Genomic DNA, 50840 nt, shown 5'->3' on the forward strand with positions numbered 1-50840 from the left:
CGCAACCGCCCACCTCCACACCCATCCAGCACGATTCAGAGCCGGCATGCGGCGGATTGTCGGTGCCCGTTGGTAGCTATGGCCCGTCACGTTGACCGACCGACGACGATGGAGCCCCCCATGGCCACGGCCACCTTCAGAGACGAGAGCGCCACCGCCAGGTGCTCAGTTGAGACCGCCCTTCCCGCTCGGCCCGACGCCGGCCCGGCGCGCAAACTCGTCCGCCTCGTGTCGCGGGCCGGAGACTGACATGGGCGTCCTCGACGACTTTCCCAAGTCCCAGAGCTACATACTCAACTACCGCATGACGGGGCTGCCGCGCGAGCTGTTCGCCCTGTACGACGCGGGCAGGCGGCCTGGCGCCGACGAGGCCGGGCGCAGGGCGTTCGGCATATGGGCGCAACTGCGGCTCAGCCTGGGCGACGAGGGCGGCCATGAGTACCCCGAAGAGGTGCTCCGGTTGGCACGTGAGGTGGCCGATGGCGACATCCCCTGGACGTTCGAGGACACGCGTGTCCTGTGGGAGATCGCCGACGCGCTGTCGAGTTGCGGTCACACCGGGCACGCCGAGCTGTACCGGATTCCGCTGGCCGCCATCGCGGTGCTCGGATACTCCGAGCGCCGTCAGATCCTTGGTGACGCGCCGCCGTGGCACCCGGCCCACCGCAGCCCGGGCCGGGCCGCGTTACGCAAGGACTTGGAGCGCGTCCTGACCGAGCCCCCGGAGCACGGGGCGGCCGGGGTCGTGCGCAGCCTGGTCTGGGACGGCGACCCCATCGCTCGTGCCATGGCAGGGCGATACGCCGCCCGGCTGACTCACCCCGCCGTTCTGCCCCTGCTGAAACACTGGTGCAAGACCAAGGCCAACAGCCCCAGCGAAGCCTGGCTCGCCAAGGTCCGCACGCTGCTCACCGACGACGGCGTGACGGTGCTTCGCGAGCTCCTCTCCCGTGTGGCCACCCACCGCGAGAACCGCGAGCCCGGCGGCAGGATCTTCCTCGCCCGCCGCACCGCCCTCCCGCTGCGCGGCATGGTGTGGACCTGCGAGGTGATCGACGCGCCCTGGGTGTCCACGCTGCTCGGTGACGTCGCCATCAACTGCGGCATCGGGCGCAACGGCACCGGCGGCGCCGCCGTCTGCCGCGACGAGAGACTGGCCAACGCCGCACTGAATGTGCTGGCCAAGCGGGGTGGCCTCGACACGGTGGGCGTGCTCGCGCGCGTGCGAGCCAGGCTGCGCAGACCGGCCCTGCTGGCGAAGGCGTCCGATGCCCTCGACGCGGTGGCCGTACAAGAGGGGCTGAGCCACGAACAGCTCGTCGACCGGACGGTCCCGGCCTTCGGACTCGGCCCCGACGGGGCCCGGGAGGAGCGAGTCGGCGACTGCGTCGTCCGGCTCGACGTCGACGGGCCGGTGCTGCGGTTCGTCAACGCGGCCGGGCGCGTCGTCAGGTCCGCACCCCAGTCCATCCGCAAGGATCCGGTGCTCGCCGATCTCAAGGCCACGCTGAAAGACCTCAAACGCACGCAGGCCGCCGAGCGGCTGCGCCTGGAGCAGATGCTCATCGTCGAACGCGAGCTGTCCTGGCAGGAGGCCGGACAGTACTTCTTCGACCATCCGGTCACCGGCCCATGCACCCGCGCCCTCATCTGGCGGCTCCCCGACGGGTTCGCCGGGCTGCCGGTCAGGGACGGCGGCGGATGGGCACTGGCCGACGCGGGCGGCAGATCCGTGCGTCCAGGTGCCGACACGCCTGTCCGGTTGTGGCACCCGATCCTGGAGAGCGCCGAGGGGGTGCGCGGCTGGCGCGACCACCTGCTGGAGCGGGGGATCAGACAGCCGTTCAAGCAGGCGTTCCGCGAGGTCTACCTGCTCACCCCGGCCGAGGAGCGCACCCGCACCCACTCCGACCGTTTCAAGGGCCACTTCGTACGCTACGGGCAGGCCAAGGCGCTGCTGGAGCAGCGCGGCTGGAGCGGGCTGTCGATCGGCCACTGGGACTACGAGGGCGGCGGCGACGTGGGCGCGGCCGCCAAGACGCTCGCCGGCTGGCAGGCGAGCTGGGGCATGCAGGTCGCCTCCGATCTCCACGAGGACGACTACGGTACGGCTTCCCGCGCCGTCACCGACGCGATCCGGTTCCGCCACGCGGATGTCCCCGGCGACGCGCCGCTCACCGAAGTGCCGCCGCTGGTGTTCTCGGAACTGCTGCGCGACGCCGACCTCGCCGTCGGGGTCGGGTCCCTGGGGCTCGACCAGCAGGCGGCGGCCGGGCATGACGGTTACTGGCGGTCGTACGGGTTCGGCGAGCTGAGCGAGACCGCTCGCACGCGGCGTGACGTGCTGGCCCGGCTGCTGCCCCGACTGAAGATCGCCGACCGGGTGGAGCTGACCGACCGGTTCCTGCGCGTGCGCGGGCGACTGCGCGCCTACCGGATCCATCTGGGGTCGGGCAACATCCTGATGGAGCCGAACGACGCCTACCTGTGCATCGTCCCCGCCCGCGACCACTCCGCCTCATCGGTGTTCCTGCCGTTCGAGGAGGACGGCGGAATGCTGTCGGTCATCTTGTCGAAGGCGTTCCTGCTGGCGGACGACACCAGGATCAGCGATCCCAGCATCACCCGCCAGCTTGCCGCCATCTAGGGTCTGTACGGAGTCAACGTCAGAGGGAACTGCCTGCGCTTCGCTCTGCGAGCCTGGTAGGCCCGCGCCATGGCACGTGGTGACCTCACTGACGAGGAATGGCCGTTGATCGGGCCGCGCTTGCCGTTGGGTGAGCGTGGCCCGATTCCGGATCTGCGGCCCCGCCGCCGGAACGGTTGTGGACGGCGAGCCGGCCGCCGCGTTGGAGAAAGCCGTCGGACAGGAAAAGGGCTGCGCATGTGCCGGGATGACGGGGGACCGAGCGCAAGCCGTACCCCAGCGAACTGCTGGACGAGATATCCGCCCACTGGTGCACGGCGCGAGTGGCGGCCCGGACTCCCGCCGCCGTCATGGCCAGTACGGCAGGGCCTGCTCCGCCGCGTGGACGATGGCGCTTCCGTCGAGTGCGGTGGCGGTGGTGTCGATGCCCAGGCTCTGCCACTCGACGACGAACTCGAAGGGGCCGGGCGGCGGGAGGGGCCAGAGCCACAGCCGCCGATCGCCCTCGTAGAAGCGGTCGTCATAGGAGGATCCACCGCTGGCTTCGACGAGCATCGGCGGCTGCGGCCGGTCGGTGGGATGCCCCCAGCCGTGAAAGGCGTTGTCGACCGTCGTGGCCGTGGAGCCGTCAGGAAAGCGGACGCCGAACTTCAGGCCGGTGTCGGTCGCGGTGAGGTCGGGACCTGCACCGTAGCCTCCGTAGCTTTCGCACACGCCTCGCCAGGCCGCCGTATCCAGGGAACCCCGCCGCACGGCCAGATGCAGGAAGAGGCTGCAGCCCTCGGGGAAGGCGATGACGTGCTGCAGCGCCAGGACCGCGTGATCACTCCTGGCGACGAACTGCTGGATCGGCGCTGAATGGCCCAGGATGTCGCTGGGCGGTCCCTGCCAGGCAGCGGCGTTCATGCACCCCACGATAGCCAAGGGAGAACGGATGTGCGGGCGGGCAGGCCAAGCGGTCACAGGAGACCATCCGCTCTCTCCCGGCTCGTCCGGCGGATGGCCCACAGCCTGATCACGAAGCTCTCGCCGCGCTGTCTCGCGGCTCTATACCTGCTCAGGCCCGGGAGCCGGATGAAGTCTCATGTGCCTTCAAGTAGCGGCGAAGCGCCTCCTGACCGTCCGGAACGAATCGGCGCCGCTGCATGGCTTCGTCCAGCTCCGCTCTCGTCATCCAGCCCACCCAGCTCATCGCCCGGGGGTCGGGTACGACATCACCGGTGATGACCGCTTCGTGGACTCCCAGCCAGTACGAGCCGATCTGGCCATGGCACAGGAACTTGACCATCTCGTGCACCGGGACGGAGACACCCAGCTCCTCTTCGAGTTCTCGCCTGGCCGCCGCCTGGTAGGACTCCCCGACGGTCACCGCCCCGCCGAAGCTCACTTCGTGGTAGCCGGGAAACCTGGAGAGCCCTGCAGCGCGCCGGGACACCAGGAACCTTCCCCGCTCATCACGGCAGACGGTGGCCGCGACACGGTGCAGCCAGCCATGACGGATCGCGTCGTCCCGGCTGACGACGCCCAGCACCCGGTCCTGATCATCAACGCGTTCCACGAGTTCGATCACGGGTGACACGATCCCAGCCTCCGGAGCCGAACTCGAACTCTGGGTGCCTTCTCCACAGCGCGACCGCGGCGAGGCCCGGCACGCCAAGAGGGCGGCGATCACGGTGAGGCCCGTTCCGGCGTGCATCATCGCCGGCGGCAGCCTTCGCTCCGTCGCCGTCATGGCATGGGTCCTTCCGTCTGTTCAGTCGGTGATGAGGGTTTCGCGCAGGAACTCGAGGACCTCCGCACGCGCGGCCTTCGCCTGCGGCACCACGCCCGGCGTGCTGAGGAACGCGTGCGTCGCCCCCGGGTACTCGGTCAGCCGCGCGGACGTCCCGGCCGCCCGCAGCCGTTCGGCGTAGCAGCGGCCGTGATCGGCCACCGGGTCGAGAGTCGGCACCACCACGAGCGCCGGGGCCAGCCCGTCCAGGTCGTCGGCGTACAGCGGCGACATGACGCGCGCGTCCGCTCCCGGCGGGACGGCGAGCCGCCGGAACAGGCGCATCTGCGCCATGGTGAGGGTCGGGCTGTCGGCGTACCGGCGCATCGAAGGGTGCTCGAACCCCGCCGCGGTCAGGTCGACGGCCGGATTGACCAGCACCTGCGCCCGCAGGGGCGGGCCGGAGCGCCTGGCCCGGATCGCGGCCAGGGCGGCTACCACGGAACCGGTGCTTTCTCCGAAGACGGCGATCCGTTCCGGGTCCACGCCCCACTGCGCGGCATGCCGTTCCACGTGCAGGAGCACGTCCCAGCCGTCGGCGACGGCGGCGGAGAGCGGGGTGTCCGGGTCGAGGAGGCGATGCTCGACCGAGACGACGACCGCGGGCAGCCGCGCGGCGACATGGCTGTTCACCCAGTCGCTCTGCACCGCCGTACCCACGAACCCGCCGCCGTGTACGTGGATCACCAGCGGCAGCCCGGCGCTCCCGTTGCGCGGCCGGTACACGCGGACCTTCAGCCTTCGACCGGGCAGCGCCACCTCCCGCCACTCGATGACGGCGCCCCGATCCGGGAACCCGGTGATCAGTCGTGCCATCGGGGACGACCGCTTGCGGTTCACCGCCTCGCGAAGGGTGACCAGTTCCCCGGCCGTCATCGCCTCCCAGTCCGGCTCCTTCTGTACGGCACGCATCAAGCGGATGCCCAGCGGCGGCCGCTGCACGCGGGCGACGTCACTCATGTCCCTCTCCTCGGTCATAGGTAGTCAGCGGGCGGCCCGGCCTGCAGTCCGCCAGGTCAGCAGGTCAGCAGGTCAGGGCACGGCGCAGCACGTGGGCGAGTTCGGCCACCTGCCGCTGCGACACCTCGGCGGACTGGATCGCGTGCGACCCGTGAAAGGTCCCGGCCCACTGACGCAGTTCCACCGACACCCCCGCCCGCAGCAGGCGCAGGGCGTACTCGACGTCCTCGTCACGGTTGGGGTCGAACTCCGCGGTGGCGACGTAGGCCGCCGGCAGGCCGGACAGGTCCTCCGCCCGTGCCGGCGCGGCATACGGCGTGGCGGGCGCGGAGCCCAGGTAGTACCGCCAGGCCGTGGCGACGCGGTCCCGGGTCGACCAGGGCGTACCGGTGAAGTTCCGCTGCGACCAGGTCCGCTGCCGGTCGTCGAGCGCGGCCTCGCTCAGCAGCTGGAAGCGGATCGGCGGCCCCTGCTCGTCCCGCGCCCGCAACGCGACCGCGGCTGCGAGGTTCCCGCCGCTGCTGTGCCCGCCGACGGCGATCCGCCCGGGATCGATGCCGAGTTCGGCCGCGTGCCCGGCCGTCCAGGCAAGCACGGCGTAGACGTCGTCCAGGGCGGCCGGGTACCGGTGCTCGGGCGCACGGCGGTAGTCCACCGAGATCACCAGCACGCCGGAGCCGGCTGCCAGCCGGGCGGCCCACACGTGCTCGGTGTCCAGGTCCCCGAAGATCCATCCCCCGCCGTGCATCCAGACGACCGCTCCCCGGGCCTGCCGCGGGCGGTAGATCCGCACCGGAACGTCCGGGTCGGCCGGCACCACGCGGTCCTCGATCTCCAGGCCCGTGGTGTCCGGCGCCGGTCTCGCCTTCGCCCGCTCGGTGAAATCCGCACGTGACGCCGCCGGGTCGCTCAGGTCGATCTGCGGGAGAAAGGGGACGAACGCTTCCAACTCGGGATCCATGCCGGCCATCCTCCCCGTCGTACTCCTCCAAGCTCGACCGCCATCCGTCGCGTACCCGCGGCGGATCACGCACCGACCGGTGCGGCCTCCGTCCCGGCCTTAACCTGGGGCCATGGAAGCCTTGGCCGACCGGCTGTCAGAGCTGGACTCGCACGTACAGGGCATCGCCCGCGTCGTCGCGTTCTACGACACGCTGATGCGCCGCCGGGTGGACCTGCCGGCACTCGCCCGTGCCTCGGCCGGTCTGGCCGAGTGCGTGGCCGGGATCCGGCTCCACGACACGGGACGGGCCATCCGCATGGCCCCCGACGGCAGGCAGGCCGCCGCCTCGCCGTCACCGGCGTCCAGTACGGCCTCCATCGTCCTCGACGAGGAGGAGATCGGCACAGTCTGGCTGGAACGCCCCGGCCCGCCCGGGCCTTTCGACGAGGTGCTGCTGGACCGCCTCGCCATCGCCGCCGCGGCGGTCTCCGAACGGTACGGCCCGGCCCGCACCACCATGGCCGACCCCGCCCTCGTCGAACTCGCGATCAGCACCGACACCGACCAGGCAGCCCGCGCCCGTGCCCTGCGGCTCCTGGGCTTCCCCGCGGGCCGACCCGTCACCGTGGTCGCCGTCCACGCGAACCCCTCACCCGACAGCCCTTCACCCGCCACTCCCTCACCCGACCGGGTCACCGGCCGCCCGGAGCTCCCACCCGGCCCTGCGAGGCTGCCGCTCGACAGGATCGCCCATCTGATCTGCCCGGACCGCCCGGTGAAGGCCGCCTCGCTCGCCGGCGCGGGCGTGATCCTGGCCACCGCCACGGACGGGACCCGCTTCCCGGCAGGCGTACGCGCGGGCATCGCCACAGCCGACAGCCCGGACCACTCCTGGCACCAGGCCCGCACCGCGCTCCGCTTCACCACCCCGCGCCGGCCGGTGATCCACTACGGCGACCTGGGCGCCCTGGCCCTCCTGGCCGACGTCCCCCAGGAGGTCGCCCGCGGCAACCGCGACGTGGCCGCCGTCGCCCGGCTGGCCGACGCCCCGGAAGACCTGGACACCCTGGACGCCTACTGCTCCACCGGTTCGCTCCGCCAGGCCGCCGACCTCCTCCACCTGCACCACAGCAGCATCTCCCGCCGCGTCACCCAGATCGGCAGAACGCTGGGCATCGACCTCACCGACCCCGTCGGCCTGACCCGGGCCCGGCTCGCCCTCGCCACCTGGCGCCTGCTCAAGCAGACCTGAGGTCACCCTCTCTGATCAGGACTTACGAGCGACGCGAACAAACCCGGGCAGCCCCTTCCTAGGCTTTGCGGGTGAGCAGGTGGACCTCCTTGAACTGCCGCCGGTCGGTGGGCTGGGGCTCGCGGACCACCCGGGCCACCTCGGGCAACCCGGACCGGCGCAGCATCGCGGCGAGGTGGTCGGGCCACCACCGATAGGCCGGCGCGACCGCGTGATCGAAGATCTGCGTCGGGTGGGACGGGTCCTCACTCGCCGAGAAGCCGATCAGAAGGTGGCCGCCGGGTGCCAGCACACGATGGAACTCCGCCAGGATGACGGGGAGCTCCTGCGGCGGAGTGTGGATGATGGACCAACGTGAGAGTACGCCGCCCAGCACGCCGTCGGCGATGTCCAACGCGGTCATCGAGCCCACCTCGAACCGCAGGCCCGGATAGGCCTGCCGAGCCAGCTCGATCATCACAGGAGAGGCGTCGACCCCGAACGCCGCCAGCCCCAGCTCGTCCAGATAGGCGGTGACATGGCCGGGCCCACATCCCAGGTCCGCTACCTGACCGTTCCCACTCGCGCTCACGGCCTCGGCGAAGACGCCCATGATCGCGCGATCCAGGGGACTGTCACGCAGTACGTCGCGGAAGAGCTGCGTGTAGGCGTGGGCGGCGGCATCGTAAGCCTCGATGGTGGCACTGAGGACATCCTGTTCGACCATGCTCGCGACAGTAGTACCGGGCCCCGGGGCGAACCCAGAGAATCGCGATCTTCCTTCCCGTCCGTTCACCCGTGCCGGCGCCGGTGCGGAGAACTCACCGGGATGCACTCAGACGGCCTCACCCAGCTGTTCGGCCAGCCGCTCCAGGCCACCCTTGATGAGCCGCCCGTACTCGTCGTCGCCGAGTGCGCCGATCCGGGCCCGCGCCTGCCGGAAGTGCTCACGGGCGCGGTCGAGATCACCCAGCTTGCGATAGCACTCGCTCACGTTGAGGTGCAACGACGGATACAGGCCGGCCACCGAAAGCGGCACCCCGGCCTGCGCCACCCGCTCGTCGGTGACCAGATCGGCGGCGGCGAGCGCCCGCAGGTCCCACATCAGTTCCTGGTGCACGTCGTCCTGCACATCGGCCATCGAATGGGCGAGGACGCAGACGTGCAACGGGTCGCCTTGCTCGCCTCCGATGTCGTCCCAGATCTGCGCGAACAAGTCGCGGGCCGCTCCGCGCTGACCTTGCTGGTGGTGCAACTCCACCCCCTGGCCGATCCGGGTCATCGTCGGGTCGGTGATCATTGGTGATGTACTCCGATCGTGGTGAAGCCGGTTGGACGTTCGGACAGAGCGTTTCGTATTCGGCGGGGCCGGGCGATTTCAACAGGGTCGGGGATTTCAACGAGGTCAGGCGATGAGCAGGCGAAGGCCGAGCTCGGCTGCTTCCAGAGCGATGAGGTCGCGGTTGCGTTCGGTCCACCGGCCTGATTCGAGGTCATCACGCAGGCTGCGCACTGCCCGCTGCTCGGCCTGCGGCCCGACTCTGGCCCACACCGACAATCCGCGACGTACCCGATCATCCAGATACGCCTCGGGCCGGCGCCAGTAGGCCTCGAAGAAGCCGTCGGCGCAGTCCCACGGAATGAGGACCGGCTCCGCTCGGGCTCCGATCGCGCCGGCCAGCTCACCCAGCGAGGGCCGGCCGACCAGGAGACCGGCGACCTCGGGCAGGTAGTCGCGGGTGAGCCAGAACCGATGACGCCAGCCGGTGTCGCTGCCGTCGAAGGTGAACACCACCACACGGCGGGCCACCCGCCGCATCTCGCGCAGTCCGGCGATCGGGTCCTGCCAGTGATGAACGGTGCTGACAGCCATCGCGGCGTCGAAGGACCGGTCCTCGAACGGGAGGCTCTCCGCGGTGGCGGCCACGCACGGCGCCGCGTCCGCGGGACGCTGCGCCCGCATGAGCGCCGACGGCTCCACCGCGGTGACGTCGCGGTCGGGGGGCTCGTAGGAGCCGGTGCCGGCGCCGACGTTCAACACTGTCCGCGCGTCGCCGAGCGCGGCCCAGATCCGGGCGGCGATCCGCGGCTCGGTGCGCCGCGTCACGGTGTACGTGGCTCCGATGGTGTCGTACAGCTGCGCGCCGGACATGTCGCCGCCTTTCTGACCGGGCCGTTGCCGTACCACGCACGCCGTTGCCGTACCACGCACCTGGGCCGGGTCGCTGCGCTTGATCCTCGGTGCTCCCGCCTCGACGCTGTGATGATCGTCGCTGCCCGCCCCGGGGTCAAGATCGTTGCCCCTCGGCTCCGCCTGCGGCGCGGACATAATCGATGAGGGAAACTCCGGCACGGCATCGAACCGATGGCCGTCCGGCGGCGTCCAACGAGATCACGGCGTCGAAGGGATTCTTGTGATCATCCGGTTGAACGGCATCTTCGCGGCAGGTGACCGTGTCACCCCAGACGGGCCCTTCGCCGGGCGACCGGGACCGCGCATGACGCAGGCTGTCCCGGCAGCCGTGAGCGTGCCCGTGGCGTGGTGATCCGCAGACGCGCCTCACGCTCCGCGCAGCGGATCGACGTGGCCCGCCTTCCCGAAGACGTCGTGGCGCTCATCGACGCCCTCGGGCCCGGGGAGAACCTGGTCATCACGCGTGACGGCGCGTCGATCGCGACGGTCTCCAGCACCGTCGACGTGGTCCGGGGTGCCGTCGTCGACCGCGACGCGTCAGACGAGACGAACGATCAAAAGCCGGCCGACTACGACGGTGTGACGGTCGTGGCCACCGCGATGAAGCTGTCGACCGCGGCCCGGGTGGCGCTGTCGAACCAGCTCGGGACGGACTACGTGGTGCTCGATATGCACGCGGCTCCCACGACGGCCGATGTGCTGCTGGTGCCTCCATGCAGCCCGCAGCTGATTGCAGCGCTCCGGTCGACGTTTCCGAAGGCTCGCGTCGTCGTCACCGAAATCGAGGACCACGAGCTGGGAGTCCAGTACTCCGGCCCGGTCCGCCGGCTGCTCGACGCCGGAGCCGAGGCGTACCTGCCTCCGGCGAGCCTCCCGCTCCTGGCCAGGCAGCTTGACTACACGCTGACCCACGGGCGCGAGATCACCGGCGGGGCCGCTGCACGATTGCCGATCGCACCGGCCGTGGAGCCGCCAGATCCAGACGGCGAATGACCCCGCGTCTCTTCACTCGACAAGCGCTCGGCAGGCGCTCGACAAGCGCTCGGCAGGCGCTCAGCGACTCCGGATGCACCGCATGTGCCGTGAGCGGGCGCGTCCACCGCTAACCGGCCTCGGAAGACAGTTCACCCACCGGCGCGACCGTGTGCGTCCCGCCACCGGTACAGCGCCACACGGCGATCTCGTCTTCCAGCCCGGCGCTCAGGCCTCGGTTGTGCACCGGACAGACGGGCCACGCCTTCCAGATCACTTCCATGACCACTTCCTGGGCGGCGTCGGCCACGGACCAGAGCACCTCCTGGACGTCGCCCCCGGGCCCGAGGCCGTTGCCCTGGCAGATGCCCTCGAACTCCACCCGCGCCAGGCCCATGGTGTCCCAGTCGGGCAGGACCATCCGGAGCGTCCCGGTGATCCCGGTGGCGCGGACGTCGCGCTCCACGATCTTCAGTGCCTCCTCCAGCGGCGCCAGCAGACCCGGTTCCAGAGCGAAGCCCGGTTTGAAGCCGATCTCACCGAGAAGGGCCTCGCCCAGCCGGGCCAGGTCGGCGGCCGTCAGCTCGGCGGCGGGGCGTTCGAGGAGTTCCCGCGTGACAGCGGTGGACACATTCCGCTCCTCCATCAGGCAGGCCAGCTCGACGAGGGGTCCGGCGTCGAGGCCACCGTCGCGCAACGCCTTGTAGATGCGGACGCTCAACTCCTCGACGGCCCGGTTGAGCTCATCGACCTGCCTGTAGGGACGCATGCCGCAGTGTCCCCCGCCTCCCGGATCCCGGCAAACTCGCCGCTCCTGCACCACACCGCCCGAGGCCCGGAGCGTCCGCTTCGGAGGTGCGGGAACAAATGCCTCGCGGCGGGAGCCGTCCGGGTGTCACGATGCGGATCATGAGTACCCGGCTGCGCGCGATCGCACAGGACACGGTCGCCATCGTCGAACGCGGTGGTTACACCTCGCCGGACGGCGGGTGGGTGGGTTTCGCGGACGACGTGGCGCATGCCGTGGCGAACACCCGGCTCCACCTTCCCGGGGAGGATCTCGGCACGGCCCGGGACGATGCGGAGGCCGGGCCTGCGATGCCGGGCCTCATCGAGGTCACGAATGAGTCCACCCTGCAGGCGGCCCGGGCCATGGCCGGTGACGGTACCGATCTGGCCTGTCTGGTCTTCGCCTCGGCGAAGAATCCCGGCGGCGGGTTCCTCAACGGCGCCCAGGCACAGGAGGAGAGCCTGGCCAGGGCATCGGCGTTGTACGCCTGTCTCACCGCTGTCCCGCAGTTCTACGACTACCACCGCGCGCAGGGCGACCTGCGGTACAGCGATCGGGTCGTCTACTCGCCCGGGGTGCCGGTCTTCCGCGACGACAGGGGCCGCATGCTGGACGAGCCGTACCGCGTGGCCTTCCTGACCGCGGCCGCGCCCAACGCGGGGGCCATCGCGCGCAACCAGCCGCAGCTGGCGGGCGCCGTACCGGCCGCGCTGTGGGAGAGGACCGTCCGCGTGCTCGACGTCGCCGAGGCCCACGGCCATCGCCGGCTGGTGCTCGGGGCGTGGGGGTGCGGGGTGTTCGGCAACGATCCCGGCCTGGTCGCCGAGACGTTCGCCCGGGCGCTGGCCACACGGACCCGTTTCGACCACGTCCGCTTCGCCGTACTGGACCGGCAGCCCGATACGCCGACCTACAGCGCGTTCGCCCGCGTCTTCTCCGGCTGAGCGAACGGCAGAGGGGAACCGCTATGCCCTGCCGGGGAGAGCGTCCTTCCTCACGGGTCTCCGTACGGCGATCAGCCCGATGACCATGACCAGCCCATACGCCAGGAAGGGCCAGCCGTACAGCCTGCGGGGCGCCCACCCGTCAGAGATCGTCGCCACTCCCACCAGGAGAACGGCCGCGGTCGACCCCCAGCCCACGACCCGACCCGGCGGACGAGTCCGCCTGTGCGCCAGCAGAAGCGTCAGGATCACAGCCGTGACGATCCCAGGCCAGCTCATCAGGATGTACGCCCAGCCGTAGGCGAGCTCGCCGTGACTCTGTCCGATGATCGCGTCCTTCGCAGCTCAGGAGCCTGCTTTCAGCGGTATCCCGGATGGACGGGGGGCGATCGCCGGTCAGGGACGCACCACAGTGCAGCAGCCCGTTGGTTCCGGGCTTTGAGTTGCCGTACGCGGCCGACCCTCTATTTCGAAAAGGCGGCGGCTGTCACCCGTATTCGTCCACGTCCGACTCGGCGCCGACGGAGAGCAGCCACCAGCCGGACGATCATCTCATCCACCGTCAGTCCCCGCTCACGGCACGCGATCCTCCAAGCGTGCGCAACGGGACGTGGCGGATCCGCCATCCGGCTGCCTCGCACCGTGACCTCATCCGGCTCCAGCCCGCCCGCGGACGCGGAAGCCTCGGTCAGAGACTTCGGCCACACCGGGACGGGGATCACTTCACCCCGGCGGGGACCCGTTCGGCGCCCAGGGACTCCTCGGAGTCCTTGTTCCGGGTCAGATAGACATAGGCCAACGCGCCCAGGAACAGGACGATCGACGTCCACTGGTTCAGCCGCATCCCGAGGATCTCGTTGGCCGGGTCGACGCGCAGGCCCTCGATCCAGAAGCGGCCCGCCGTATAGCCCGCCACGTACAGGGCGAAGAGCCGGCCGTGCCGCAGCGTGAAACGCCGACCGGCCCAGATCAGCAACAGCCCCAGAGCCAGGCTCCACAGCGACTCGTACAGGAACGTGGGGTGGTAGGTGGAAACGCCCGGTACGGTGCCCGGACGGCCGGCCTCGATCTCCAGTCCCCACGGCAGGTCGGTCGGGCCGCCGAACAGCTCCTGGTTGAAGTAGTTGCACCACCGGCCGATGGCCTGACCGATGGCGATGGCCGGAGCCACGGCGTCGGCGACCGCGCTCACGGCGATGCCCCGGCGGCGGCAGGCGATCCACACGCCCACCCCGCCCAGGGCGACTGCGCCCCAGACGCCCAGACCGCGCCAGCCGGGTCCGGAGTCGCTCCAGATCAGGATCGTGTCGATCGGCCGGTAGGGGGCGTCAGGCCCGAAGTACAGCTGCCAGTCGGTGATGACGTGGTACAGCCGCGCGCCCACGATGCCGAACGGGATTCCCCACACCGCCAGGTCCATCATGGTTCCCGGCGCCCCGCCGCGGGCCCGCCAGCGGCGCTCGGCGATGATGACGGCCGCCACGATACCGAGCATGATGCAGACCGTGTAACCGCGGATGGGCAGCGGTCCCAGATACCAGACCCCCTCGGAGGGGCTGGGAATGCTGGCAAGCGACATGGCAGGCAATCTAGTGCCGCCTTCCGGGCGTGCACATCCCACCAAAGTCCATATTTTTCAGGCTTTCACCGCCCTGACGGCAGCGAACCCCGGCGGCGGACGGCGGCACGTGCTCCTCCTTCGGCCAGTTCGGTGAACGGCAGTGGGCAGCAGGGGCTGGTCGCGCAGGCCGCCAGATCGTCGCATCCGGCCGCCACCGCCTGGAGCAACGTCTCCCGGATCGTCCGGAGATCGGTGATCTTCTGCTCCACCTCGGCCAGCTTGGCGGCGGCGCGTGCCTGCAGTCCGCCGTCGGACCGGCCGCGACGGTGCCCGCCCGCCTCGACCAGGTCGGCCACCTCGTCGAGGGTGAAGCCCAGGCGTTGCGCCGCCTTGATCATGCGCAGGGCGGCCACGGTCTCCGGCGGGTACAGCCGGTGCCCGCCGTTGCTGCGCTGCGGTTCCCGCAACAGGCCGCGCCGGTGGTAGTAACGCAGCGTCTGCGCGTTGACGCCCGCGGCCTCGGCGACCTCTCCGGTCCGCAGCCACCCGCCGGTCATGACGCCGCTCCGGGCGCCGTCCCGGACACCGCCCCGGGCGCCGCCGCGCCCGCCCGGGCGGCCAGCCCGTCGAGCACCCTCACGTGAACCTCCGGCACCTCGACGTCCACGGCCAGGCTCTCACCGCCGGGAGTGAGGGTGAAGGTGAAGAACGAGCAACAACCGCTCTCCCGGGCCGTCAGATCCCGAGTGGTCTCCTCCACCCGGCTGCCGCCGTCGAGGATCAGCCGCAGGTGCGTCGGGGCCACCCGTTCCAGCCTGCGCAGCGACGAGGCGAACAGCGTGTCGAACTCCGCCAGCCGCAACGGCCGGTCCTCGGTCGGCAGGGTGCATTCCGCCGGTGCCCACTCCATGGGCCCTCCCTGGTGCCACGGCCACCCGTCCCTGATGCGAGCGGCCCCACTCCTCGACGGTAAGCCTGTACCCGGGTACAGAATGCAAGCCCCGAGCCGGCTCCGCGCTATCCGATTCTTGAATCGGGCGTATCACCGAAAAGGGCTCGAAGTGTGTGAACTCGGGGGCAGAGGGGAGAGTGGCCGGACGGGAAGAACCTCGGGGGTCTGACGATGATTCATCCAGCCGCTTCGCCGGTACGCGCGTTTCTCGACGACCACAGCGACCGTTTTCTCGACGAGCTCGCGGCCTGGGTTCGCATCCCGTCGGTCTCGGCCGTGGCCGAGCATGAGGCCGACCTGGTCCGTTCGGCCCGCTGGCTTGCGGCGTGCCTGAGCGAGAGCGGTTTCCCCCGGGTGGAGGAGCTGGACGCCGGAGGGCCGCCGGCGGTCTTCGCCCACTGGCCGTGTGAGGATCCCGGGGCGCCGACCGTGCTGGTCTACTCCCATCACGATGTGCGCGCCGTCAAGGACGAGGAGTGGGAGGAGACCTCCCCCTTCGAGCCCGTCCGGCGCCTGGGGCACGTCTACGGACGGGGCACCTCCGACGCCAAGGGGCAGTTGTTGTGCCATGTCTGGGCGCTGCGCGCCCATCTGGCGGTCACCGGCCGCCGCTGCCCGGCGGTCGACCTCAAGCTGCTCGTCGAAGGTGAGGAGGAGATCGGCTCGCCCCACCTGGCCGACCTGCTCAAGCAGCACGCCGAACTGCTGGCCGCCGACGTGGTCATCCTCACCGACACGATGACGTGGTCGGTGCAGGAGGCGGCGGTCTGTACGGCGGTGCGGGGCATGGTCAGCGCCCACCTGGAGGTCCGCGGGCCGCTCCGCGACGTGCACAGCGGGTTGGTCTCCGGCGCCGCGCCCAACCCGTTGACCGAACTGTGCCGCCTGATCGGCCGGCTGCACGACGAACACGGCCGGATCACTCTTCCCGGCTTCTACGACACGGTGACCCGGCCCACCGACGAGCAGCGGGCGCGACTCGCCGAGATCCCCTTCGACCCCGACGACTGGATCCGGCGCACCCAGACCCGCGCGATCTGCGGCGAGGAAGGGTACAGCGTGCTGGAACGCGTCTGGATGCGTCCCAGTGTCGAGGTGGACGCGCTGATCGGCGGTGACCCCGAGGGCACCTCACGGGGCGTCATCCCCGCGGTGGCCTCGGCCGACCTGATCTTCCACACCGTCCCCGGCCAGCGCGTCGAGCAGGTCGAGCAGCAGCTGCGGCAGTGGGTCACCGACCACATCGGCGACCATGTCGACTACGAGCTCACCTTCTCTCCCACCAACAGCGAGCCGTACGCGACCCCGCCGGACCATCCCGCGCTGGCCGTACTGGAACAGGCCCTGGCCCGTACGGTGAACCGGCCCGCCCACCGGATGCGCAACGGCGGCAACGCCCCGGCCGAACTGCTGTCGCAGACCCTGGACGCGCCGGTGCTGTTCTTCGGCACCGGCCTGCCCGAGGACCACTGGCACGACTCCGATGAGAAGGCCGACGTGCAAGCGCTGCTCAACGGGGCGGAGACCCTCGCCCACCTGCTGGCCGACCTGCCGCGGGCGATGGAAGACGACGGCGGGGATCCGCCCGGGTGAGGTTCCCGGGCGGATCCCCGCCTGGAAGCGGCCGGTCGGGCCACGTCCGGGAGCAATCGGTCAGGCCGCGCCGCCGCCCTTGATCTTCTTGATCTTCTTGAGGTTCTTCTTCTGCTTGACCGTCAGCTTCACCTTCGCCTTGGGCTTCACGGTCGGCTCGGGCTTCGGCTTCACGGCGGGCTTGACGGCCGGCTTCGGCGCGGCCGGGGTGGTCGGCGCAGAAGCGGCGGTGCAGGTGTTCAGCAGCACCGAGATCGTGTCGGTCTCGTAGCTCGTCGTCACGATGTCGATCTTGCCGTCGCGGTTGAAGTCGCCGGTCATGGGCGCGGACGGGGCGCTGCCCACGGTGTGCTCGACGCCCGCGGCGAAGGTGCCGTCACCCTTGCCGGCCATCACGATGACGCTGCCGCCCCAGTCGGCGACCAGCAGGTCGAGCTTGCCGTCACCGGTGACATCCCTCAGGCTGCTGGCGCCGACGGGCGCGGCCTGCTGGAGGGCCGGCCGGAAACCGCCGCCGGGGGCGCCGAGCAGGACCCCGATGTCCGAGCCGGAGAAGAGTCCCGCGACCAGGTCGCTGCGGTTGTCGGCGTTGAGGTCGCCCGAGGTGACCAGGAAGGGACTGGTTCCCGCATCGAGCGGACCGGCCGGGGTGAGGGCGCCGGTGCCGTTGCCGGTCAGCAGCTGAAGGCTGGAGACGCCGCTGATGTCGTAGTTGGCGTAGGCCACGTCCACATGACCGTCCCCGGTGAAGTCTCCGGTCGTGATGTGCAGATTGGTCGCGGAGGGCCTGACGGAGGGGAGGCGGGTGAAGGCGCCGTCACCGTGGCCCCGCAGTACCCCGACGAGACCTGTGGTGACCTCGTTGCCGGAGTAGATCAGATCGAGGTGACCGTCGGCGTCGATGTCGTCGGCGACCACTTCGCCGGCGCCGTAACCCACCAGGTAGCTCACGGGGGCCTGGAAGGTGCCGTCACCGTTGCCGTGCAGCACCGCGATCGTGCCGGGGAGATTGTTGGCCACGGCCAGATCCGTGTCGCCGTCGTGGTCGAAGTCGGCCGAGACGACCTTGGAAGGAGACGATCCCCCGGAGAGAAGTGTGCTGTCCGGGGTGAAGGTGCCGTCACCGTTGCCGAGCAGCACCGTCAGCGTATTGGCCTGGGAGTTGCCCGCGACCACGTCGAGGTTGCCGTCGCCGTCGAAGTCGGCCACGGTGACCGTCTGAGGCTGATCGCCGACGGGATAGCCGGTGTAGGGGGCGAAGCTCGCCGTGGCGCAGGCGGCGACGGGGGCGGCCTGGGCCGGAGCGGCCACGGTGGCCAGGCCGCCGCAGGCGAGAGCGGCCGCGGCGAGCAGGGAGACGGTACGACGACGGGTGGCCGAACCGGTCCGAACACGATGGGAGTTCAAAACAGCTCCTCCATGAGCGCAACCACCTGCCGCGGGGCCCTTCCTGGGCGCGATGAGCACGGCAGGCGCAGATGCTCCCTCATCGGAGGAGAAAAATGATTTATGAGTGTTTGGTGTGAAAGGTGGGACTTAGGTCCCATCAAGCCGGTCACCGGACCCAGGCCCGAGTCGTACCGCCGACACCGGAGGCCCGGGCCGTACCGGCCGACGCCGAGCGCCCGAGCAGGCCCGGACACCGTGGACACGGCCTCGCCGGGTGGGGGGTGTGCCCGGCGGGGCCGTGTCGGGGGTTCCTCAGCCGGCGTCCTCGACGATCGTGCACGGTTGCACGGGGGTGTCCGCCTGGGCCAGCCAGCCGCCCAGGCGCCAGGGGATCTGCGCGTTCCCGTTGTCGCGGAACTCCAGGACGAGCGTCTCGCCCGGCTTGATGTACTCAGGGGAGATCCGGATCGTCCGTACGGAGGTCACCTGGGCGGCCTTGGAGGAACGCGACCCGTTCACGAGTTCGCGCAGCCCCTCCGATCCTGCGACGGGCGATCCGCCGTAGGTCGCGTCCACGCCGGCGAACCGCGGGGCCGCGCACCCCTGGCCCGCGGTCAGGAACGTCACGTCGGACTTGACGCCGGACGCGCTCAGCTTGGCCTCCAGCCCGTCGGGGTCACGCAGTTCGTTGACGGTCACCGTGAGCGTTCCGTCCGAGCCCTTGGCCACCGCGTAGGCAGGGGTGTCGTTCCCGATGACCAGCGGTGCGACGGCGACCGCCGCCGCGGCGCCGGCCGCGGCCAGCAGCCGGGGGACGGTGACCAAGCGCCGCCGGGGACGCGTCCCGTCGAGCAGCCGCCGCCGTGCCCCGGCGAGCTCCTGCGGGGTGGCCGGGGGCACGGCCGCCCACATGGTCTTCAGAGAATCCATCCCCTTCAGGGAGTCCATCGTCATTCTCCTCGTTCTTCCTGGCTCAGGGCTTGGCGGATCTGGAGGCGGGCCCGGTTGAGTCGCGAGGCGACGGTGCCCGGTGGGATGGCGAGCGCGTCGGCGACCTCCTGGTAGCTCAGCTCGGCCCAGGCGACGAGCAGCAGCACGTCGCGATCGGCCCGGGCGAGTCCCAGCAGGGCTCGTGCCAGCGGCCGGTTGACGGCCAGGGTGTTGACTCCGTCCTCCAGCTGGCGACCCGGTATCTCCGCCGGGTGCACACCGCTGCGGATGTAGGCGCGGTAGAGGTTCGTCTCGGTACGCCGCCGTTTGCCGATCAGGTTGGAGGCGATGCCGTACAGCCACGGGCGGGCGTCGGAACGGCCCCTGTCGTAATCGCCCCGACGCTGGAAGGCGGCCAGAAATGTGTCGGCCACAACGTCCTCCGCCTCGCTCGGCCCCAGGCGCCTGGTGACGTAGCGGTGCAGAAGCGGCGCATGCCGGTCGAACAGAACGGCGAAGATCTCGGGCTCGTTCAGCGACCTCTCGATGAGAGTCGCGTCATCGACCTCGATGACTTCGCGGGAAATCGTCATGCATGTCGGCCTTTCTTGGCGTCTGCGGTCACCTGTACTTACCGCGACGGGCCGAAATCCTTCACCGGACGATCAACACACCAGTAGCATCGTGACGCTCTTTCCGCCGACGGTGAGTGTGGTCCGAATCGCCGGCGTCAGGATCGAACACGGAGGGGTGCATGACCGTGTTCGCGTGCGCGGGATGCGGCACCGCGCTGACCGTGCCGGTGGCACAGGTCGCGCTCCCCGACCACGCTCATCAGAAGTACGGTCACGACCTGCTTCCCGCCCTCATGGAGCCCGGGACCTACGCGGTGGACCCGGAGCCGTCCGGGCCTCCGTGGCGGACATGGGACGAGGTCGGCGCGGAGGCGGCCCGGGCCCGCGGCATCCGCAGACCGGCCGGGTCCGGCCTTCCGACGACCGGGCGGCGGTGCCGCCGGCCGCCGAGGTCTGGACGCACCTCGCCTTCCACCGCGGCCGCAGGCCCGTCCCCGGCGGCGCGGCGCCTCCGCAGGCCCGCCGCGACGATCCGCCGCCGCCGCTCCCGCGTCAGCCCTTCCGGCCTGACCTGGAGGTGTTCCTCCACACGCTGGCCCGGCTGCCGCAGGTCCGGCAGCCGTGGCTGCGCGCGGTCTACGACCGCGTGAGGGCCGATCGCCACGCTCCCCCGTTCTGACCCCTCGGCCCACCGTGCACGGAGCTGAGCGGCCTAAAGCCCCGCCTCGACCTGGAGTCCCGTGGCGCCGGCCGTCTGCGCCGCCACCAGTTTCGCGTACCGTCCGCCCCGGGCGAGCAGGCCCTCGTGGGTGCCGCGCTCCACGATCTCTCCGTCGTCCACCACCAGGATGAGGTCGGCGTCCTTGACGGTGCTCAGCCGGTGGGCGATCACGATGCGGGTCTGGGTGAGCCAGCCGAGGTTGGACTCGATCTGCGCCTCGGTGGTGCTGTCGAGGTGGCTGGTGGCCTCGTCGAGCAGCAGGATCTTGGGGCGGGCCAGGAGCGCGCGGGCCAGTGCGAGCCGCTGCCGCTGGCCGCCGGACAGGCCGCCGCCCTCCACGAGCATGGTCTCGTACCCCATCGGCATCGCGCAGATCTCCTCGTGCAGGCAGGCCAGCTCGGCCGCCTCGACGATCCGCTCCATCGGGGCGCCGGGGTCGTTGAGCGCGATATTCTCCCGGATCGAGCCGGTGAACAGCGACGGGTCCTGGTTGACCACGCCGAACTGGTTGCGCAGGGACCGGAGGTTGAGCTGCGGCAGCGGTACGCCGTCGTAGCTGACCTGTCCCTCGGTGGGGGTGTACAGCGCCAGCAGGAGCCGGGCCAGCGTGCTCTTGCCCGCCCCGGAGGGGCCGACCAGAGCGACCTTCTGCCCGGCGCGGATCTTCACCGAGATGCCGCGCAGCGTCCACGGTCCGCGGGGGTCGTGCCGGAAACCGACGCCGTGCAACTCGATCGAGCCGCGCAGCCTGACCACCTCGATCCCGGCGGCCGGCTCGGGCTCGGAGGCGAGGATGTCGGAGAGCCGGTCGAAGTGCGCCCCGGCCTGCTGCAGGCCCTGCAGGCTGCTCATCAGCGCGGCGATCGGCGTCAACGCGGCCACGGCGAGGGCGTTCAGGGCCAGAAGCGCGCCCAGGGTCAGCTCCCCGTCCAGCACCCGCCACGCGCCGACCCACAGCAGCGCGAGCGGGGCGAGCAGGCGCAGGGCGCCGAGCGCCGCGTCCAGCAGGCCCTGGGTCAGGCCGCCGCGGACATCGGCGTTCAGCTGGTCGGTGAAGTGCGCGGACCACTGCTCGACCGCGCGGTGCTCCGCCCCCGAGGCCTTCAGCGTCTCGATGCCGCCGATGGCCTGGACGAGCTGGCTCTGGGTGGCGGAGAAGGCGCTGAGCTCCTCCTGGGTGAGCCGGTTGACCCGGCGGGCGGTGAGCAGGAGCAGCAGCACCTGCAGCGCCGCGAACCCGAGCAGGCAGGCGCCGACCACGGGGTCCCAGACGAACACCAGGACCAGATAGCCCAGCGCGAGCGGGCCGTCGAGCAGCGCCGACAGCACCTGCCCGGTGAGCATCTCCCGCAGGACCGCCACGCTCCCGGCCCGCGCCACCAGGTCGCCCTTGCCGCGCTGGGTGAAGTAGCGGTACGGCAGGGCGACCAGATGGGAGACCACTCCCTCGGTCAGCTCGGCGTCGGCGCCCGCTCGGACGGAGACCAGCAGGACCGAGCGGAGACAGCCGACGGCGAACTGGGTCACCGCCGCCAGGGCCAGTCCCAGGCCGATCATGGTCAGCAGGCCGCCGTCACCGGCGGGCAGCACCCGGTCCACCAGCGCCTCGGAGAACAGCGGCAGCGCCAGGCCGAGCAGTTGCAGCAGCAGCGAGGCCAGCACCACCTGGGCGAGCAGGCCCTTCCTGCGCACCAGCAGCGTGCGCAGGAACTGCCGCCGCCAGGCCGTGCCGGCGCTGGAGCGTCCCGGCTGGAAACCGGGTCCGGGCTCGAAGGCGAGCAGCACGCCGGTGAAGCCCTCGTCGAACTCCTCGGCGGTGAGCCGGCGCCGGCCCCGGGCGGGGTCGACGACGTCGACGCGGTCCGGCGACCAGCGCTCGACGACCACGAAGTGGTTGAACTCCCAGTGGACCACCGCGGGCATCGGCACGCGGGCGAGGTCGGCGGGGCTCAGGGAGAAGGCGCGGGCCTTCAGCCCGCACTCCCGGGCGCCCTCCAGCAGCGCCTTCGCGCTGAGGCCGTCCCGGCCGATCCGCAACCGGTCGGTGATCTCCTGCAGGGAGGCCCGGTGGCCGTGGTGGGACAGGACCATCGCCAGGCACGCCGCCCCGCACTCGGTGGCGGTGTTCTGGAGTACGACGGGGACGCGCTTCACCCCACGCCCCCGATCCGCGCGTGCAGCGCCGCGACGAACACTGCGCCCGCCGCCACCAGCAGCACGACCGCCGTCCACAGCGCCACCAGGGTGCCGGTGCCGATCGTCAGGCGGGTACGGCCCCGCCGCGCCGAGTTCTGGTGACGGCGCAGCGGCTCCTCCCGGAAGATGCCCTCGCTCATGACCAGTGCCATTCGACCGTGGCCTCGCGGCGGCGCCCGGCCAGCCACTCGGTGAACGCCGCTCGCCCGGCGGCGGCCAGCGTGCGCTCGTCCTGCCGCGCGGCCGTACGGTCCAGGACCACTCCGGCCAGGAAGCCCCCGCCGTGGGGCACCGGTCCGGCGACGGCCCCGGGTGCGGCGTCGGCCAGTACGGCGGGCAGGTCGACGGCGAAGCGCTCGGCGATCACCGTCTCGATCTCGCCGTCCAGCTCCGCGAGAGCGGCGGTCCCCTTGTCGCCGAGCACCGCCAGCTCGGCGACGGCGCCGGTGACGGCCCGTTCCGGACCGGTGATCCAGACGGCGCGGACCCGGTCGAAGTCGCCGGGACGCGCGGCCAGCCGGGCCGGGCCGAGCTCGGCCTCCTTGCGGCGGCGGAAGCTCCGGCGGCGGGCGATGCCGCCGATGTAGTCCTCGAACTGCTCGGGGGTCATGCCCATCTCGGCCAGCCAGGCCAGCGTGCTCGCCCGGTCGTGCAGGCCCCGGCCCCGGCGGAACTCGTCCGCGGCGGCCTGGAGCTCCTCGCCGGGGACCGGCCCGTCGTCGGCCGCGATCTCGTTGAGGATCAGGCACTGGTCGACGATCTCGTCGTGCGGCGTCGTGTCGCGGCGCGACAGCGATCGGATCATGGTGAGCGCCTGGGCCACCGACAGGTGGACCTCGTCCACGGTGACCAGCTGGCCGGCCGCCCAGTGCGTGGAGTGGTCGATCAGCCAGGGCACGCCGTCGTCGGCCTGCGCGGTGAGCGCGACGGTGCCGCCCTCGGGGTGCTCCAGCAGCAGGTCGAAGTCGACCACCGGGGTGCCGGGCCGCTCGTCGACGACGAGCTGGGCCTGGACACCGGGGTGCCCTGCCGCCCACGCGGCGGCCTCCCGCCTGGCCTGCGCCACGTGCGCCCGTCGCCGGGGCAGGCCGCGCAGCAGCCGTGTCCCGGATTCGAGCACGGTTCCGAAGTCACTCATGATCTTCCGTCTTTCTCGTCCGCGAGATCGCCCGCCGCATGGTCCGCCGTACGGTCCAGCGCGTCGCCTGCCGTACGGTCCACCGCGTTGTCCGCCGCACGGTCCACCGCACGGTCCGCCGCCACGAGCCAGTCGGCGATCGCCTCGCTGACCGGCAGCCCGGCGCGCTGCTCCACGAAGCCCCAGGCCCCGTTGGGGTTGATCTCCAGGAAGGTGTACTCCCCGTCCGGGGTGAGGATGAGGTCGATGGCGCCGTAGGTAAGACCCAGCGAGGCGGTCAGCTCCACGCACGCGCGCTCCAGCGCGTCCGGGAGGCGGTGCGCGGCGTAGCGCACCCGGTCGTCGTCGTAGTGCCGCCAGTCGTCCCTGGCCGTGCGCGAGGCCCGGGCGTCGATCTCGGCGGCGAAGACGCGCTCGCCCACCACGATCACGCGCAGCTCCACGGCCTTGGGGACGTAGGGCTGCAGGATGACCGGCTCGTGCTGGAGACGGTGGCGCGAGGTGAGGTGGCGGCGGTTCAGGACGGTGGTGTACGCGCGGTGGTCGGCGCCGTCCACGGTGAACTCGTCGGAGTTGATCTGCTTGGCGATCAGGTCGCCGCCCGCGCGCTCGTAGGCGGGCACCAGCTCGGCGGGGTCGTTGGTGTAGACGGTCTCCGGCACCCGGAAGCCGAGCGCCGCCGCCTGCGCCATATGAATGATCTTGTTGTGCGCCCGGCGCTCGACGTCCCTGCGCGAGGGCAGCCACCGCGCGGGGGCGAGCTCCCACACCCCGTCGAGCAGGAACTCCGCCTGCCAGATCGCGTGGCGGCGGTGGGAGGGCTCGGTCACGGACTCCCCGGGGGCGGGCGCGTTCGGGCGTCGCCGCCACACCGCGCGCACCTCGGACAGGTCCAGCCGCTCGGCGCCGGTGTCGAGCACGATCCGGTGACCGCCGCCGGCGAAGGCGGCCGTGAGCCTGCCGCGGGCGGGGAAGTCGCCCGGGTCCCACCAGGTCACCCGCGCGCCGCGGCGCTCCAGCTTCGGCAGGACCAGCTCGACGGCGTCGTCCCGCCGGTCGCTCAGTATCAGGATCATGCTCTTTCCCGTCGCAGAGGAAACGGCGGAGCGGGAGGACCCGCTCCGCCGCATATCACCCCGTGGTGTCAGTTCGAGGTCAGCTGATGACCCACTCGGCCGGCTTGCCGCCGATCTTCCAGGACACGCTCATCCGGCCGCCGGAGACCTCGCCCAGCTCGGCCTCGGTGAGCTCCGCGCCCTCGAACGGGATGTCATCGATGCTGATCTTCGACATGTTGTTTCCCCCTTTGCCGCTATAAACGGCGTTTGGCGTGTTTATCCGGGTCTCCGTATCTGTGACCCGCTTACGAGGAATGACATTAGATGGTGCTACTTGCCGTTTTCTTAAACGCACCTTTCATCACACTTGTCACTCCTGAACCACCAGCTCAGAGAAGGTGCGGCCGGAGGAGGACGGGCCGCTCCACCGTTTCCGGCAGGCCAGATGCAAGCATCCTGTAAGGGATATAAACCTGGAAGTCTGTTTTGTAGTGATTAATCCTGGCGAATCGGAGCCGCCACCCGGGCTATCGGATGACCTTGTCCAGGAAGGCGGTCAGATTGCCCCGGATGCGGGCGATCTTCTCGTCCCGGGAGAGGCTCTCCTCGAAGTCCCCCTCGGCGGCCGACCGCTTGCGCCCGCGGACGTAGAGGGAGCAGGCCAGGTCGGCGCAGAGGTACTCCCCCACCGAGTTGCCCTGGCGCCCGGCCTCCCCCGTGCGCGGAGCGGTCATCAGCGCCACCCCGCCGCCGGTGCGCACGGTCAGGCACAGCGAGCACATGCTGCGCGCGGTGAAGGCGCGTCCGCCTCCCGACACCGCGCGCAGCGCGACGCCGACCGCGCGGTCCCCGCGTTCGGCGACCAGATAGGCGCGCCCGGGGGCGCCGGGATCTCGCCAGCCCAGGAAGTCCAGGTCCTCCCAGGGCAGCTCGGCGAAGTCCCCGGGCAGTCGAGGACCTGCGGCTCAGAGTGGTGGCCCATGTGCTGGACGAACTGGCCGACCGGGTCGCCGCCGCGCTGGCCGGACGGGCGGGCAAGGACGCCCTGGTGGCCTTCGCCACCGCTTACCGCGAGTTCGCCAAGGCCCATCCGGGCCGCTACGCCGCCACCCAGCCGCGGCTCGACCCGCAGAAGGCGACGCCCGAGGTGGTCGCGGCGGGCCGCCGGCACGCCGAGTTGACCCGCGCGATCCTGCGCGGCTACGGGGTGCCGGAGTCCGAGCAGACACCGGCGGTGCGCCTGCTGAGCAGCACCTTCCACGGCTACGTGACCCTGGAGATCGCCGGGGGGTTCGCCCACACCGGCGACGTGGACGCCTCCTGGTCCAGGATCCTGGACGCGCTGGACGTCACCCTCAGGAACTGGCCGACGGACTGACGGCACGGAAGCGGGAGGCGCTCACGGTACGCCGAGGGCCGCTCCGGCTTCCCGGAGCGCCAGAAGGCCCCGGCCGGATCGTGATCCGGCCGGGGCCTTTCTGCCGCACGTCCGCCTTTCACGGCGAGCCGTCTCCGCCTGATGCGGGTTCCCTGACGCCGAGCCCTTCTACGAAATCGGGGTGTAAACGCAGGGAAGCCCTCTGCGCGTGTACGAGCCGTCGGAATTCTTCTGGTACGCCTCGACGCAGAACTTGCTGCCGTTGGCGTAGCTGCGACCTATATTCCTGTAGTGAATAAGCGTGTGGGAATTGTTCCTGTCCGGAGTGTTGTAGGCGAAGTCGGGGCCGAAGATGCGGAAATGGCCGTAGAAGCTGAGCACCGCCCAGAAGTTCGTATAGGCCTGGATCTGGTCCACACGGCCACCGCTGCCTACGATCTTCACGCAGGCCCAGCCGTTGCAGCCGCTGTTCTCTGCGGCGTAGGCCGTCGCGGCGGCGTTCTTCCGGGGCGCCCTCTCCTCGGCGGCCGCCGCCGGGGTTCCGGCGAGCACGAGGCCCCCGGCCAGTGTGGCCGCGGCCGCGAGCGTGGACAGTTTCCGCCAGGTGCGCATGTAAATTCCCTTTCTATCTGGCGATTCCCACCGCATCGATGAACAGTGCTCACGGAATCGCGCCCGGTGCGATAACCATTCCTCCGGTCCGGAATCCGGCCCCGCGCATCACGGTTCCTTTCCTGACCTGGAAAACGGCTGTTGCGAGAAAAATATCCATTCGCCCGCATGGCGACCAGGGCGGCAACCGGGCATTCCGCGGACTTCCGAGCCTTCTCATGCCGCGCACGTTGTTCGAATGCGCGGAGCCTCAGGATCGTGACGGAACGGCTTCCGGTGCGGCACGCCGCGGTATGCGGTACGAGGAGAACCCCGGTATCACCGGCCGTCCCGTACGGCCGCGGCGGTGAGCTCCGCCCGCTCACGCGCGTCCAGGTCCAGTGCCTCGATCAGCAACCGGATCGACGCGTTCCGGGGGCGCCCCACGGCGTCGCCTTCGAGTCTGCGGATGGTGCGTACGTTGACACCCGCCCGGTCGGCGAGCTGCTCCTGGGTCAGCAGTGCCCGGTCACGCCAGGCCCGGATGAGCGTCCCCAGGCTCTGGTACTCCTCCTCGGGATCGTCCCGGTCGTCCTGTCGTCTCCTGGTAGGCATGAAACTCCCCTCGTCACTCCCCCTCGTCCGAGTTCGTGGTCCGACTGTCCCGGCGGCCCGGCGGACGCGCCAAGGACGGCACCGGGACCCGTCCAGAAACTTGGACTCCAGGTCCTTGTGACATACGGTCGCGTCATGATCCAACGGCGTGTGGTCATGGTCGGGTACCACGCCGCGGAGCTGCTGGACATCGCGTGCGTGACGTCAAGCCTCGTGATGGCGAACCTCCACGGCGGCGCTCCGCCCTACGGCGTCTTCCTGGCCACTCCGTCGGGCCTGCCCGTCACCTGCGCCAGCGGGCTGACGCTCCAGGGACAGCTGGCCCTCGAACGCGTCACCGGCCCCCTGGACACACTCGTGGTCTCGGGGGGAATCGGGCACGAGGCGGCAGCCGCCAACCGGTTGATCGTCGGCCACATCCGCCGCCTGGCACGCGAGAGCCGCCGCGTCGCGTCAGTGTGCACGGGGGCGACCCTGCTGGCCGCCACCGGCCTGCTCGACGGCCGGCGCGTCACCACTCACTGGCGGTACGCGCACGTGCTCGCCGCCCGCCATCCGGAGGTCGTCGTCGACCCCGGGCCGATCTTCATCCGCGACGGCGAGGTCGTCACGGCCGCCGGCGTCACCAGCGCCCTGGACCTGGCTCTCGCCTTCATCGAGGAAGACCACGGCGTCGCCCTCGCCCGGGAGGTGGCCCGCTACGCGGTGACCTATCTGCAACGGCCCGGTGACCAGGCGCAGATGAGCATCTTCACCCAGGGTCCGCCGCCCTCGGACGACCTGATCAAACGGGTCGTCGATCACATCACCGGCCATCTGGACACCGACCTGACCCTGGCCGCACTGGCCGATGGCGCGGGAGTGAGCCAGCGCCATCTGACCCGGCTGTTCCTCAAACACCTGGGCCAGTCCCCGGGCCGGTTCATCCGCCGGGCCCGCGCCGAGGCCGCCGCCCACCTCCTGATCTCCACCCCGCTGCCCATGACCGCCATCGCGGCCCGTTGCGGCTTCGGCACCGTGGAGGCGCTGCGCCAGGCGTTCGTCGACCGGTACGGCATCCCGCCGTCGCGCTACCGCTCGGTCCGGACCGCCACATAGTCCTGCCCGGGGGTCAGGCGGTGAAGAAGCGGTCGGCGAAGGACTGCCACTGGGCGAGATAGTCGATGTCGGGGTCGCGGAGCCAGTTCAGCTGCAGGCCGTCGAGGAAGGCGAGCAGCTCCACGGCGGCCAGGCCTGGGTGAGGGTGCCAGGACAGCAGGGAGTGTTCGAGCATGGCGCGGCCCTCGCGCAGGCGCGTGCGGAAGTAGTCGTGGGCGGGGTGGGCGGGGTCGATGGCCTCGGCGGCGAGCACGGTGTACAGCTGCACGAGCGAGCGCTGGCCGAGGTTGCGCCGGACGAACCGGGTCATCACGGCCCGGGAGGCGGCGGGGCCGGACACCGGTTCCAGGGTGTCGACGACGGTGGTCAGGTCGAGTTCGTCGCGGCGTTCCAGCACCGCGATGAGCAGGTCGTCCCGGGAGCGGAAGTGGTGCAGCAGCCCGGCCTTGGTCATGCCGCAGGCCTCCGCGAACGCCTCCAGCGTCACGCCCTTGAATCCGGAGGCGGCGATCAGCTCGGTGGCCGCCTTCAAGATCTCCTCACGGCGTTCGGCGAGCGGCAGCCGTCGCCGGCCGGTGGCGGGAGGCATGTGGGAACGCTCCTCGGAGGACGGGGTTGATCTCGATCACGCTACCAGCCTACGCTATCTACCGTTTGGTAGATAAGAACGTTGTGCCTGCTCGGAAACCGCTCGGATACTGCTCGGAAAGTGGTGCGCCATGTCGACGACCTCACCGGCGACCGCCTTCTCCACCGCCCTGGCCGCCGTGCGCGACGGCCGCTCCGTGGACGAGGCGGCCGGGGAACTACTGGACCTGCTCACCCCGCAGGAGCGCCTGTGGCTGCTGGACGGGGACATGCCGTTCTGGCGGGGCATGGCCGACACGATGACCAACGGCTACAACCGCGCCCCCATCCCGATGGGCCGGATCGACCGGCTGGGCATCCCCGGCCTGCTGTTCGCCGACGGCCCGCGCGGCGCGGTGCTGGGGAACTCCACCGCCTTCCCGGTCTCCATGGCCCGCGGCGCCACCTGGGACGTGCGCCTGGAGGAGCGCGTCGGCACGGCGATCGGCCTGGAGGTACGCGCCCAGGGCGGCAACTTCTTCGGCGGCGTGTGCGTCAACCTGCCCCGCCACCCCGCCTGGGGACGCGCCCAGGAGACCTACGGCGAGGACCCGCTGCTGCTGGGCGAGTTCGGCGCGGCGCTGACCCGCGGCGTGCAGCGCAACGCCATGGCCGTGGTCAAGCACTACGCGCTCAACTCCATGGAGAACGCGCGCTTCAAGGTCGACGTCACCGCCGACGACGCGGCCCTGCACGAGGTCTATCTGGCGCACTTCCGCCGGGTCGTGGAGGAGGGCGTGTCGGGCGTCATGACCTCCTACAACTCCGTCAACGGGGAATGGGCCGGGCAGAACGAGCACCTGCTGGAGGGCGTGCTGCGCGGGATGTGGGGTTTCGCGGGCGTGACCGTCTCCGACTTCATCTTCGGCCTGCGCGACGCGGCCGCCTCGCTGCGCGCCGGGCTGGACGTCGAGGAGCCCTTCCGCCAGCAGCGTGCCCAGTATCTGCCCGCCGATCTGGAGGAGGGCCGCGCCTCCTGGGAGGACGTCGACCGGGCGGCCCGCCGCGTCCTGCGCACCCAGCTGCTCCACTACGCCACCCGCGCCGAGGCCGAGCCGCCGGTCGAGGTGGTGTTCGGCGCCGGGCACCGCGCACTGGCCCGCGAGGTCGCCGCGCGCAGCATGGTGCTGCTCAAGAACGACGTCGTCGGACAGGCGCCCATGCTGCCGCTGCGCCGTGACTCCCTCGGCTCCCTGGCGGTGATCGGCCGCCTGGCCGACATGGCCAACACCGGCGACCACGGGTCCTCCGACGTGCGCGCCCCCGAGGTGGTCACCCCGCTGCGGGGTCTGATCGAGGCGCTCCCCCGCACCCGGATCGTCCACGCGGCGGGCGACGACCCGGTCGCGGCCGCCGCGGCGGCGGCCGACGCCGACGCCGCCGTCCTCGTCGTCGGCTACACCGCCGAGGACGAGGGCGAGTACGTCGGCAGCGACATGTTCTCCGATCCCGCCCTGCTGGCGCTGTTCCCCCCGGTCGGCGACGACCCCGACGGGCAGCGGTTCGCCTCCACCCTGGCCGACCCCGACGCCCTCCAGGTGAACGCCGCCGGCGGGCTGAGCGCCGGCGGCGACCGCGCCGGCCTGCGGCTGCGACCGGTCGACGCCGAGATCATCCGGGCCGTCGCCGCGGCCAACCCCCGCACCGTCGTGGCGATCGTGACCGCCGGCGCCGTCATCACCGAGGAATGGCGCGACGCCGTGCCCGCCGTACTCGTGGCCTGGTACTCCGGCAGCGAGGGCGGCCGGGCCCTGGCCGACGTGCTGCTCGGCGACGTCGACGCCGCCGGCCGCCTGCCGTACTCCATCCCGGCCTCCGAGGAGCACCTGCCGGCCTTCGACCGCGACGCCACCGCGATCACCTACGACAAGTGGTACGGCCAGCGGCTGCTGGACCGCGACGGGCACGCCCCCGCCTTCCCCCTCGGGTTCGGGCTGTCCTACACGAGCTTCGCCCTCGCCGACCTGACCCTCGGCACCCCCGACGGCGACGCCTTCCAGGCGAGTGTGACCGTCACCAACACCGGCCCGCGCGCGGGCCGCCACGTCGTGCAGCTGTACGGCAGGCCCGAGGGCGTCGACCCGGTCGCCGACGACTTCCCCGCCCGGGTCCTGCTCGGCTTCGCCGCCGTCGGCCTCGCGGCCGGCGAGTCGGCCCGGGTCACCGTACCGGCCTCGACCAGGCCGCTGCTGCGGTGGACGGACGCCGGGTTCGTCCCCGCCTCGCCGACGGCCGTGGTCGAGGCCGCCGCCTACGCCGGGGATCCGGACGCCGTCGTCGCCCCCGCCGAGCTCAAGCTCACCTGAGCCGCGACGAAGGGGGCGTCACAGGAAGGCGGCGACCATCTCGGCGAACTCCTCCGGGGTGACGATCTTCACGCCCAGGTCCTCGGCCTTGGTGCGCTTGGAGCCGGCCTTCTCCCCGGCCACCAGCAGCGCGGTCTTGGCCGAGACGCTGGAGGAGGCCTTGCCGCCGGCGCGCTCGATGAGCTCGTTGACCTGGTTGCGGGAGAGATCCGCCAGCGGGCCGGTCATCGCCCCCGTCGCCACCACCGACATGCCCGCCAGCGGCAGCTCGGCGGCCTCGGTGCCGTCATCGGCACCATCGGCACCGTCGGCCGCCGTGGTCGCGGCTCCGCCCGGGGTGGCGCCGGGCTCGGTCATGTTCACCCCGGCGGCGATCAGCTTGTCGATCAGCGGGCGCAGCTCGGCCAGCTCGGCCACCACCACCGGCGCCTTCTCCGGGCCGATGCCCTCCACGGCCTGCAGGTCCTCGGCACCGGCGGCGAGGATGGCCTCCATGGTGGCGAAGTGCCGGGCGATGCGCCGCGACATCGAGCGCCCGGTGCCGCGCACGCCCAGCGCGCAGAACACCCGGCTGAGCGGGCGGGTCCTGGCGACCTCGATGGCGGCCAGCAGCTTGTCGGTGCTGGTGGCGCCCATCCGCTCCAGGCCGAGGACCTGCTCGCGCTTCAGGGAGAACAGATCGGCGAAGTCGGCGATGAAACCCGCCTCCAGCAGCTGCACGATGCGCGACTCGGCCAGGGTCTCGATGTCGAGCTGGTCGCGTCCGGCGGCGTAGACGATGGAGGCCAGCGCCCGGCACTCGCGCCCGCGCACGCACCGCCAGCGCTCCTGGCTGGTGTCGATGCCGTCGCCGCAGTTGGGGCAGACCCGCGGCACGCTGATCGGCTGCTCGTCCCCGGTGCGCAGGTGCACCACGGGCGCCTCCACCCGGGGGATGATGTCGCCGGCCTTGTAGACGGTCACGCTGTCGCCCAGCATCAGCCCGCGGCGGGCGATGTCGGCCGCGTTGTGCAAGGTGGCGTAGGTGACGACGCTGCCGTCCAGCTCGACCGGCTCCAGGATGGCGCGCGGGGCGATGATGCCGGTGCGCCCGACGTTCCACTCCACCCCGATCAGCTTGGTGATCTTCTCGGTGGCCGGCAGCTTGTAGGCGATCGCCCAGCGCGGCGCCCGGCTGCCGAACCCGGCCGCGGCCTGGTCGTCGGCCAGGTCGGCCTTGATGACGATGCCGTCGATGCCGAACGGCAGGCCGGCCCGGGCGGCGGCGATCGCCTCGATGCGGGCCTGGATCTCCTCCACGCTCGCCGCGACGATCCCGGCGACCGGGGTGGCGGCGGTGGTCTGCACGCCCCAGGCGGCGACCAGGTCCATGATCTGGCTGTGCGGCAGGGTGCGCAGCCGCTCCGCCAGCTCGGAACCGTCGGTGGGCGGCAGCGGCAGCGCGCCGTACCCGAAGAAGGTCAGCTCACAGACATACGGCCGGTCCTGGGCGCGCAGGGTGCCGGCGGCGGCGCTGCGCGGGTTGGCGAAGGTGGTGCCGTCGTGCGCGGTGCGCTTTTCGCAGGCCGCCTCGAACTGCTCGGTGGTCATCATGACCTCGCCGCGGATCTCTGCCGTGATCGGCTCGGCGAGCCGGCCGGGCAGGCCGACGATGGTGCCGATCGCGTGCGAGACGTCCTCACCGGCGGTGCCGTCGCCGCGGGTGACCAGCTGGGTCAGCCGGCCGTGGTGGTAGCGGGCCGAGATCGCCAGCCCGTCGAGCTTGGGCTCCACGCTCCAGACGGTGACCTGTCGGCCCAGGCGGCGCTCCAGCCCGGCCACCCAGCGCGTCAGCCCGTCGGGCGAGAAGACGTTGTCCAGGCTGAGCATGGGCACGGTGTGCGGGACGTCGCCCTCCACGGCGCCGCCGGCGACCTTGCCGGTGGGCGAGCCGGGCAGCACCTGCTCGGGGTGCTCGGCCTCGTAGGCCTCGATGCCGCGCACCAGCCGGTCGTAGGCGTCGTCGTCCAGCGGGGAGGTGCCGTCGCCGTAGTAGGCGGCCGCGGCGTCCACGGCGAGCTGCACGGCCGCGGCGTAGGCGGCCTGGTCGGCCAGGACGGTGAGGGAAGGCGCGTCGTTCATGGAGGTCATCCTGGCGGGCACCGCCGACATTCTCCCCTCCGCCCTTCCCTCTGGCCTCCTCCCCGCCGGCTCTCCGCCGACAGGAACAGAGACAGAGGCAGTGACGGGGACGGGGAGGGGGACACCGGCGTAGCTGCGCACGCCGGCGAGCTCGACCAGCGGGTTGCCCGCGTAGCGGGGGTCGGCCAGCGCGTCGGTCACCACGTACGGCCGGCCGGTGCGCACCGACTGCAGGCAGAACGCCCACTCGGCCGGAGTGCCGCCGGCCTGCGTCATCCAGTCGTCGGCCGGCAGGCCGTGGGCGCCGACGTAGACCTGAGCGCTGTCGAGCAGGATGGTGACCAGAGGCGGGACGGGCTGAGGCTTCACTCCGAAGAGAGGACTTTGGTCCCGACGCGGCGACGCCGTCAGGCGCCCGCGGGGCCTCGGCGCGTCAGGCGCTACCGGGCCGGTCCGGGAAGCGGAGGTCGGCCTCGGCGGCGAGCTGGCCCTCCACCGCCGCGCACGACCGGTGCCAGTCCTCCAGCCGGAGATACTCGGCCACGTCCCCCGCCCCCTCCACGGCCAGCATGCGGTAGGCGTCGGCGGCGCGGACATGGGCCGCCGCCAGTTCGTGATGGTTCTGCCTGGCCAGAGCCTCGGTCATCGCCGCGCCTATGGCCAGTTCACTCAGGACCTGGTAGCAACGCCGGTCGGCCGGGGAGAGACCGGGGGTGTCGGCGGGAAAACGCTCCGAGGACTGGTCCATGCTCCGGCATCTGCCCCGTGACGACGAAAAGTAGCGTGCTGTGATGGTTTGTCACCCAAGCGACAGCACCGGGCCGGGTGGTCGGCCGCGGGCACGACGTCGTGCTTCAGCGTGAGGTGTGCTTCGGCGCGACGGCCATGCCGCCCGTTTTCCGGAGTGAGCACTCGCTCCGGAGACGCCCCGTTCTGACTCATCCGGATTACCCGTTCTGACCTTGACTTTCCCCGTACAGATACGAAAGATCCCCTATCCGTCGTTATTAGGGCCTCCTCGTCTGACATAACACGGGTTACATTCACGATAATTTGCCCCCTCTTACCCCCCGAGTAGACCGAAGGGAGAGGCATGAGAACGAGAACCGCGATCGCGGCCCTGACTGCTGCGGCGATCCTCATGCCGGCCGCCGCGCACGCCACCACCGGCAACGGCGCTGCGGCCCCGCCACCCGACAGCGACTTCCAGAAGGTGACCCTCAACGACAACCCGGGCGAGCCGATGGACCTGGCGGTGTTACCGGACTCGAGGGTCCTGCACACCACCCGCAAGGGCGAGGTCTGGCTGCACGATCCGAAGACGGGTCTCAACACGCTGGCCGCCCGGCTCGACGTCTACCAGCACGACGAGGAGGGACTGCAGAGCATCGCCCTCAGCCCCGGCTTCGGCAAGGGGTCCAAGAAGGACGACTGGGTCTACCTCTACTACTCTCCACCGCTCGACACACCCGTCGACGACCCGGCGACCCCGGACGTCAACGAGGGCGACGCCCCGTTCACCGGCACGGCGGAGGACTTCGCGCCCTTCAAGGGACTGATCAGGCTGTCCCGGTTCCGCTTCACCGGAAGCACCGTCGACCTGCGCACCGAGCAGCGCGTCATCGACGTGCCGGTGGACCGCGGCATCTGCTGCCACGTCGGCGGGGACATCGTCTTCGACGCCGACGGCAACCTCTACCTGTCGACCGGCGACGACACCAACCCGTTCTTCTCCGACGGCTACACCCCCATCGACGAGCGCGCCGACCGCAACCCGGCCTTCGACGCCCAGCGCAGCTCGGGCAACACCGACGACCTGCGCGGCAAGATCCTGCGCATCAAGGTCCGCGACAACGGCTCCTACGCGATCCCCCGCGGCAACCTCTTCCCGCAGGGTGCTCAGGGCACCCGGCCGGAGATCTACGCGATGGGCCTGCGCAACCCGTTCCGCATCGAGATCAACCGGTCCACCGGCGAGCTCTACGTCGCCGACTACTCCCCCGACGCGCAGCAGGCCGATCCGCAGCGCGGCCCGGCGGGGACCGGCAAGTGGACGGCCATCCGCAGGCCGGGCAACTACGGCTGGCCGTACTGCGCGACGGCGCGGCTGCCGTACGTGGACTACGACTTCGCGACCGGCGCCTCGGGATCGCCGTTCAACTGCGCCGCGCCCGTCAACGAGTCGCCGCACAACACCGGACGACGCGAGCTGCCGCCGGTGGTCCAGCCCGACGTGTGGTACTCGTACGGGCCCTCGCAGGAGTTCCCGCAGCTGGGCACCGGCGGCATCGGCCCGATGGCCGGTCCGGCCTACCGGTTCGATCCGCGCAACACGCGCGGCCGCGCCCCCGTGGCCTGGCCGAAGTACTACGACAACGTCCCGCTCTTCTACGAGTGGACCCGCGACTACGTCAAGGCGTTCCACGGCAACGGACGGCGGATCGAGGACGTGCTGCCCTCGATCGTCTTCGACAACCCGATGGACATCGAGTTCGGGCCGGAGGGCGCGCTCTACGTGCTGGAGTACGGCGACGGCTTCTTCCAGGAGAACCCCGACGCCCAGCTCGCGCGCATCGACTACATCGGCCACACCGGCAACCACACGCCCATCCCGGCCGCCGCGGCGTCGGTGACCTCCGGGCACGTCCCGCTCACCGTCGCCTTCACCAGCGCGGGCACGACCGACCCCGACGGCGACAGGCTCCGCTACGCGTGGGACTTCGACGCCGACGGCCGGGTCGACTCCCGCAGTCCCGAGGCCACCCACACCTACCGGCAGAACGGCCTCTACAACGCCACACTCCGGGTCACCGACCCCGCCGGCATGTCCGCGGCGACCTCGGTGCGGATCGTGGTCGGCAACGCCGCGCCGGTCGTGGAGCTGGTCCGGCCCGTCGAGGGCCAGCCGTTCTCCTTCGGCGACGTCGTGGAGTTCGAGGTGCGGGTCACCGACGACCAGCCGGTGGACTGCGCCAACGTGACCGTGGACTACGTCCTCGGCCATGACGACCACGGCCATCCGCAGACCACGGCCCGCGGCTGCACGGGCTCCATCCAGACCACCGAGCCCGGCGGGCACGACCCCGACGACGACCTCACCGGTGTCTTCGTCGCCGGCTACACCGACCCCGGCGGCGCCGACCTGCCCCCGCTGACCGGCAGCGACGAAGTCGTCCTCCAGCCCACGAACTAGGAGACATCCATGTGCTACGGCTACGGTCCCGACAGCTACCGCCCCAGCAGGAGGTCCGTGCTCGCCGCGGGCCTCGGGCTGGGCGCCGGCGCCCTCGCCGCCGCCTCTCCCGCCGCCGCGGCCACACCGCCCCACCACCACGGCAGGGACCGCGTCCCGCCGGGCCAGATCAGCATCCAGCTGTGGACCGTGCGCGACGACCTCGCCCAGGACTACGACGCCACCCTCGCCTACCTGGCCGGGATCGGCTACCCGAAGGTCGAGCTCGCGCTCGGCTACTTCGGCCGTACGGCGCAGCAGCTGCGCGCGTTCCTCGACGGGCTGGGCATCCGCGCGAGCTCCAGCCACGACGGTCTCAGCCCCGACGACGCCGCGCTGGAAACGAAGATCGCCAACGCGGTCACCCTCGGCCAGACCTACATGGTCGTGCCGTACCTGGCCTCCGACAGCCTGGACCAGTGGAAGGCCTGGGCCGAGCGGATGAACGTCGAGGCGGCGGCCGCCCGCAGGGCGGGGCTGCGCTACGGCTATCACAACCACGCCCACGAGTTCACGACCGACCTCGGGGGCGGCAGGACGCCGTGGGACGTGCTCACCTCCGAGCTCGACCCGCGCCTGGTCCACCTGGAGATCGACATCTACTGGGCGGTCACCGGCGGGGTGGGGCGCGGCGTGGCCGATCCGGTCCGCTTCGCGATCGACGTCATCCGCAAGGCGCCGCAGCGGGTGCTGCAGTATCACGTCAAGGACCGCCACCTCGACGGTGACATGGCCGACCTCGGCACCGGGACCATCGACTTCCGGCGGGTCTTCGACGCGCACCGGGTGAGGGAGTACATCGTCGAGAACGACACCCCCGACGTGACCCCCCGGCGGACGGCGGAGGTCGGGTACCGCTATCTGCGCAAGCTGAGGTTCTAGGTCCCGGTGCGGCGCGACCGGTCGCTCCGGCCGTCCACGGCCCGGGCGGGGCGGCCGGTCACGGCCCGGGCGGGGCGGCCGGTCGCGCCGAGGCCCTGAACAGGAAGGAGGCCCAGGAGCGGTAGGGCCGCCACGCCTCGGCCAGCTTCCGGTACGCGGACGGCGGCGCGTCCTCCGGCAGGCCGTACGCCTCACGCAGGATCGCGAACAGGCGCGGCTCGTCGCCGGGGAACGCGTCCGGCGCGCCCGCGCCGCGGATCAGGATCAGGCCCGCGGAGAACGGTCCCACACCGGGCAGGGCGCGCAGCTCGGCCAGGGCCTTGTCCGGGTCGAGGGCGCGCAGGTGCTCGGCGGTGAGCACGCCGTCGAGCGCCGCGCGCGCCAGGCCGCGCAGCCACTCCTCCTTCTGCGCGGGCAGGCCGAGACCGCCGGCCTCCAGCAGGCTCACGGGCGGAGGGAAGGCCGTGCAGGCCGTCCCGTCGACGTCGACCTTCGCGCCGTACCGCTCCGCGATGCGCTGCTTGATCCGGGAGGCGATCAGCATGGACGAGCGCTGCACGATCACCGCCCAGCACGCCGCCTCCCACGGGCTCCAGAAGCCCACCGGCCGCAGACCGGGGCTGCGCCGCCGCAACTCGCCGAGGACCGGATCGGCCGCCCCGAGCCCGGCGAAACCGGTGCCGTCCACGTCGAGGGAGAGGATCCGCGCCACCTCTCCCCGGATCCCCGGCCCCGCGGCCCGCGTCGTGGTGACGGCGACCCCGCCCGGCGCGGCGGTCACGGTCACCCCGATCGGCAGCCAGTCGGCCTCGGCGCAGTAGGCGAAGCGCAGCGCCCGCCCGTCGGAGGGCAGCGCGCTGGTGGGCGGCCAGTCCTCAACGAAGCGCAGCTGGGCGCCGAGATCGTACGGCCCCTCGGCGGCGAGTGAGAATCCGTGCGTGGTCATGTGCGCATGCTAGGAGGTCACCCCGACAAGGGGAGCCGTACGGGATCACGTGGATCGGACGCGGGCCGGTCGCTACGCTCGGGAGCTCCGGCCCGCCACTGCCGTACCGAGAGGACCCCGGTGACCGATCCCTCCCGCTCCTGGCCACGCCTGCTCGCAACGCTCCTGCGGGGGCGGGACCTCACCGCGGACGACACCCGATGGGCCATGCGGCAGGTCATGGACGACGCGGCCGGGCCCGCCCAGCTGGCCGGGTTCCTGGTCGCCCTGCGCGCCAAGGGTGAGAGCACCGCGGAGCTGCGCGGGATGCTCGACGCGCTCATGGAGCGGGCCGTTCCCCTGCCGGTCGACGGCTCGGACGTCGTCGACATCGTCGGCACCGGCGGCGACGGCGCCCACACCGTCAACGTGAGCACCATGGCGGCGATCGTCGTCGCGGCCGCCGGAGCCCCGGTCGTCAAGCACGGCGGCCGGTCGGCCTCCAGCAAGGCCGGTTCCGCCGACGTCCTGGAGGCCCTGGGCCTGTCGCTCGACCTCACGCCCGACGACGTCGCACGGTGCCTGCGCGAGGCCGGCATCGGTTTCACCTTCGCCCCGCGCTTCCATCACGGGCTGCGCCATGCCGGTCCGGTGCGCAAGGCGCTGGGCGTCCCCACCGCGATCAACTATCTGGCGCCGCTGACCAACCCCGCCGCTCCCCGCACCGCCCTCGTCGGCTGTTCCGACCACGGCCTCGCCCCGGTCCTGGCGGACGTGCTCGCCGAGCGGGGCACCGTCGCCCTGGTCGTGTGCGGGCAGGACGGCCTCGACGAGATAACCACCGCCGCGCCGACCGACGTCTGGCTCACCGACGGCGACGGCGTCCGGCGGGAGACGCTGGACACCGCCGACTTCGGGCTGGCGCGCAGCGCGCCGGACGCGCTCCGGGGCGGCGACGTCGCCTACAACGCCGCGGTCGTGCACCGGGTCCTGTCCGGCGAGCCGGGCGCCGCCCGCGACGCCGTCCTCGCCAACGCGGCCGGAGCACTCGCCGCCCACCGCGGTCTCGGCGCGGGCCTCCGCGACGCCTTCGCGACCGCTCTCGAGGATGCCCGCCACGCCGTCGACAGCGGCGCCGCCACCGCCACCCTGGAGAACTGGCTGAAGCTCGCGGCGACCCTGGCCGCCGAACGGCGCTGAGGCTCGCGGGGCCGCCGGAGCTCGCGGAGCTCGCGGAGCTCGCGGAGCTCGCGGAGCTCGCGGAGCTCGGGAAAGGCTGTCGGGAAAAAGTCCGGGTTCTGTCGCCCCGTCACTTCTTTCACATTAGACTTCAGCCCTCTCTTGAATCGCATCTGGGGAGAAAAGGGGCCGCCGGAAGGCCAGTTCCGGCGGTCCCGCCTTTCTCAGCCCACCGGGGCCGGTCGCCACGGATCGACGACCCTGTCCCCGTAGGCGATCTCTCCGGCGCCGGCGAAGGCGGCCAGCTCGGCCACCGCCAGGCCGACCGCCCCGGTGGTCACCTCGTCCGCGGGCGTGTCCGGCTCGGGGAACACCCCTTCGATCTCCAGCAGTCTCCGGCGGCGGTCCAGGCGCGGCACGAGCCTGCCGGCCAGCCGCTCGCCGTGCAGGATCGGCATGATGTAGTGGCCGTACCGCCGCTTGTGCTTGGGCACGTACATCTCCGTGCGGAACGTGAAACCCCACAGGCGCACGGTCCGCTCCCGGTCGCAGATGAGGTTGTCGAACGGCGACAGCAGCGTGGTGCGCGGCTGCCAGGGGCGCTCCAGCAGGTCCAGGACGTCACGGTGGACGTACCACCGCTCGGCGCCGCCCTCGACCTCGGCGGGCAGGACCCGGCCCGCCGCCTCCAGCTCGGCCAGCACCCCGGCCAGGCCGGGATAGCGGTCGCGGACGAAGTGCCGCTCGATGTCGGCGGCGCGGGCCACGCCGAGTGCCCGGAGAGCGTGCTCGGCGGCCCGGGTGACCGCCTCCTCCTGCGTCAGCGGCTCGGTGGCCACCCACTCCGGCAGCCGGCGCCCGGTCAGGTCCCACAGCCGTCTGCGCCCCTCGCGCCCCGCCACCATGATCTGGCCCTGGAACCACAGGAAGTCCAGCATCCGCTCGACGTTGCGCCCGTTGGTCCACCCGCTCGACTGCCACGGCACGGCCGCGAGGTCCTCGAAGCCGCCGACCGGCAGCGGCCCCTCCTGGCGCAACCGGTCGAGCACGTGCCGCCGCAGCACGTCGTTGGCCTCCATCCAGGCGTGGACCTGCCCGCCGGGCCGCGCGTAGCCGCGCATCATGACCTGGTGGATCGGATAGTCCTCGGCCAGCACGATCGAGGCGGCGTGGGCCCAGTACTCGAACAGCCACCGCTCCCGCCACAGCAGCGCGTCGAGATCGGCCGGATCGTAGCCGCCCACCCTGCTCCAGAGCACCAGCAGGTGGCTGCGCGCCACCACGTTGACCGGGTCGAGCTGCAGGCAGCGCAGCGTCCGCAGCACCTGCCGCAACCCCTCGGGGTCACCGCCGGGCCGGGGACCGGCCAGATGCTGACAGCTCACGGCCAGACGCCGCGCGGACTCCAGGCTGAGGGACAGGGGGTGCGCCATGGCCGACGAGTTTAATCGAAAGGGCGTTCGATGTGCGGCCGATCCGCCGATGCGGGTGATCGCGCTCCCGGCCGCGTGTCATTCGTACGGCGTGTCATCCGTGCGGTGCGTCATCCGTAGCACGCGGTCGCCGTCCCGTGCGGCTCCGCCATGTGCATCGCCAGCAGGTACAGCCCGAGGACGAGAGCCGGTGACAACCACGCGGTCACCCGTGAACGGCGGCCGACGGAGAGCAGCACCAGCAGGACGACCGTGGCCGAGACGGCGAGCACGGTCGAGAGCGACTCCAGTCCCGGAGCGGGCGCGTTCAGCGCGTCGAAGGAGCAGGCCGTACCGGTGCCGCGGCGCGCGTCGTTGCGGGCGATGGAGTGGACCAGAGCGGCCATTCCCCCCAGCAGCCATGCGGCCACCGCGAGGATCATGCCCGGCAGGCCGCCTCTGACCGGCGTGCCCGCACCGCCGCGTCGCGCCAGGGTGTTGTGGACGACCATCAGCACGACCAGGATCACGACCGCCGCCGTGACGACCACCGCCACCGCGCTCCAGTACGGCGTGCGCGACTCCTGGTCCTGGGCGAACCAGGACCAGGCCGCCCCCGCAACCACCAGCGCGGTCCATCCCCCGGCGATCGCCGCCACCTCGCCGCGGAGCCGCGGCTCGCGGTCCTCTCCCGTGAACGTCATGCCGACGACGCTAGACAGATCCCGCGGGGAGACAACGATCTCCGGCGGAAAGTGAAGCACATCACGATCGCCGCAGCGCCCGCCGTACCTCCATCAGGGCGAACCCGAGCAGGTTGAGCCCCCGCCACAGCTCCGGACGCCCGGCCCGCTCGTCGTCGGCGGCCAGGCCGATCCCCCAGATCCGGTCCAGCGGGCTCGCCTCGACCAGCACCCGCTCGCCGGTGCCCAGCAGGAACTCCCCCAGCTCGGGGTTCTGGCCGAACTTGGCCAGGTTGCCGCGGACCACGAGGTCGAAGCGGGCCGCCCTCCAGATCTCGTCGTCGAAGCCGCGCACCCGCCGCCCCAGGTCCTTGGCCTCCTTGGGGTGCCCGGCCGCCACGATCTGCGCCGCGGTCTCCTCGTCGCCGAACAGCCGGGCCTTGCCGGCCATCATGAAGTGCTCGGCGGTGCGGTAGACGGTCCCGTCCACGGTGAAGTCGGCCGGCCACCACTGCGACAGGCATCCGGCGCCGGCCCCGCCGGACCGCGGCGGCCGATGCCCCCAGAACATCAGATATCTGACCCGCTCGCCCCGCTCCACCGCCGCGACCAGATCCGCCACGTCACGCACGTCCGTCACCTCCGTCATGTGCGCCACCATCCCAGATCGCCACCGGTCCCGGCCAGCCGGTTTTCCGGCCCCGGGACCGGATGGAAGAGGGCGGACGTGGGTAGAGTTCGCTGTCATGACGGCCACCGCGAGGACGAGCCGGCGGGCCGGCGGGCTCGCCCGGGGGTGGACTCGGGCGCGGGACCGGTACGGCTGGCTCGACCACCTCGTCCGGGCCGGTGTCCACTACGACCGCGTCGACGGGGGCCGCCTGTCGGCCGGGATGACCTACTACGCGTTCTACGCCGTCTTCGCCCTGGCCCTGCTCGGTTTCGTGATCCTGGGGCACGTGTTCGACACCCCCGCCGCGCTGCGCGAGGTGGAGCGCTATCTGAGCGACACCTTCCCCCGGCTGGACGTCTCGGCGCTGCTGGCCGCCAGGGACACGGCGGGAGTGATCGTCACCGTCGGCCTCCCGCTGACCGGCCTGTTCTGGATCGACTCCATGCGCTCGTCCATCCGGGCCGTCTGGGGCCTGGAGCAGTACCCGGGCAACTTCTTCCTGCGCTGGCTGATCGACCTGGGCGTGCTGCTCACGCTCGGGCTGCTGCTGTCGATCTCGCTGACCCTGTCCTTCGGCGCCCAGGCGGCGCTGACCTGGCTGGCCGGTGAGACGGTCGGGGCCGAGGCGCAGTCGGCGCAGCTGACGCTGTCGGTGGTCGCCTTCGTGCTCGGCATCGGCGTCAACTTCCTGCTGTCGACGGCGTTGCTGACGCTGACCCCCCGCCTGCGCCTGTCGCCGCGCCGGGTCGCCGGTCCGGCCCTGATCATCACGATCGGGCTGGAGCTGCTCAAGACGATCGGGCAGGCCTACTTCAACCTCAGCGCGGCGAACCCGGCCTATCACGTCGTGGCGGGCGCGGTGGGCATGCTGCTGTTCCTGAAGCTGCTCAACGTGCTCATCCTGTTCGCCGCCTCGCACGCCGCGACCGGCCACCGCGGCACGGTCGTCGACCTGACCACCCGGCGGCCGATCGGCGAGCCGCGCACGGAGGTCGTCACCGCGCCGGCGATCCCCACGGTCAAGGAGGATCCCCCGGCGCAGGACGGACCGCCGGAGCCCGGATCGGCGCAGGACGGACCGGCGCAGGACGGACCGGCGCAGGACGGACCGGCGCAGGACGGACCATCGGAGTCCGGGCCGTCGGAGTCCGGGCCGTCGCCGGACGGGCCAGCGGAGGACGCACCGCCGCCGGAGCCGCGGCGGCCCGCCCCGCGCCGGTACGACTTCAGGTCGCGGCCGGGGCGTGGCGGCGCGGGGTCACGGCGGCCTTAAGGTCGGTCGTATGCGCTTCGGAGTGCTGGGGCCGGTGACGGTCTGGACCGACCGGGGGGAGGCCGTGGCCGTCCCCGGGCTGAAGGTGCGCGCGCTGCTCGCCGACCTGCTCGCCCACGAGGGACGGGTGGTCTCCGTCGACCGGCTGGTCGACGACCTGTGGGAGGACGAGCCGCCCGCCAACCCGGCCGCCGCCCTGCAGGTGCGGGTCTCGCAGCTGCGCCGCGCGCTGGAGGACGCCGAGCCGGGCGGGAAGAACCTGGTCGTCTCACGGGCGCCCGGCTACGCGCTGCAGGCCGGTCCGGACGCGGTGGACGCCGCCCGCTTCGCGAAGCTGGTCCAGGAGGGCAGGCCCGCCGAGGCGCTGGAGCTGTGGCGGGGCGCCGCGTTCGCCGACTTCGCCGACGCCGCGTTCCTCCAGCCGGTGATCACTCGTCTGGAGGAGGCGCGGCTGGCCGCCGTGGAGGACCTCGCCGAGGCGCGGCTGGCCGCGGGCGAGCCGGTCGAGGTGTCCGAGCTGTCGGAGCTCGTGGCCCGGCACCCGCTCAGGGAGCGGCTGCGCGCCGTGCACATGAAGGCGCTCTACCGGGCCGGGCGGCAGAGCGAGGCACTGGCCGGCTACGGCGAGCTGCGCGACCGGCTCACCGAGGAGCTGGGGCTGGACCCCTCGCCCGAGCTGGCCCGGCTGTACGAGCGGATCCTGCGCCAGGACCCCGCGCTGAGCGCCGGGGGCGAGCGGCCGGCGACGAACCTGCCCGCCGCGGTCGGCGGCCTGATCGGGCGCGACGAGGCGATGGCCGAGATCGGCGCCCTGCTGGGGACCGAGCGGCTGGTCACGCTCGTCGGCTCGGGAGGCGTGGGCAAGACGAGCCTGGCGCTGGAGGTCGCGCGGCGGGCGGGCGACGGCTATCCCGGCGGCGCCTGGCTGGTCGAGCTGGCCTCCTACGACCGGCACACGCCGTCGCTGGCCGGCGCCGTGCTCGCCGCGCTCGGCGTCCGCGAGGACTCCGCGGCCACCCTGGACCGGCTCGTCGAGGCGCTGCGCGACCGGCGGCTGCTGCTGGTGCTCGACAACTGCGAACACGTGGTCGACCAGGCCGCCAAGCTGGCCGACGCGCTGCTGCGCGCCGTACCCGGGCTGCGGATCCTGGCGACCAGCCGCGAGCCGCTGAACGTGGCCGGCGAGGTGCTGTGGAGCGTGCCCGCGCTGGAGCTGCCGGAGGGCTCCGAGCTGATCACGGTGGCCAGGTCCGACGCCGTGCGGCTGTTCGTGGCCCGCGCGACCGCCTCGGCTCGCGGGTTCACCCTCGACGCCGGCAACGCCGAGGCGGTCGCACAGCTGTGCCGCCGGCTCGACGGCATCCCGCTGGCGCTGGAGCTGGCCGCGACCCGGGTCAGGGCGCTGGGGATCCGGGAGCTCGTGGCCCGGCTGGACGACAGGTTCAAGCTGCTGGCGGGCTTCCAGCGCGGCGCCCCGGCGCGCCAGCAGACGCTGACGGCGATGATCGACTGGAGCTGGACGCTGCTCACCGCCCCCGAACGGGCGGTGCTGCGCCGCCTGGCCGTGCACGTCGACGGCTGCACGCTGGAGGCGGCCGAGGAGGTGTGCGCCGAGGACGGGATCGACGTGCTCGACCAGCTGGCCCGGCTGGTCGACCGGTCGCTGGTGGTGGTCGTGGACGGGCCGTCGGGCGTGCGCTACCGGCTGCTGGAGTCGGTGGCGGCCTACTGCCTGCGCCGGCTGGAGGACGCCGGGGAGACGGAGCGGGTACGGCGGGCGCACGTCGGCTACTACCTCTCGCTCGCCGTACGGGCCGAGTCGCACCTGCGCGGCGGTGAGCAGGCGCACTGGATGCGGCGCCTGGACGCCGAGGCCGCGAACCTGCGGGCCGCCCTCGACGCGGCTTCGGCGGCCGAGGCCCTGCGGCTGGTCGACGCGCTGGCGTGGTACTGGTTCCTGCGCGGCAGGCTCGGCGAGGGCAGGCGCGCGCTGGAGACCGCCCTGGCCGCCGCCGGAACGCCGCCCTCCGGGGGATCCATCGCGCACGGGCCCGCGTGGGAGCCCGCCGGGGGATCCGGGCCCGCCGGAGAGCGCGCTGCGGATCCGGCGACGGCGGAGCTCGCCGCCGGCCTGGCCGAGGCGGAGTTCGCCGCCGACCTGACCAGGGCGGAGTTCGCCGCCGGCCTGGCCAGGGCGCGTGCCTGGCACGCTGGATTCGGCTTGCTGCTCGGCGAGGAGGTCGACTGGGAGCCGGTCCTGGAGGGCATCGCCGATCCCGCCGACCGCGCCAGGGCGCAGTGGTTCCTGGGTCTGGCCGTGCCCGACACCCCGGCCTCGCAGGCACTGGTCGACCGCGCGCTGGTGACCTTCCGGGAGATCGGCGACCGGTGGGGCGTGGCGGCCGCGCTGAGCAGGCGCGCGCGTGACGCCTTCACCCTGCGCGACCTGGAGTCCCTGGAGCGCGACGGCGGCCGCAGCGCCGAGATGTTCCGGGAGCTGGGCGACCGCTGGGGCCTGCTGCAGGCCACCGAGTGGCTCGGCGGGCTGGCCGAGACCCGCGGCGACTACGCGGAGGCCACCCGCCTGTTCACCGAGGACCTGCGGATGGCCGAGGAGCTCGGGCTGTGGCCGGACGCCGTGCGGCGGCTGGCGTGGCTGGGCTGGATGGCCGCGCACATCGGCGACTACGAGCCCGCCCTGGACTACTGCGAGCGGGCCCTGCGCCTGGCCACCGAGCAGGGCTACCGGGAGGGGCGGATCTTCGCGGAGATGGGGTACGGCCTGGCCGCCCGCCGGTCGGGCCGGCTGGAGCTGGCGCAGAAGCATCTCGACCGCCTCCTCGACGGCGTCCCGCGCGACGGCGAGCCCCAGCTCTTCCTGCCCACGGTCCTGGTCGAGCTGGGTTTCGTCCACAAGCTCCGGGGCGACCGCGAGGGCGCGCGCGAGCTGTTCCTGGAGGCGTTCGCCGCCGCCAGGAAGATCGGCGACCCCCGCACGACGGCGTTCACCGTCGAGTCCCTGGCCGCCGTGTCTCCCCCGGCCGAGGGCGCCCGGCTGCTCGGCCTGGCCGAGGCGGTCAGGCGGGAGCACGGCACGCCGGTCACCCCGCTGGAGGAGGACGAGGTGCGGCGCATCACCGACGAGGTCCGGGGTGCTCTCGACGAGGAGGCGTTCGCCGCCGCCTACGCCCTCGGCCGCGAGTCGACCTTCGACGACGTGGCCTGAGGCCTGACCTGGGACCCGGCCTATGGCCTGGCCTGGGACATGGCCTGAACCGCCAGGTGCTCGGCCAGCCGGTCGAAGAACTCCAGCCAGCCGGCCCTGGCCTGCTCGGCGTGTTCCTGATCGGTGTTGACCCCGAACTGGTGGAAGCGCATCGCCGTGCCGCCCGCGTGCTCCTCCAGCGTGACCGTCACCACCGAGGCGGGCGCGTCGCCCGGCTCGTCCGGGTCACCGGTGGTGAAGACCAGCCGTCCCGGCCCGGCGACCTCGCGGTAGACGCCTCCCAGCGTGACCTCGAAGCCCTCCTCACCGACCAGCGTGGCCTGCCAGGCGCCGCCCGGGCGGGCGTCCAGGACGACCCGGTCGGCCGGGGTGAGGAAGATGCGCGGGCCGAACCAGCGGGCGAAGCGCTCGGGCCGGGTCCAGGCGGCGTAGACCTCCTCGCGCGGTGCGGCGAAGTCAAGGACGATGGCGTATTCGGCCGTCTTCATCAGGGTCGCTCCTCGGTCTCTCGGACGGTTTCCGACAGGACCCACGGTGCCGGGCGGGCCTTACGGTTGCCTTCCGGCCTCCTTAAGGTCCGTCCCCGGCCCGTCTCGTGCCGCCCGTCCGCAGGTGGAAAACCCATCGAGATCCGGGCGGACCGGGACTTACCGTGCCCGTATGACATCGTGGACATCCGAGATCGACGAGCTCGCCCGGACGGGCGACTTCTCCGGCGTCGTTCTCGTGGAGCGCGAGGGCAAGACCGAGTTCGCCGCGGCGTACGGCCTGGCCTGCCGAACGCACGAGGTCCCCAACACCGTCGACACGCGGTTCGGCATCGCCAGCGGCACCAAGGGACTGACCGCCCTGACGGTCATGAGCCTGGTCGAGGAGGGCGCGCTCGCCCTGTCCACGACCGCGCGGTCCGTGCTGGGCGAGGACCTGCCGCTGATCGACGACGCCGTCACGGTCGAGCACCTCCTGGAGCACCGGTCGGGCATCGGCGACTACTTCGACGAGAACGAGGCGTACGACATCACCGACCACGTGCTGACAGTCCCGGCGCACACGCTCGTGACCACCGAGGACTATCTGCCCGCGCTCGCCGGCCGGCCCGCCAAGTTCCCGCCCGGTCAGCAGTTCTCCTACTGCAACAGCGGATACGTCGTCCTGGCCCTGATCGCCGGTCGGGTGAGCGGCGTGCCCTTCCACGACCTGGTACGGCGGCGCGTCTGCGAGCCCGCGGGCATGGCCGACACCGCGTTCCTGCGCTCCGACGAGCTTCCCGGGCGCACCGCGACGGGCTACCTGCCCGTCGACGGCGTCTCCAGGAGCAACGTCTTCCACCTGCCGATCCGGGGCAGCGGCGACGGCGGCCTCTACTCCACCGCGGCCGACATCGGCGCCATGTGGCGGGCGCTGTTCGACGGGCGGATCGTCTCCCCTGCCACGGTGGCCGAGATGGTACGGCCGCGCAGCGACGTGCCGTCGGAGTCGATGCGGTACGGCAGGGGCTTCTGGCTCCACGCCTCCCGGGAGATCGTGATGCTGGAGGGTTACGACGCCGGCGTCTCCTTCCGCAGCGTGCACGACCCCGGGCTCGGCCTGACCCATACCGTGATCTCCAACACCTCCCCCGGCGCCTGGCCCGTCACGCGGCGCCTGGACGCGGTGCTGGGGCTGGAGGGTTCCGCCGCGACCGGTCCCGGATGACCCTCAGGGGGTTACCGTCGAAGGCGGACGACGAGCTGGTCGTACTGGTCACGCCGGAGCCGGCTCCCGGGACGGAGGAGGCGGTGCGCAAGGCGGTCCGGAACTGCCCCTGCGGGGCGCTCTCCCCGGTCGAGGGCTGAGACCTCGGCCCGCACGGGCTGCGCCCGGCGGCAGCCGGACGAGTGAGAACCGCACGGACAGGTGATGGCTGCTTACGTGGGCGTGGAGGTCCGGCGCAACACCTGCTGCGGGGACCGGTCGCCCCCGTTGTCCTCGAACAACTCCCGGGTGCGGCGCAGCAGAGCCTCCCGGACGTCGTCCGGGGACAGGACCCGTAGCGGGGTGCCCAGGCCGAGGAGATAGTCGGCGAGCTGGTCGGCGTCGTTGGCGCCGATTTCGACGATGGTGGCATCGGGCCCGTCCGGGTGATGGGTGCCGATCGTCGGCGGGACCAGCCGCAGGGCCCGGTCCATGGGATGCGGGAGCCGGATTCTCCCGTACAGGGGGTACACGACGCTCGCGATGCCCCGGGAGACGAGGAGGGCCGGGTCGGGCGGGTCGAGGAGTTCGACCGGCTGCCCGGTCGGCCGCAGGTGCACCACCCGGTCGGCCCGGAACGTCCGCCACTGGTCCCTGCCCACGTCCCGGGCGACGAAATACCAGCGCAGGCCCGTGTGCACCAGGCGGTAGGGGTCGACGTCCCGGACACTGTCCTTGCCCGCATGGTCGCGGTAGGACAGACGGGCGCGCTCACCCCGGCGGCAGGCGGCGGCCAGTTCCAGCAGCATGCCGGACGAGATCTGAGGCCCTTCGGACCTGGGAGTGTGGACGACGGTGGCGTCCATCTCACCCAGCCGGTCCGCGATCCGGGGCGGCAGGACCGCCCGCAGCTTCAGCAGCGCCGACAGCACAGCCTGGTCTCCGCCCAGGACGCCGCTGAGCGCGGCCTCTCGCAGCGCGACGGCCACGGCGAACGCCTCCTCGTCGTCGAGGACCAGCGGCGGGACCCGGCTACCGCCGCCGAGGCGGTAGCCGCCCCACGGCCCGGGGTCGGACTCGATGCAGTAACCGAGTTCCCGCAGCCTGGCGACGTCCCGCCGCACCGTGCGGTCGGTGACCGCCATCCGCTCGGCCAGTTCGCGGCAGGTCCAGGTCGGCCGGGCGGACAGCAGCGAGACCAGTCGCAGCAGGCGGGCGGAAGTGCTGATCACATCCCGTAGTGTTCCTCATGACCAGGACTGAACCTGTCCTGGTCCGGTCCTAGTGTCCCTGCCATGAGCACTGCAACCACGACCGCACCGACGATCCGTCTGCTGTCGGTCGACTTCGACTGCCCGGACCCCGCCGAACTGGCCCGTTTCTACGGCGAGGCTCTCGGCCTGCCCGTCGTCTACTCCAGCGACGACTTCGTCCTGCTCGGCCGGGAGGGTTCGCCGGGACTGGGTTTCATCCGGGTTGCCGACTACCGGCCTCCGACCTGGCCGGATCCTTCCCAGGGCAAGCAGGCGCACATGGAACTGGGCGTCGAGGACCTGGAGGCGGCCCAGGCACGGATGCTGGCCCTGGGAGCCACCGAGCCCCCGGTCCAACCGCATCCCGAGGAGCGGAGGGTCTTGCTGGACCCCGCCGGCCACCCGTTCTGCATCTCCACACAGAGCTGAGCGTCATCGACGCAGGGTTGAGCGTCAGCGGCGCAGGGCTGAGCGTCAGCGGCCAATGATGACCACGACCACGACCACGCACCCCCGCGGGACGGTGGACCCACCGTTGTCCTGGTGGGGGTGCGATGGACCGTGGGACTTCCCGAGCTGTGAGATCTGTCTGATCAGCCAGGACGGAGCCGAGCGGATCCCGTATCCCCGGTGCCGCAAGCAGATGGGCAGGTCCTGAAGCGGCAGGCGGGGTACGGCGGTGCGCGCCGAGGGCGGCCCCGTCCGTGAGGCGCGTCCCTGGTGGGCCGGGTGTTGCCCGCCCGGGCTGCGCCCAGAGCCGAGCGTGTCTATGACATCAGAGCACTGGCCACGTCGAGGCGTGACGAACGCCGGGTGTTGCCCACCCGAGCTGCGTCCAGAGCCGAGCCTGTCTATGACATCAGAGCACTGGCCACGTTGAAACGCGACGAACGCCGGACGCTGAAGGCCATCCTGACCACGACCCGCAGCTGATCACTGAGCGCATCGGTCTGCTGATCGTCACCGAGACCCCGGCCTGCCGGTCATCACCGGCACGGAAGACGTGAACGGGCATGAGCGGCATCGGTGATGTGTCGACCACCGACCACCGACCACCGACCACCGACCACCGACCACCGACCACCGACCACCGACCACCGACCACCGACCACCGACCACCGACCACC

At 71.8% G+C, this 50840-nt stretch carries 48 protein-coding genes and 1 pseudogene; 18 read left to right on the forward strand and 31 right to left on the reverse strand.

The genetic code is table 11. The annotated features are described in order from the left end of the window. The first annotated feature begins 250 nt into the window (after positions 1-250). On the forward strand, positions 251-2647 hold the full coding sequence (locus tag Psi01_RS23600; protein WP_204066249.1) for a DUF4132 domain-containing protein: 2397 nt from the start codon (positions 251-253) through the stop codon (positions 2645-2647). A 348-nt stretch (positions 2648-2995) separates the two neighbouring features. Here Psi01_RS23600 and Psi01_RS23605 read toward each other — a convergent pair whose 3' ends face one another. The 4 genes from Psi01_RS23605 to Psi01_RS23620 all read right to left on the reverse strand — a co-directional run bounded on the left by Psi01_RS23605 (position 2996) and on the right by Psi01_RS23620 (position 6339). Then, positions 2996-3553, reverse strand: coding sequence for a hypothetical protein (locus Psi01_RS23605; protein WP_204066250.1), 558 nt, complete (start codon positions 3551-3553; stop codon positions 2996-2998). A 151-nt stretch (positions 3554-3704) separates the two neighbouring features. Next, positions 3705-4217: an NUDIX hydrolase gene (locus tag Psi01_RS23610; RefSeq protein WP_204066251.1), complete on the reverse strand. Its 513-nt coding sequence runs from the start codon at positions 4215-4217 to the stop codon at positions 3705-3707. 183 nt (positions 4218-4400) lie between these two features. Beyond that, positions 4401-5378 carry an alpha/beta hydrolase gene (locus Psi01_RS23615; protein WP_239127960.1) on the reverse strand — a complete coding sequence of 326 codons (978 nt, stop codon included), beginning with the start codon at positions 5376-5378 and terminating at the stop codon, positions 4401-4403. A 64-nt stretch (positions 5379-5442) separates the two neighbouring features. Continuing rightward, positions 5443-6339, reverse strand: coding sequence for an alpha/beta hydrolase (locus Psi01_RS23620; RefSeq protein ID WP_204066253.1), 897 nt, complete (start codon positions 6337-6339; stop codon positions 5443-5445). A gap of 112 nt (positions 6340-6451) precedes the next feature. Between Psi01_RS23620 and Psi01_RS23625 the strand changes: the two genes are divergently transcribed. Next, entirely contained in the window at positions 6452-7573 is a 1122-nt protein-coding gene (locus tag Psi01_RS23625) for a helix-turn-helix domain-containing protein (RefSeq protein ID WP_204066254.1), read from the forward strand. Between the two features lie 58 nt (positions 7574-7631). Here the strand turns inward: Psi01_RS23625 and Psi01_RS23630 are convergent, their stop codons facing one another. The 3 genes from Psi01_RS23630 to Psi01_RS23640 form a co-directional block, all read right to left on the reverse strand. Next, on the reverse strand, positions 7632-8279 hold the full coding sequence (locus tag Psi01_RS23630) for a class I SAM-dependent methyltransferase (RefSeq protein ID WP_204066255.1): 648 nt from the start codon (positions 8277-8279) through the stop codon (positions 7632-7634). Positions 8280-8387: 108 nt separating this feature from the next. Next, on the reverse strand, positions 8388-8852 hold the full coding sequence (locus Psi01_RS23635) for a hypothetical protein (protein ID WP_204066256.1): 465 nt from the start codon (positions 8850-8852) through the stop codon (positions 8388-8390). 105 nt (positions 8853-8957) lie between these two features. Then, the gene (locus tag Psi01_RS23640; RefSeq protein WP_204066257.1) at positions 8958-9881 is read right to left on the reverse strand and encodes a class I SAM-dependent methyltransferase; all 924 of its coding nucleotides are present in this window, start codon (positions 9879-9881) and stop codon (positions 8958-8960) included. A gap of 210 nt (positions 9882-10091) precedes the next feature. Between Psi01_RS23640 and Psi01_RS23645 the strand changes: the two genes are divergently transcribed. Next, positions 10092-10739: a hypothetical protein gene (locus Psi01_RS23645; protein ID WP_239127961.1), complete on the forward strand. Its 648-nt coding sequence runs from the start codon at positions 10092-10094 to the stop codon at positions 10737-10739. A gap of 109 nt (positions 10740-10848) precedes the next feature. Here the strand turns inward: Psi01_RS23645 and Psi01_RS23650 are convergent, their stop codons facing one another. Then, entirely contained in the window at positions 10849-11487 is a 639-nt protein-coding gene (locus tag Psi01_RS23650) for a hypothetical protein (RefSeq protein ID WP_204066258.1), read from the reverse strand. 140 nt (positions 11488-11627) lie between these two features. Between Psi01_RS23650 and Psi01_RS23655 the strand changes: the two genes are divergently transcribed. Together Psi01_RS23655 and Psi01_RS23660 are read left to right on the forward strand one after the other, a co-directional pair. Continuing rightward, complete coding sequence (locus Psi01_RS23655; protein WP_204066259.1) at positions 11628-12452, forward strand: TIGR02452 family protein; 825 nt, start codon at positions 11628-11630, stop codon at positions 12450-12452. A gap of 85 nt (positions 12453-12537) precedes the next feature. Next, positions 12538-12753: a hypothetical protein gene (locus Psi01_RS23660; protein WP_204066260.1), complete on the forward strand. Its 216-nt coding sequence runs from the start codon at positions 12538-12540 to the stop codon at positions 12751-12753. Positions 12754-13170: 417 nt separating this feature from the next. Here the strand turns inward: Psi01_RS23660 and lgt are convergent, their stop codons facing one another. The 3 genes from lgt to Psi01_RS23680 form a co-directional block, all read right to left on the reverse strand. Continuing rightward, entirely contained in the window at positions 13171-14031 is an 861-nt protein-coding gene (gene lgt, locus Psi01_RS23670; RefSeq protein ID WP_204066262.1) for a prolipoprotein diacylglyceryl transferase, read from the reverse strand. Between the two features lie 65 nt (positions 14032-14096). After that, complete coding sequence (locus tag Psi01_RS23675) at positions 14097-14570, reverse strand: MerR family transcriptional regulator (protein ID WP_204066263.1); 474 nt, start codon at positions 14568-14570, stop codon at positions 14097-14099. Next, complete coding sequence (locus Psi01_RS23680; protein ID WP_204066264.1) at positions 14567-14923, reverse strand: hypothetical protein; 357 nt, start codon at positions 14921-14923, stop codon at positions 14567-14569. The genes Psi01_RS23675 and Psi01_RS23680 overlap by 4 nt, the downstream gene beginning before the upstream one ends. Positions 14924-15136: 213 nt before the next feature. Between Psi01_RS23680 and Psi01_RS23685 the strand changes: the two genes are divergently transcribed. After that, positions 15137-16558, forward strand: a complete 1422-nt coding sequence (locus Psi01_RS23685) for a M20/M25/M40 family metallo-hydrolase (protein WP_204066265.1) — start codon at positions 15137-15139, stop codon at positions 16556-16558. Positions 16559-16618: 60 nt separating this feature from the next. On the opposite strand, the gene Psi01_RS23690 is transcribed toward Psi01_RS23685, so the two are convergent. The 3 genes from Psi01_RS23690 to Psi01_RS23700 form a co-directional block, all read right to left on the reverse strand. Then, positions 16619-17965 (reverse strand): FG-GAP repeat domain-containing protein, encoded by a 1347-nt coding sequence (locus tag Psi01_RS23690; protein WP_204066266.1) that lies wholly within the window; start codon positions 17963-17965, stop codon positions 16619-16621. Positions 17966-18259: 294 nt separating this feature from the next. Beyond that, positions 18260-18895 (reverse strand): hypothetical protein, encoded by a 636-nt coding sequence (locus Psi01_RS23695; RefSeq protein WP_239127962.1) that lies wholly within the window; start codon positions 18893-18895, stop codon positions 18260-18262. A 2-nt stretch (positions 18896-18897) separates the two neighbouring features. Next, positions 18898-19470, reverse strand: coding sequence for an RNA polymerase sigma factor (locus Psi01_RS23700; RefSeq protein ID WP_204066267.1), 573 nt, complete (start codon positions 19468-19470; stop codon positions 18898-18900). Between the two features lie 331 nt (positions 19471-19801). Between Psi01_RS23700 and Psi01_RS23705 the strand changes: the two genes are divergently transcribed. Beyond that, entirely contained in the window at positions 19802-20131 is a 330-nt protein-coding gene (locus Psi01_RS23705) for a hypothetical protein (RefSeq protein ID WP_204066268.1), read from the forward strand. 33 nt (positions 20132-20164) lie between these two features. Here the strand turns inward: Psi01_RS23705 and Psi01_RS23710 are convergent, their stop codons facing one another. From Psi01_RS23710 to Psi01_RS23735, 6 genes are all read right to left on the reverse strand, one after another. Then, positions 20165-22327 carry a peptidase domain-containing ABC transporter gene (locus tag Psi01_RS23710; protein ID WP_204066269.1) on the reverse strand — a complete coding sequence of 721 codons (2163 nt, stop codon included), beginning with the start codon at positions 22325-22327 and terminating at the stop codon, positions 20165-20167. Continuing rightward, entirely contained in the window at positions 22324-22509 is a 186-nt protein-coding gene (locus Psi01_RS23715) for a hypothetical protein (protein WP_204066270.1), read from the reverse strand. Before Psi01_RS23715 ends, Psi01_RS23710 begins: the two co-directional genes overlap by 4 nt. Then, entirely contained in the window at positions 22506-23507 is a 1002-nt protein-coding gene (locus tag Psi01_RS23720; protein ID WP_204066271.1) for a TIGR04500 family putative peptide maturation system protein, read from the reverse strand. The genes Psi01_RS23715 and Psi01_RS23720 overlap by 4 nt, the downstream gene beginning before the upstream one ends. Next, a complete protein-coding gene (locus tag Psi01_RS23725) occupies positions 23504-24583 on the reverse strand; it encodes an MvdC/MvdD family ATP grasp protein (RefSeq protein WP_204066272.1) in 1080 nt (359 codons plus the stop codon). The genes Psi01_RS23720 and Psi01_RS23725 overlap by 4 nt, the downstream gene beginning before the upstream one ends. A gap of 79 nt (positions 24584-24662) precedes the next feature. Then, positions 24663-24800, reverse strand: a complete 138-nt coding sequence (locus Psi01_RS23730) for a putative ATP-grasp target RiPP (RefSeq protein ID WP_203879814.1) — start codon at positions 24798-24800, stop codon at positions 24663-24665. Positions 24801-25092: 292 nt separating this feature from the next. Continuing rightward, on the reverse strand, positions 25093-25515 hold the full coding sequence (locus tag Psi01_RS23735; RefSeq protein WP_204066309.1) for an FBP domain-containing protein: 423 nt from the start codon (positions 25513-25515) through the stop codon (positions 25093-25095). On the opposite strand from Psi01_RS23735, the pseudogene Psi01_RS23740 reads away from it, so the two are divergent. After that, positions 25509-25943: pseudogene (locus Psi01_RS23740) on the forward strand (TetR-like C-terminal domain-containing protein); the annotation flags it as partial. The gene Psi01_RS23735 and the pseudogene Psi01_RS23740 overlap by 7 nt on opposite strands. 168 nt (positions 25944-26111) lie before the next feature. Here the strand turns inward: Psi01_RS23740 and Psi01_RS23745 are convergent. Both Psi01_RS23745 and Psi01_RS23750 read right to left on the reverse strand, forming a co-directional pair. Continuing rightward, positions 26112-26555 (reverse strand): hypothetical protein, encoded by a 444-nt coding sequence (locus tag Psi01_RS23745; protein WP_204066273.1) that lies wholly within the window; start codon positions 26553-26555, stop codon positions 26112-26114. A 318-nt stretch (positions 26556-26873) separates the two neighbouring features. Beyond that, positions 26874-27149, reverse strand: a complete 276-nt coding sequence (locus tag Psi01_RS23750; RefSeq protein ID WP_204066274.1) for a helix-turn-helix domain-containing protein — start codon at positions 27147-27149, stop codon at positions 26874-26876. A 135-nt stretch (positions 27150-27284) separates the two neighbouring features. Here Psi01_RS23750 and Psi01_RS23755 point away from each other — a divergent pair, with 135 nt between their 5' ends. After that, positions 27285-28247: a GlxA family transcriptional regulator gene (locus tag Psi01_RS23755; protein ID WP_204066275.1), complete on the forward strand. Its 963-nt coding sequence runs from the start codon at positions 27285-27287 to the stop codon at positions 28245-28247. A 13-nt stretch (positions 28248-28260) separates the two neighbouring features. On the opposite strand, the gene Psi01_RS23760 is transcribed toward Psi01_RS23755, so the two are convergent. Then, positions 28261-28836, reverse strand: coding sequence for a TetR/AcrR family transcriptional regulator (locus tag Psi01_RS23760; RefSeq protein ID WP_204066276.1), 576 nt, complete (start codon positions 28834-28836; stop codon positions 28261-28263). Positions 28837-28966: 130 nt separating this feature from the next. Here Psi01_RS23760 and Psi01_RS23765 point away from each other — a divergent pair, with 130 nt between their 5' ends. After that, positions 28967-31180, forward strand: coding sequence for a glycoside hydrolase family 3 protein (locus tag Psi01_RS23765; RefSeq protein WP_204066277.1), 2214 nt, complete (start codon positions 28967-28969; stop codon positions 31178-31180). 18 nt (positions 31181-31198) lie between these two features. Here Psi01_RS23765 and ligA read toward each other — a convergent pair whose 3' ends face one another. Both ligA and Psi01_RS23775 read right to left on the reverse strand, forming a co-directional pair. Continuing rightward, entirely contained in the window at positions 31199-33670 is a 2472-nt protein-coding gene (ligA, locus tag Psi01_RS23770) for an NAD-dependent DNA ligase LigA (RefSeq protein ID WP_239127963.1), read from the reverse strand. Between the two features lie 64 nt (positions 33671-33734). Further along, positions 33735-34049, reverse strand: coding sequence for a hypothetical protein (locus tag Psi01_RS23775; RefSeq protein WP_204066278.1), 315 nt, complete (start codon positions 34047-34049; stop codon positions 33735-33737). Between the two features lie 345 nt (positions 34050-34394). Between Psi01_RS23775 and Psi01_RS23780 the strand changes: the two genes are divergently transcribed. After that, positions 34395-36494: a PQQ-dependent sugar dehydrogenase gene (locus Psi01_RS23780; RefSeq protein WP_204066279.1), complete on the forward strand. Its 2100-nt coding sequence runs from the start codon at positions 34395-34397 to the stop codon at positions 36492-36494. 9 nt (positions 36495-36503) lie between these two features. Then, the gene (locus Psi01_RS23785) at positions 36504-37415 is read left to right on the forward strand and encodes a sugar phosphate isomerase/epimerase family protein (RefSeq protein ID WP_204066280.1); all 912 of its coding nucleotides are present in this window, start codon (positions 36504-36506) and stop codon (positions 37413-37415) included. Positions 37416-37473: 58 nt separating this feature from the next. Here Psi01_RS23785 and Psi01_RS23790 read toward each other — a convergent pair whose 3' ends face one another. Then, positions 37474-38361, reverse strand: a complete 888-nt coding sequence (locus Psi01_RS23790) for a DNA-3-methyladenine glycosylase family protein (protein ID WP_204066281.1) — start codon at positions 38359-38361, stop codon at positions 37474-37476. A 120-nt stretch (positions 38362-38481) separates the two neighbouring features. Here Psi01_RS23790 and trpD point away from each other — a divergent pair, with 120 nt between their 5' ends. Then, entirely contained in the window at positions 38482-39540 is a 1059-nt protein-coding gene (gene trpD, locus Psi01_RS23795; RefSeq protein ID WP_239127964.1) for an anthranilate phosphoribosyltransferase, read from the forward strand. A 203-nt stretch (positions 39541-39743) separates the two neighbouring features. Here the strand turns inward: trpD and Psi01_RS23800 are convergent, their stop codons facing one another. From Psi01_RS23800 to ybiA, 3 genes are all read right to left on the reverse strand, one after another. Then, entirely contained in the window at positions 39744-40952 is a 1209-nt protein-coding gene (locus tag Psi01_RS23800; protein WP_204066283.1) for a winged helix-turn-helix domain-containing protein, read from the reverse strand. Between the two features lie 110 nt (positions 40953-41062). Then, a complete protein-coding gene (locus tag Psi01_RS23805; RefSeq protein ID WP_204066284.1) occupies positions 41063-41635 on the reverse strand; it encodes a hypothetical protein in 573 nt (190 codons plus the stop codon). A gap of 61 nt (positions 41636-41696) precedes the next feature. Further along, positions 41697-42263: a riboflavin biosynthesis intermediates N-glycosidase gene (gene ybiA / locus Psi01_RS23810; protein ID WP_204066285.1), complete on the reverse strand. Its 567-nt coding sequence runs from the start codon at positions 42261-42263 to the stop codon at positions 41697-41699. Between the two features lie 97 nt (positions 42264-42360). Between ybiA and Psi01_RS23815 the strand changes: the two genes are divergently transcribed. After that, the gene (locus Psi01_RS23815; RefSeq protein WP_204066286.1) at positions 42361-43560 is read left to right on the forward strand and encodes a YhjD/YihY/BrkB family envelope integrity protein; all 1200 of its coding nucleotides are present in this window, start codon (positions 42361-42363) and stop codon (positions 43558-43560) included. Between the two features lie 10 nt (positions 43561-43570). Then, on the forward strand, positions 43571-46786 hold the full coding sequence (locus tag Psi01_RS23820) for an AfsR/SARP family transcriptional regulator (protein WP_204066287.1): 3216 nt from the start codon (positions 43571-43573) through the stop codon (positions 46784-46786). A gap of 20 nt (positions 46787-46806) precedes the next feature. Here Psi01_RS23820 and Psi01_RS23825 read toward each other — a convergent pair whose 3' ends face one another. Then, positions 46807-47274: an SRPBCC family protein gene (locus tag Psi01_RS23825; protein WP_204066288.1), complete on the reverse strand. Its 468-nt coding sequence runs from the start codon at positions 47272-47274 to the stop codon at positions 46807-46809. A gap of 172 nt (positions 47275-47446) precedes the next feature. Here Psi01_RS23825 and Psi01_RS23830 point away from each other — a divergent pair, with 172 nt between their 5' ends. Next, positions 47447-48481 carry a serine hydrolase domain-containing protein gene (locus tag Psi01_RS23830; protein WP_204066289.1) on the forward strand — a complete coding sequence of 345 codons (1035 nt, stop codon included), beginning with the start codon at positions 47447-47449 and terminating at the stop codon, positions 48479-48481. Continuing rightward, a complete protein-coding gene (locus Psi01_RS23835; RefSeq protein ID WP_204066290.1) occupies positions 48478-48621 on the forward strand; it encodes a hypothetical protein in 144 nt (47 codons plus the stop codon). Before Psi01_RS23830 ends, Psi01_RS23835 begins: the two co-directional genes overlap by 4 nt. Positions 48622-48693: 72 nt before the next feature. On the opposite strand, the gene Psi01_RS23840 is transcribed toward Psi01_RS23835, so the two are convergent. Continuing rightward, positions 48694-49692: a helix-turn-helix transcriptional regulator gene (locus Psi01_RS23840; protein WP_204066291.1), complete on the reverse strand. Its 999-nt coding sequence runs from the start codon at positions 49690-49692 to the stop codon at positions 48694-48696. A gap of 63 nt (positions 49693-49755) precedes the next feature. On the opposite strand from Psi01_RS23840, the gene Psi01_RS23845 reads away from it, so the two are divergent. Further along, complete coding sequence (locus Psi01_RS23845) at positions 49756-50142, forward strand: VOC family protein (protein WP_204066292.1); 387 nt, start codon at positions 49756-49758, stop codon at positions 50140-50142. Positions 50143-50840: the final 698 nt, after the last annotated feature.

Source organism: Paraplanobispora siamensis, assembly GCF_016863175.1.
Classification (GTDB): Bacteria; Actinomycetota; Actinomycetes; order Streptosporangiales; family Streptosporangiaceae; genus Planobispora; species Planobispora siamensis.

What these genes read in the sequence shown, in the direction of transcription:
- Psi01_RS23600 (WP_204066249.1), top strand. Translation starts at nt 251, where the DNA reads ATGGGCGTCCTCGACGACTTTCCCAAGTCCCAGAGCTACATACTCAAC.
- Psi01_RS23605 (WP_204066250.1), bottom strand. Translation starts at nt 3,553, where the DNA reads ATGAACGCCGCTGCCTGGCAGGGACCGCCCAGCGACATCCTGGGCCAT.
- Psi01_RS23615 (WP_239127960.1), bottom strand. Translation starts at nt 5,378, where the DNA reads ATGAGTGACGTCGCCCGCGTGCAGCGGCCGCCGCTGGGCATCCGCTTG.
- Psi01_RS23620 (WP_204066253.1), bottom strand. Translation starts at nt 6,339, where the DNA reads ATGGATCCCGAGTTGGAAGCGTTCGTCCCCTTTCTCCCGCAGATCGAC.
- Psi01_RS23625 (WP_204066254.1), top strand. Translation starts at nt 6,452, where the DNA reads ATGGAAGCCTTGGCCGACCGGCTGTCAGAGCTGGACTCGCACGTACAG.
- Psi01_RS23630 (WP_204066255.1), bottom strand. Translation starts at nt 8,279, where the DNA reads ATGGTCGAACAGGATGTCCTCAGTGCCACCATCGAGGCTTACGATGCC.
- Psi01_RS23635 (WP_204066256.1), bottom strand. Translation starts at nt 8,852, where the DNA reads ATGATCACCGACCCGACGATGACCCGGATCGGCCAGGGGGTGGAGTTG.
- Psi01_RS23640 (WP_204066257.1), bottom strand. Translation starts at nt 9,881, where the DNA reads ATGTCCGCGCCGCAGGCGGAGCCGAGGGGCAACGATCTTGACCCCGGG.
- Psi01_RS23650 (WP_204066258.1), bottom strand. Translation starts at nt 11,487, where the DNA reads ATGCGTCCCTACAGGCAGGTCGATGAGCTCAACCGGGCCGTCGAGGAG.
- Psi01_RS23655 (WP_204066259.1), top strand. Translation starts at nt 11,628, where the DNA reads ATGAGTACCCGGCTGCGCGCGATCGCACAGGACACGGTCGCCATCGTC.
- Psi01_RS23660 (WP_204066260.1), top strand. Translation starts at nt 12,538, where the DNA reads ATGACCAGCCCATACGCCAGGAAGGGCCAGCCGTACAGCCTGCGGGGC.
- lgt (WP_204066262.1), bottom strand. Translation starts at nt 14,031, where the DNA reads ATGTCGCTTGCCAGCATTCCCAGCCCCTCCGAGGGGGTCTGGTATCTG.
- Psi01_RS23675 (WP_204066263.1), bottom strand. Translation starts at nt 14,570, where the DNA reads ATGACCGGCGGGTGGCTGCGGACCGGAGAGGTCGCCGAGGCCGCGGGC.
- Psi01_RS23680 (WP_204066264.1), bottom strand. Translation starts at nt 14,923, where the DNA reads ATGGAGTGGGCACCGGCGGAATGCACCCTGCCGACCGAGGACCGGCCG.
- Psi01_RS23685 (WP_204066265.1), top strand. Translation starts at nt 15,137, where the DNA reads ATGATTCATCCAGCCGCTTCGCCGGTACGCGCGTTTCTCGACGACCAC.
- Psi01_RS23695 (WP_239127962.1), bottom strand. Translation starts at nt 18,895, where the DNA reads ATGGACTCCCTGAAGGGGATGGATTCTCTGAAGACCATGTGGGCGGCC.
- Psi01_RS23700 (WP_204066267.1), bottom strand. Translation starts at nt 19,470, where the DNA reads ATGACGATTTCCCGCGAAGTCATCGAGGTCGATGACGCGACTCTCATC.
- Psi01_RS23705 (WP_204066268.1), top strand. Translation starts at nt 19,802, where the DNA reads ATGGGACGAGGTCGGCGCGGAGGCGGCCCGGGCCCGCGGCATCCGCAG.
- Psi01_RS23715 (WP_204066270.1), bottom strand. Translation starts at nt 22,509, where the DNA reads ATGAGCGAGGGCATCTTCCGGGAGGAGCCGCTGCGCCGTCACCAGAAC.
- Psi01_RS23720 (WP_204066271.1), bottom strand. Translation starts at nt 23,507, where the DNA reads ATGAGTGACTTCGGAACCGTGCTCGAATCCGGGACACGGCTGCTGCGC.
- Psi01_RS23725 (WP_204066272.1), bottom strand. Translation starts at nt 24,583, where the DNA reads ATGATCCTGATACTGAGCGACCGGCGGGACGACGCCGTCGAGCTGGTC.
- Psi01_RS23730 (WP_203879814.1), bottom strand. Translation starts at nt 24,800, where the DNA reads ATGTCGAAGATCAGCATCGATGACATCCCGTTCGAGGGCGCGGAGCTC.
- Psi01_RS23745 (WP_204066273.1), bottom strand. Translation starts at nt 26,555, where the DNA reads ATGCGCACCTGGCGGAAACTGTCCACGCTCGCGGCCGCGGCCACACTG.
- Psi01_RS23750 (WP_204066274.1), bottom strand. Translation starts at nt 27,149, where the DNA reads ATGCCTACCAGGAGACGACAGGACGACCGGGACGATCCCGAGGAGGAG.
- Psi01_RS23755 (WP_204066275.1), top strand. Translation starts at nt 27,285, where the DNA reads ATGATCCAACGGCGTGTGGTCATGGTCGGGTACCACGCCGCGGAGCTG.
- Psi01_RS23760 (WP_204066276.1), bottom strand. Translation starts at nt 28,836, where the DNA reads ATGCCTCCCGCCACCGGCCGGCGACGGCTGCCGCTCGCCGAACGCCGT.
- Psi01_RS23765 (WP_204066277.1), top strand. Translation starts at nt 28,967, where the DNA reads ATGTCGACGACCTCACCGGCGACCGCCTTCTCCACCGCCCTGGCCGCC.
- Psi01_RS23775 (WP_204066278.1), bottom strand. Translation starts at nt 34,049, where the DNA reads ATGGACCAGTCCTCGGAGCGTTTTCCCGCCGACACCCCCGGTCTCTCC.
- Psi01_RS23780 (WP_204066279.1), top strand. Translation starts at nt 34,395, where the DNA reads ATGAGAACGAGAACCGCGATCGCGGCCCTGACTGCTGCGGCGATCCTC.
- Psi01_RS23785 (WP_204066280.1), top strand. Translation starts at nt 36,504, where the DNA reads ATGTGCTACGGCTACGGTCCCGACAGCTACCGCCCCAGCAGGAGGTCC.
- Psi01_RS23790 (WP_204066281.1), bottom strand. Translation starts at nt 38,361, where the DNA reads ATGACCACGCACGGATTCTCACTCGCCGCCGAGGGGCCGTACGATCTC.
- Psi01_RS23800 (WP_204066283.1), bottom strand. Translation starts at nt 40,952, where the DNA reads ATGGCGCACCCCCTGTCCCTCAGCCTGGAGTCCGCGCGGCGTCTGGCC.
- Psi01_RS23805 (WP_204066284.1), bottom strand. Translation starts at nt 41,635, where the DNA reads ATGACGTTCACGGGAGAGGACCGCGAGCCGCGGCTCCGCGGCGAGGTG.
- ybiA (WP_204066285.1), bottom strand. Translation starts at nt 42,263, where the DNA reads ATGACGGAGGTGACGGACGTGCGTGACGTGGCGGATCTGGTCGCGGCG.
- Psi01_RS23815 (WP_204066286.1), top strand. Translation starts at nt 42,361, where the DNA reads ATGACGGCCACCGCGAGGACGAGCCGGCGGGCCGGCGGGCTCGCCCGG.
- Psi01_RS23820 (WP_204066287.1), top strand. Translation starts at nt 43,571, where the DNA reads ATGCGCTTCGGAGTGCTGGGGCCGGTGACGGTCTGGACCGACCGGGGG.
- Psi01_RS23825 (WP_204066288.1), bottom strand. Translation starts at nt 47,274, where the DNA reads ATGAAGACGGCCGAATACGCCATCGTCCTTGACTTCGCCGCACCGCGC.
- Psi01_RS23830 (WP_204066289.1), top strand. Translation starts at nt 47,447, where the DNA reads ATGACATCGTGGACATCCGAGATCGACGAGCTCGCCCGGACGGGCGAC.
- Psi01_RS23835 (WP_204066290.1), top strand. Translation starts at nt 48,478, where the DNA reads ATGACCCTCAGGGGGTTACCGTCGAAGGCGGACGACGAGCTGGTCGTA.
- Psi01_RS23845 (WP_204066292.1), top strand. Translation starts at nt 49,756, where the DNA reads ATGAGCACTGCAACCACGACCGCACCGACGATCCGTCTGCTGTCGGTC.